65 protein-coding genes (1 of these 65 only partly in view) are annotated in these 56981 nt (G+C 34.0%); 19 read left to right on the forward strand and 46 right to left on the reverse strand.

The features are described 5' to 3' along the window. Both GB234_RS12925 and GB234_RS12930 read left to right on the forward strand, forming a co-directional pair. A protein-coding gene (locus GB234_RS12925) for a T9SS type A sorting domain-containing protein (RefSeq protein WP_151894996.1) crosses the window boundary here: on the forward strand, nucleotides 1–2664 show its 3' portion. Its footprint begins 1386 nt before the window's first position; only the last 2664 of its 4050 coding nucleotides appear in the window; its start codon lies beyond the left edge, outside the window; it ends in the stop codon at nucleotides 2662–2664. A 123-nt stretch (nucleotides 2665–2787) separates the two neighbouring features. Further along, the gene (locus GB234_RS12930; protein ID WP_151894997.1) at nucleotides 2788–3657 is read left to right on the forward strand and encodes a DUF4846 domain-containing protein; all 870 of its coding nucleotides are present in this window, start codon (nucleotides 2788–2790) and stop codon (nucleotides 3655–3657) included. Between the two features lie 194 nt (nucleotides 3658–3851). Here the strand turns inward: GB234_RS12930 and GB234_RS12935 are convergent, their stop codons facing one another. After that, a complete protein-coding gene (locus tag GB234_RS12935; RefSeq protein WP_151894998.1) occupies nucleotides 3852–4826 on the reverse strand; it encodes a hypothetical protein in 975 nt (324 codons plus the stop codon). A gap of 201 nt (nucleotides 4827–5027) precedes the next feature. Here GB234_RS12935 and GB234_RS12940 point away from each other — a divergent pair, with 201 nt between their 5' ends. Both GB234_RS12940 and GB234_RS12945 read left to right on the forward strand, forming a co-directional pair. Beyond that, nucleotides 5028–5390 (forward strand): DUF8840 domain-containing protein, encoded by a 363-nt coding sequence (locus GB234_RS12940; RefSeq protein ID WP_151894999.1) that lies wholly within the window; start codon nucleotides 5028–5030, stop codon nucleotides 5388–5390. Then, nucleotides 5387–6397 (forward strand): FAD:protein FMN transferase, encoded by a 1011-nt coding sequence (locus GB234_RS12945; RefSeq protein WP_151895000.1) that lies wholly within the window; start codon nucleotides 5387–5389, stop codon nucleotides 6395–6397. Before GB234_RS12940 ends, GB234_RS12945 begins: the two co-directional genes overlap by 4 nt. Here GB234_RS12945 and GB234_RS12950 read toward each other — a convergent pair. From GB234_RS12950 to GB234_RS12985, 8 genes are all read right to left on the reverse strand, one after another. Continuing rightward, nucleotides 6389–7150 (reverse strand): class I SAM-dependent methyltransferase, encoded by a 762-nt coding sequence (locus GB234_RS12950; protein ID WP_151895001.1) that lies wholly within the window; start codon nucleotides 7148–7150, stop codon nucleotides 6389–6391. The two genes, GB234_RS12945 and GB234_RS12950, sit on opposite strands and share 9 nt — an antisense overlap. Nucleotides 7151–7182: 32 nt before the next feature. After that, the gene (map, locus tag GB234_RS12955; RefSeq protein WP_151895002.1) at nucleotides 7183–7995 is read right to left on the reverse strand and encodes a type I methionyl aminopeptidase; all 813 of its coding nucleotides are present in this window, start codon (nucleotides 7993–7995) and stop codon (nucleotides 7183–7185) included. A 6-nt stretch (nucleotides 7996–8001) separates the two neighbouring features. Continuing rightward, entirely contained in the window at nucleotides 8002–8400 is a 399-nt protein-coding gene (locus GB234_RS12960; RefSeq protein ID WP_151895003.1) for a BT0820 family HAD-type phosphatase, read from the reverse strand. Nucleotides 8401–8458: 58 nt separating this feature from the next. Then, nucleotides 8459–9022 (reverse strand): TlpA family protein disulfide reductase, encoded by a 564-nt coding sequence (locus tag GB234_RS12965; RefSeq protein ID WP_208997329.1) that lies wholly within the window; start codon nucleotides 9020–9022, stop codon nucleotides 8459–8461. Nucleotides 9023–9072: 50 nt separating this feature from the next. Continuing rightward, nucleotides 9073–10587, reverse strand: a complete 1515-nt coding sequence (gpmI, locus tag GB234_RS12970; protein WP_151895005.1) for a 2,3-bisphosphoglycerate-independent phosphoglycerate mutase — start codon at nucleotides 10585–10587, stop codon at nucleotides 9073–9075. A gap of 92 nt (nucleotides 10588–10679) precedes the next feature. After that, nucleotides 10680–11108, reverse strand: a complete 429-nt coding sequence (locus GB234_RS12975) for a lipocalin-like domain-containing protein (RefSeq protein WP_151895006.1) — start codon at nucleotides 11106–11108, stop codon at nucleotides 10680–10682. Nucleotides 11109–11242: 134 nt separating this feature from the next. Then, nucleotides 11243–12019, reverse strand: a complete 777-nt coding sequence (locus GB234_RS12980) for a M48 family metalloprotease (RefSeq protein ID WP_151895007.1) — start codon at nucleotides 12017–12019, stop codon at nucleotides 11243–11245. 35 nt (nucleotides 12020–12054) lie between these two features. After that, nucleotides 12055–12801, reverse strand: a complete 747-nt coding sequence (locus GB234_RS12985; RefSeq protein ID WP_151895008.1) for a M15 family metallopeptidase — start codon at nucleotides 12799–12801, stop codon at nucleotides 12055–12057. A gap of 43 nt (nucleotides 12802–12844) precedes the next feature. Here GB234_RS12985 and GB234_RS12990 point away from each other — a divergent pair, with 43 nt between their 5' ends. After that, on the forward strand, nucleotides 12845–13270 hold the full coding sequence (locus tag GB234_RS12990) for a GNAT family N-acetyltransferase (RefSeq protein ID WP_151895009.1): 426 nt from the start codon (nucleotides 12845–12847) through the stop codon (nucleotides 13268–13270). 16 nt (nucleotides 13271–13286) lie between these two features. Here the strand turns inward: GB234_RS12990 and pepE are convergent, their stop codons facing one another. After that, nucleotides 13287–13985, reverse strand: coding sequence for a dipeptidase PepE (pepE, locus tag GB234_RS12995; RefSeq protein ID WP_151895010.1), 699 nt, complete (start codon nucleotides 13983–13985; stop codon nucleotides 13287–13289). Between the two features lie 105 nt (nucleotides 13986–14090). Here pepE and GB234_RS13000 point away from each other — a divergent pair, with 105 nt between their 5' ends. The 7 genes from GB234_RS13000 (at nucleotide 14091) to GB234_RS13030 (ending at nucleotide 20450) form a co-directional block, all read left to right on the forward strand. Beyond that, nucleotides 14091–14915, forward strand: coding sequence for a BamP family beta-assembly machinery protein (locus tag GB234_RS13000; protein WP_151895011.1), 825 nt, complete (start codon nucleotides 14091–14093; stop codon nucleotides 14913–14915). After that, complete coding sequence (locus GB234_RS13005) at nucleotides 14905–15690, forward strand: BamP family beta-assembly machinery protein (protein WP_172966889.1); 786 nt, start codon at nucleotides 14905–14907, stop codon at nucleotides 15688–15690. The genes GB234_RS13000 and GB234_RS13005 overlap by 11 nt, the downstream gene beginning before the upstream one ends. A 19-nt stretch (nucleotides 15691–15709) precedes the next feature. Further along, nucleotides 15710–16447, forward strand: a complete 738-nt coding sequence (locus tag GB234_RS13010; RefSeq protein ID WP_172966890.1) for a carboxypeptidase-like regulatory domain-containing protein — start codon at nucleotides 15710–15712, stop codon at nucleotides 16445–16447. A 96-nt stretch (nucleotides 16448–16543) separates the two neighbouring features. Then, complete coding sequence (locus tag GB234_RS13015; RefSeq protein ID WP_151895014.1) at nucleotides 16544–17047, forward strand: DUF6702 family protein; 504 nt, start codon at nucleotides 16544–16546, stop codon at nucleotides 17045–17047. Between the two features lie 63 nt (nucleotides 17048–17110). Next, nucleotides 17111–19411, forward strand: a complete 2301-nt coding sequence (locus tag GB234_RS13020) for a M1 family metallopeptidase (protein WP_151895015.1) — start codon at nucleotides 17111–17113, stop codon at nucleotides 19409–19411. Nucleotides 19412–19596: 185 nt separating this feature from the next. Further along, nucleotides 19597–19884, forward strand: coding sequence for a Sec-independent protein translocase subunit TatA/TatB (locus tag GB234_RS13025; RefSeq protein ID WP_235906135.1), 288 nt, complete (start codon nucleotides 19597–19599; stop codon nucleotides 19882–19884). Next, entirely contained in the window at nucleotides 19884–20450 is a 567-nt protein-coding gene (locus tag GB234_RS13030) for a phosphatase PAP2 family protein (protein ID WP_151895016.1), read from the forward strand. The genes GB234_RS13025 and GB234_RS13030 overlap by 1 nt, the downstream gene beginning before the upstream one ends. Here GB234_RS13030 and GB234_RS13035 read toward each other — a convergent pair whose 3' ends face one another. From GB234_RS13035 to GB234_RS13080, 10 genes are all read right to left on the reverse strand, one after another. Beyond that, the gene (locus GB234_RS13035) at nucleotides 20451–21092 is read right to left on the reverse strand and encodes an O-methyltransferase (protein ID WP_151895017.1); all 642 of its coding nucleotides are present in this window, start codon (nucleotides 21090–21092) and stop codon (nucleotides 20451–20453) included. 35 nt (nucleotides 21093–21127) lie between these two features. Then, nucleotides 21128–21907, reverse strand: coding sequence for an SDR family NAD(P)-dependent oxidoreductase (locus GB234_RS13040; protein ID WP_151895018.1), 780 nt, complete (start codon nucleotides 21905–21907; stop codon nucleotides 21128–21130). A 2-nt stretch (nucleotides 21908–21909) separates the two neighbouring features. Then, a complete protein-coding gene (locus GB234_RS13045; protein ID WP_151895019.1) occupies nucleotides 21910–22998 on the reverse strand; it encodes an amidohydrolase family protein in 1089 nt (362 codons plus the stop codon). 75 nt (nucleotides 22999–23073) lie between these two features. Continuing rightward, nucleotides 23074–23859 (reverse strand): SDR family oxidoreductase, encoded by a 786-nt coding sequence (locus GB234_RS13050; protein WP_151895020.1) that lies wholly within the window; start codon nucleotides 23857–23859, stop codon nucleotides 23074–23076. 141 nt (nucleotides 23860–24000) lie between these two features. Then, a complete protein-coding gene (locus tag GB234_RS13055) occupies nucleotides 24001–25449 on the reverse strand; it encodes an aldehyde dehydrogenase (protein ID WP_235906138.1) in 1449 nt (482 codons plus the stop codon). A 4-nt stretch (nucleotides 25450–25453) separates the two neighbouring features. After that, nucleotides 25454–26287 (reverse strand): alpha/beta hydrolase, encoded by an 834-nt coding sequence (locus GB234_RS13060; RefSeq protein WP_151895022.1) that lies wholly within the window; start codon nucleotides 26285–26287, stop codon nucleotides 25454–25456. A gap of 10 nt (nucleotides 26288–26297) precedes the next feature. Further along, nucleotides 26298–26726 (reverse strand): RidA family protein, encoded by a 429-nt coding sequence (locus GB234_RS13065; RefSeq protein WP_151895023.1) that lies wholly within the window; start codon nucleotides 26724–26726, stop codon nucleotides 26298–26300. Between the two features lie 37 nt (nucleotides 26727–26763). After that, nucleotides 26764–28182, reverse strand: coding sequence for an FAD-dependent oxidoreductase (locus GB234_RS13070; RefSeq protein ID WP_151895024.1), 1419 nt, complete (start codon nucleotides 28180–28182; stop codon nucleotides 26764–26766). A 93-nt stretch (nucleotides 28183–28275) separates the two neighbouring features. Beyond that, nucleotides 28276–29535, reverse strand: coding sequence for a kynureninase (kynU, locus tag GB234_RS13075; RefSeq protein ID WP_151895025.1), 1260 nt, complete (start codon nucleotides 29533–29535; stop codon nucleotides 28276–28278). Between the two features lie 42 nt (nucleotides 29536–29577). Continuing rightward, nucleotides 29578–30270 (reverse strand): hypothetical protein, encoded by a 693-nt coding sequence (locus tag GB234_RS13080; protein WP_151895026.1) that lies wholly within the window; start codon nucleotides 30268–30270, stop codon nucleotides 29578–29580. 71 nt (nucleotides 30271–30341) lie between these two features. Here GB234_RS13080 and GB234_RS13085 point away from each other — a divergent pair, with 71 nt between their 5' ends. Next, complete coding sequence (locus GB234_RS13085) at nucleotides 30342–30509, forward strand: CDGSH iron-sulfur domain-containing protein (protein WP_151895027.1); 168 nt, start codon at nucleotides 30342–30344, stop codon at nucleotides 30507–30509. A gap of 94 nt (nucleotides 30510–30603) precedes the next feature. On the opposite strand, the gene GB234_RS15285 is transcribed toward GB234_RS13085, so the two are convergent. From GB234_RS15285 to GB234_RS13110, 6 genes are all read right to left on the reverse strand, one after another. After that, complete coding sequence (locus tag GB234_RS15285; protein ID WP_262714115.1) at nucleotides 30604–30735, reverse strand: hypothetical protein; 132 nt, start codon at nucleotides 30733–30735, stop codon at nucleotides 30604–30606. A 28-nt stretch (nucleotides 30736–30763) separates the two neighbouring features. Next, nucleotides 30764–30919, reverse strand: coding sequence for a lmo0937 family membrane protein (locus tag GB234_RS13090; protein ID WP_151895028.1), 156 nt, complete (start codon nucleotides 30917–30919; stop codon nucleotides 30764–30766). 196 nt (nucleotides 30920–31115) lie between these two features. After that, nucleotides 31116–32654, reverse strand: coding sequence for a cryptochrome/photolyase family protein (locus GB234_RS13095; protein WP_151895029.1), 1539 nt, complete (start codon nucleotides 32652–32654; stop codon nucleotides 31116–31118). A gap of 93 nt (nucleotides 32655–32747) precedes the next feature. Continuing rightward, nucleotides 32748–34034: a DASH family cryptochrome gene (locus GB234_RS13100; RefSeq protein WP_151895030.1), complete on the reverse strand. Its 1287-nt coding sequence runs from the start codon at nucleotides 34032–34034 to the stop codon at nucleotides 32748–32750. After that, complete coding sequence (locus GB234_RS13105) at nucleotides 34012–34173, reverse strand: DUF2256 domain-containing protein (RefSeq protein WP_151895031.1); 162 nt, start codon at nucleotides 34171–34173, stop codon at nucleotides 34012–34014. Before GB234_RS13105 ends, GB234_RS13100 begins: the two co-directional genes overlap by 23 nt. A 9-nt stretch (nucleotides 34174–34182) precedes the next feature. After that, nucleotides 34183–34800 (reverse strand): flavin reductase family protein, encoded by a 618-nt coding sequence (locus GB234_RS13110; protein ID WP_151895032.1) that lies wholly within the window; start codon nucleotides 34798–34800, stop codon nucleotides 34183–34185. A gap of 182 nt (nucleotides 34801–34982) precedes the next feature. On the opposite strand from GB234_RS13110, the gene GB234_RS13115 reads away from it, so the two are divergent. Beyond that, the gene (locus GB234_RS13115) at nucleotides 34983–35780 is read left to right on the forward strand and encodes a class I SAM-dependent methyltransferase (RefSeq protein WP_151895033.1); all 798 of its coding nucleotides are present in this window, start codon (nucleotides 34983–34985) and stop codon (nucleotides 35778–35780) included. 52 nt (nucleotides 35781–35832) lie between these two features. On the opposite strand, the gene msrA is transcribed toward GB234_RS13115, so the two are convergent. The 3 genes from msrA to GB234_RS13130 all read right to left on the reverse strand — a co-directional run bounded on the left by msrA (nucleotide 35833) and on the right by GB234_RS13130 (nucleotide 38550). Continuing rightward, the gene (gene msrA / locus GB234_RS13120; protein ID WP_151895034.1) at nucleotides 35833–36516 is read right to left on the reverse strand and encodes a peptide-methionine (S)-S-oxide reductase MsrA; all 684 of its coding nucleotides are present in this window, start codon (nucleotides 36514–36516) and stop codon (nucleotides 35833–35835) included. Between the two features lie 156 nt (nucleotides 36517–36672). Further along, complete coding sequence (locus GB234_RS13125) at nucleotides 36673–37452, reverse strand: zinc ribbon domain-containing protein (protein WP_151895035.1); 780 nt, start codon at nucleotides 37450–37452, stop codon at nucleotides 36673–36675. Nucleotides 37453–37455: 3 nt separating this feature from the next. Beyond that, a complete protein-coding gene (locus GB234_RS13130; protein ID WP_151895036.1) occupies nucleotides 37456–38550 on the reverse strand; it encodes a Nif3-like dinuclear metal center hexameric protein in 1095 nt (364 codons plus the stop codon). A gap of 170 nt (nucleotides 38551–38720) precedes the next feature. Between GB234_RS13130 and lpxK the strand changes: the two genes are divergently transcribed. After that, nucleotides 38721–39734, forward strand: coding sequence for a tetraacyldisaccharide 4'-kinase (lpxK, locus tag GB234_RS13135; RefSeq protein WP_151895037.1), 1014 nt, complete (start codon nucleotides 38721–38723; stop codon nucleotides 39732–39734). Here the strand turns inward: lpxK and GB234_RS13140 are convergent. The 6 genes from GB234_RS13140 to GB234_RS13165 form a co-directional block, all read right to left on the reverse strand. Next, entirely contained in the window at nucleotides 39731–41977 is a 2247-nt protein-coding gene (locus GB234_RS13140; RefSeq protein WP_235906140.1) for a response regulator, read from the reverse strand. The two genes, lpxK and GB234_RS13140, sit on opposite strands and share 4 nt — an antisense overlap. Nucleotides 41978–42012: 35 nt before the next feature. Next, nucleotides 42013–43011 carry a type I glyceraldehyde-3-phosphate dehydrogenase gene (gap, locus tag GB234_RS13145; RefSeq protein ID WP_151895038.1) on the reverse strand — a complete coding sequence of 333 codons (999 nt, stop codon included), beginning with the start codon at nucleotides 43009–43011 and terminating at the stop codon, nucleotides 42013–42015. A 4-nt stretch (nucleotides 43012–43015) separates the two neighbouring features. Continuing rightward, nucleotides 43016–43888: a lipoyl synthase gene (gene lipA / locus GB234_RS13150; RefSeq protein ID WP_151895039.1), complete on the reverse strand. Its 873-nt coding sequence runs from the start codon at nucleotides 43886–43888 to the stop codon at nucleotides 43016–43018. Between the two features lie 115 nt (nucleotides 43889–44003). Further along, a complete protein-coding gene (locus tag GB234_RS13155; RefSeq protein WP_371863338.1) occupies nucleotides 44004–44567 on the reverse strand; it encodes an RNA polymerase sigma factor in 564 nt (187 codons plus the stop codon). Further along, entirely contained in the window at nucleotides 44558–45661 is a 1104-nt protein-coding gene (locus GB234_RS13160; RefSeq protein ID WP_151895040.1) for a glycosyltransferase, read from the reverse strand. The genes GB234_RS13155 and GB234_RS13160 overlap by 10 nt, the downstream gene beginning before the upstream one ends. A 25-nt stretch (nucleotides 45662–45686) precedes the next feature. Continuing rightward, entirely contained in the window at nucleotides 45687–45890 is a 204-nt protein-coding gene (locus GB234_RS13165) for a membrane or secreted protein (RefSeq protein WP_151895041.1), read from the reverse strand. Between the two features lie 94 nt (nucleotides 45891–45984). On the opposite strand from GB234_RS13165, the gene GB234_RS13170 reads away from it, so the two are divergent. Next, entirely contained in the window at nucleotides 45985–46590 is a 606-nt protein-coding gene (locus GB234_RS13170) for a fasciclin domain-containing protein (RefSeq protein WP_151895042.1), read from the forward strand. Between the two features lie 22 nt (nucleotides 46591–46612). On the opposite strand, the gene GB234_RS13175 is transcribed toward GB234_RS13170, so the two are convergent. The 5 genes from GB234_RS13175 to GB234_RS13195 form a co-directional block, all read right to left on the reverse strand. After that, complete coding sequence (locus GB234_RS13175; protein ID WP_172966891.1) at nucleotides 46613–47089, reverse strand: YybH family protein; 477 nt, start codon at nucleotides 47087–47089, stop codon at nucleotides 46613–46615. Between the two features lie 159 nt (nucleotides 47090–47248). After that, nucleotides 47249–48343: a glycoside hydrolase family 3 N-terminal domain-containing protein gene (locus GB234_RS13180; protein WP_151895044.1), complete on the reverse strand. Its 1095-nt coding sequence runs from the start codon at nucleotides 48341–48343 to the stop codon at nucleotides 47249–47251. Between the two features lie 63 nt (nucleotides 48344–48406). Beyond that, on the reverse strand, nucleotides 48407–48805 hold the full coding sequence (locus tag GB234_RS13185; protein ID WP_151895045.1) for a hypothetical protein: 399 nt from the start codon (nucleotides 48803–48805) through the stop codon (nucleotides 48407–48409). Between the two features lie 18 nt (nucleotides 48806–48823). After that, nucleotides 48824–49495, reverse strand: coding sequence for a hypothetical protein (locus GB234_RS13190; protein WP_151895046.1), 672 nt, complete (start codon nucleotides 49493–49495; stop codon nucleotides 48824–48826). 84 nt (nucleotides 49496–49579) lie between these two features. Beyond that, nucleotides 49580–50890 carry a metal-dependent hydrolase family protein gene (locus GB234_RS13195; protein ID WP_151895047.1) on the reverse strand — a complete coding sequence of 437 codons (1311 nt, stop codon included), beginning with the start codon at nucleotides 50888–50890 and terminating at the stop codon, nucleotides 49580–49582. A gap of 220 nt (nucleotides 50891–51110) precedes the next feature. Here GB234_RS13195 and ffh point away from each other — a divergent pair, with 220 nt between their 5' ends. Together ffh and GB234_RS13205 are read left to right on the forward strand one after the other, a co-directional pair. Next, complete coding sequence (ffh, locus tag GB234_RS13200) at nucleotides 51111–52439, forward strand: signal recognition particle protein (RefSeq protein WP_151895048.1); 1329 nt, start codon at nucleotides 51111–51113, stop codon at nucleotides 52437–52439. 83 nt (nucleotides 52440–52522) lie between these two features. Beyond that, nucleotides 52523–53407: a bifunctional 5,10-methylenetetrahydrofolate dehydrogenase/5,10-methenyltetrahydrofolate cyclohydrolase gene (locus tag GB234_RS13205; protein WP_151895049.1), complete on the forward strand. Its 885-nt coding sequence runs from the start codon at nucleotides 52523–52525 to the stop codon at nucleotides 53405–53407. A 135-nt stretch (nucleotides 53408–53542) separates the two neighbouring features. Here the strand turns inward: GB234_RS13205 and GB234_RS15365 are convergent, their stop codons facing one another. Then, on the reverse strand, nucleotides 53543–53701 hold the full coding sequence (locus GB234_RS15365; protein WP_151895082.1) for a MotA/TolQ/ExbB proton channel family protein: 159 nt from the start codon (nucleotides 53699–53701) through the stop codon (nucleotides 53543–53545). A gap of 21 nt (nucleotides 53702–53722) precedes the next feature. Here GB234_RS15365 and GB234_RS13215 point away from each other — a divergent pair, with 21 nt between their 5' ends. Then, nucleotides 53723–54097 carry a LytR/AlgR family response regulator transcription factor gene (locus tag GB234_RS13215; RefSeq protein ID WP_172966892.1) on the forward strand — a complete coding sequence of 125 codons (375 nt, stop codon included), beginning with the start codon at nucleotides 53723–53725 and terminating at the stop codon, nucleotides 54095–54097. Here the strand turns inward: GB234_RS13215 and GB234_RS13220 are convergent. From GB234_RS13220 to GB234_RS13240, 5 genes are all read right to left on the reverse strand, one after another. Then, the gene (locus GB234_RS13220) at nucleotides 54087–54545 is read right to left on the reverse strand and encodes a YkvA family protein (RefSeq protein ID WP_151895051.1); all 459 of its coding nucleotides are present in this window, start codon (nucleotides 54543–54545) and stop codon (nucleotides 54087–54089) included. The genes GB234_RS13215 and GB234_RS13220 overlap by 11 nt on opposite strands. 108 nt (nucleotides 54546–54653) lie before the next feature. Then, on the reverse strand, nucleotides 54654–55130 hold the full coding sequence (locus GB234_RS13225) for a thiol-disulfide oxidoreductase DCC family protein (RefSeq protein ID WP_151895052.1): 477 nt from the start codon (nucleotides 55128–55130) through the stop codon (nucleotides 54654–54656). Between the two features lie 14 nt (nucleotides 55131–55144). After that, nucleotides 55145–56188, reverse strand: coding sequence for an AI-2E family transporter (locus GB234_RS13230; protein ID WP_151895053.1), 1044 nt, complete (start codon nucleotides 56186–56188; stop codon nucleotides 55145–55147). A gap of 18 nt (nucleotides 56189–56206) precedes the next feature. After that, entirely contained in the window at nucleotides 56207–56629 is a 423-nt protein-coding gene (locus GB234_RS13235) for a VOC family protein (RefSeq protein WP_151895054.1), read from the reverse strand. A 35-nt stretch (nucleotides 56630–56664) separates the two neighbouring features. Further along, nucleotides 56665–56865 carry a hypothetical protein gene (locus GB234_RS13240; RefSeq protein WP_151895055.1) on the reverse strand — a complete coding sequence of 67 codons (201 nt, stop codon included), beginning with the start codon at nucleotides 56863–56865 and terminating at the stop codon, nucleotides 56665–56667. Between the last annotated feature and the right edge of the window lie 116 nt (nucleotides 56866–56981).

Genomic DNA, 56981 nt, shown 5'->3' on the forward strand with positions numbered 1-56981 from the left:
TTAAATGGGCATGATGGAGGTGTCCACAAAGGACCTTTTAACGCTACTTCAGCAACACCATGGGATGACCTTTCAAACACCTTGGTAATAACACAGCCTTATAATATTGCGGTTACTCAAGAAATGAATGGAGATAACTTTATGATGGCAAATCAAGACAATGATGGTTTTTCTAAAATACTGCAAGGTGGTTCTAGAAATTGGCTTTCTGCTGTAGCTGGTGATGGTACTTCAACTGCTATTGATATTAGTAATTCTAATATTAGATATTTGGGTGGTACAAATGGACAATTATATCGAGCAGATGCTGGTTATGCAGATGGTTACGATCAAGCCACATATATATTAGGATCAAATACTGACGCAGCTTTCGTTTCTCCTATGTCAGTTCATCCTACAGATGCAAATATTATTTACGCTTGTCATGGAGATATTAAAAAATCTACAAATAAAGGTGGATTAGGAGATCCTGAAGATTTTACCGCTTTAGGTTCGGGGCTTACTGGGACAAAATTTATTGATGTTACTGCAAATGGTGGATCTATAAGAATTTATACAATAAGTGAAAATGGTGTTGCAAAACGTACTGATGATGACGGAGCAAGTTGGGTTACTGTTACACCTCCAGCCGGTCAAATTTTCAATAGCTTTTCTGCTTTACCAAACTCTACAATAGTTTATGCAACGGTGAGTGGCTATAATGCTGGAAATAAGGTTTACAAATCAATAGATAGCGGAGCTTCATGGACAAACTTAAGTGCTGGACTTCCTAATATTATTATGAAAAAAGTTGTTTTAAATAGGACTTCAATGGATGAAACTCTTTATTTAGGAACAGAATTAGGACCTTATTTTAGGAATAATACAACTAGTTGGGAAAAACTGGGATCTGGATTACCTAATGTTAGAGTTGATGATCTAGAGATAAATTATACAGACCAAAAATTATACATAGGTACTTTTGGTAGAGGTATGTGGGGAATTGAAATTGCAAATCGTTGTACTGGTGTAACTAAAACATGGGATGGTACAAATTGGTCTCCTACAGGTGCGCCAGGAAATACTGATACGGTTGTAATCAATGGTAATTACAGCACAACAATTAATGGCGGTTCTATTGATGCTTGTTCATTAACAATTTCTGGAACTAATGCTGTCGTTACTGTTGGTGCTGAGGATTACATTTCAGTAGAACATGCAGCTATAGTAGATGCGGGTACGACACTAAATATAGAACACCAAGGTAGTTTTGTACAAATAGCAGATGATGCAAAAGTTACAAACAACGGTACTATAAATGTAAAAGTTACAACGCCAGCACTAAACCCAAGAGATTTTATGCTCCTTGGTAGCCCTATGAGCACTGTAAACCGCGAAGATTTAGAAGGATTTAGATTACTTAAACATGATACTAATGCGTTTGACATGTTTAGTGACCCTGCACTTACAGATGCTACTAATTTTGTGGATATAGATAATAATGATTGGTCTGCAAAAACTGGTATATTAAATCCAAGTGAAGGATTTATGTATTGGGCAGCTCCAAATATTTCTACTGGAGGAACATATAATCTTGAGTTTAATAAGGGCACACTTAACTCAGGTGATGTTTCTTACGACATAACCTTTGGAACAGATAAAAATGATAGTCCTAATATATTATCAAATCCATATGCAAGTGCTATTGATACAGATAAATTAATTGCAGATAATACTGCGATTAACGAAGTATATTTCTGGGAACATAATACAACTCCTTCAAATGTATATCCAGGAGCAAACTCAGCTAATTTTAATATGGCTGATATCTCAGTACGAAACGCTGGTGCAGGTGTCGTTTCATCTACTGGGGGTGCAAGCCCTACGCAATTTATGTCAACTGCCCAAGGTTTTGGTATCAAAGCAGCTAATGCAACAGACGTAAAATTTACTAATAGCATGCGTGTTACAAGTAACAATAATACACTTAGAACATCAATAGTTGCTGATAAAGCATGGTTGCAAATGGAGAATAATAGCTATAGTGATACCAGTACAATGGCAGTAGTATTTACAGACCAAGCAACTGCTGGGTACGATGCAGATTTTGATTCTCAAAGATTAGCAACAACAATTTCTTTTTATTCACAAATAGCAAATGATGCGCAAGGATATATCATCCAGAGTAGAGAAGCGTTAACACAAGACATGAGTGTTACAGCAGGGTTTTCTTCATTGATTGATGAAACAAGTACCTATAAAATTAGTTTGAGTACTATAGAAGGAGATTTGATAGAAAATGCAACTGTCTATTTAATTGATAATATTACAAACAGTGTTACAAATTTAACAAATGATGTTTATAGTTTTGAAAGTGTGAAAGGTAATTACCCAGGACGATTTACAATATTATTTGAAAATTCATCAGTATTAGGTGTTGACAATGTGGAAGAAAATACAGTCTCTCTGTATCCAAACCCTGTACAAGATAAGTTGACTATAGTCTCATCAAATGCAATGAACAGCATTACGATAACAGATTTAACAGGAAGAACAATCAATAAAATTCCAGTAAATGAAGTAAAGGCACAACAAATTAATTTAGAGTCTCTTACATCAAATGTTTATTTTGTGACCATTGAGAGCGATAATGTAGTAACTACAAAAAGAATAATCAAAAACTAGATTGATTAAATTTTTAAATTAAGGGCCGCTTTTATTTAATTAAAAGCGGTTTTTTATTAGGTATTTTTCTTCGGAAATATTAAGGCTATAAAATAATTGTACTTCATTGACAGTTATCTATAAATGAAGAAATGGATACTACTGTTAATTATAGTACTAGGAGCGAGCTTCTTTTTCTTCGGTACAAAAAAAGGAAATGTCATTCAACATACCGCTTTAACGTATGTGATGCCTATAAATTATATTAACGAAGCTGGACTAACTGTTTCAAATAGAATAAAGTTACCCAAAGGTTATACGCGGACGACAACAGAAGTCAATTCTTTCGCAAGTTATCTTCAAGATTATATCTTAAAACCTTTCGGAGCTCCAGTGATAAACTATGATGGAAACCCGTATATATATCAAAGCGGTCATGTAGGCATATTAGAAATTCCAGTACCATCAAATGGATTACAACAATGTGCAGATGCGTTAATGCGTATTCGTGCAGAGTATTTGTGGGATAATAACAGAAAGGGAGAAATAGGCTTCAATTTTACTTCGGGACATTATTGTAACTGGTCAAAATATGCAGAAGGTTATCGACCTAAAGTTAATGGCAATAAGGTTACTTTTAAAAAGAGAGCAGCTGCAAACTATACAAAACAAAATTTTTATAAATATCTTAATCTCATTTATACCTATTCAGGGACACAGTCATTGTTTGACGAATTACCCCCGGTCAATGCAATTTCAAAATTACAAATAGGTGATATGCTCATCAAACCTGGAAGTCCGGGACACGTTATTATGATTGTTGATATCGCAGAAAACAGAGATGGGAATCGTTTGTTTATTTTTGCTCAAGGAAATACTCCTGCTCAAAGTGTTCACATAATAAAAAATCCTAATGACACATCTATAAGTCCTTGGTTTGAATTAGAGATGAACGGTTTTTTAGAAATCCCTACCTATTACTTTAATGATTCTCAGTTTATGAGGTTTAAATAGCACTATTTGTTTTTTCTCGTTTTGACTTCTTAATTTTTAATCAAATTTGATTGCTTCGAGCTTTAAAATTTCCGAAGAAAACAAAACTATAAATCAACCACAAATTTCTACGGAATAACAACTGCCCATAAATAAAATAAAAAAAGTGCACTCTTATGTAAGAATGCACTTGGAAATTTTAATTGATTTAAAGCTTAGTTGTTTTGATTCACTGTCGCTGTATTTGCTCCCTGTTGGTCTATATTACTTATATTTCCTAATAAGCCTAAAGTTCCGTTTTGAGTAAGAGTTGCTGTGTTATTTGCAGAAAAAGGAGAACCCGTAGAGAAATTTCTTTGATTTATCTCAGAAAAATTATTATACCCATCTTGATCTATATATGCCTCATTTGTCCAAGGGTCCCCAGCAAGTCCATCTGCATCTTGGAATAACATTGAGATTTGATTAGAGCCATCTTGCGCTATATTTGTGAAATTAAAATCACCAGATTGTATAACACGACTTTCTTGAAGATATCCATTTGAGGCCATTATGGGACTTGTGGTTATTACGGGACCAGAAACATCACTAGATTGGCTAGATACGACAGCATTGTTGTTACCAAATTGAAAAGTATAATGACTGTTGCCACCATTGTCCTGGTCATTGTTGACCATGTTGTTATCTCCAATTTGAAAGGCATCTACCACATTATAAGGGGTTGTAAATCCAGCAGCAGGAGTTTCTTGATCTATAATAATAATGTTGTTGTTCCCAGTTTGGCGCATGCGAGAAAAGTTACCTTCATTTGTTTGTACCACATCACTATCATTAGAGAGGCCTGTCTGTTCAGAAGTTACTAAGTTTCTGCTAGTTGCTGCTCCTGGTAATGTAGATTGTTGTATGTTAGAATCATTTCCATCTCCAGATTGAGACAAAATTACATCATTGCCTCCGGTTTGGTTGATTAAGGAATTATTATTTATTATTGACCCCGTAGTAGCACCATTGCCACCAATTTGGGTTACCAAGGCAGTGCTATTCCCAGTTTGGTTTGCTACAGAAGTATTGTATCCCATTTGGTCAATGGTAGCTTCATTTGTCCCCGTCTGATTTACATCACTATCGTTCTGCCCATAGGACATCCCTGCAACGAGTAGTGCTCCTGCATATAAAAGTGCTTTTTTCATAATTGATAAAGTTTTATAAGGTTAAATGTAAATATAGACTTCTGTATTCTCAATTACAATACGTAATTATACGTATTTACCTGTAATACAGTATTTTAATTCTTTTCTTTTGTCATATTAAAAAACTAAATCTTATTTTTTGATTTCCTGTTAATAGCTGATTAATTTCATTACTTTATTTTTGTATTTTATAACATCAATATGTCACAACTACTATCAAAACAAGAATTACATAATCTCGCAATGAATATTGTTGGGGAAGATATGAAAGCGCAAGGCTTTGAGTTTCTTGGTGTAAATAGCAAAATAGGGAAGGATCCACAATTTGTTGGGCTTAAGAATAAAGATTTGCACTTTGTTATTGTTCGGGCGGTCTCTTATCCGCAGGATGCAAATGTATACGACCCCATTTTTATGCAAACTATAAAAGAGCACGGGAACAAATTTGATGCAAAAACATACTACGCGGGAGTGGGTTTAGGAAATGGAACTGACTATGCAAAAGAGGTTGTCAAAGACGAAGAATACACTATGGTTTATAACGGACTCCAAGAAATAAAATGAAACTACTTTACATCACCTTAGCGTGTATTTTGTTACTAAGTTGTAATGAAGATACGACACCTAAATACCAAGTGCTGCAAGGAAATGCCTTTGGTACTACATATGCGATTCAATATTTTTCTTCTGAAATTTTTGATGCCCAAAAAGGGGTTGATTCTGTTATAAATGCCGTAAACAAATCTGTTAGTACTTATATTCCTACGAGTGACATTTCACGAATTAATCAAGGGGATTCTACCGTAGTTGTCGATGCTGTTTTTAAAGAAGTGATGCGAATTTCGGATATTGTCTATACAAACTCTAAAGGTTATTTTGATCCAACTGTAGGGGCATTACGTAATGCCTATGGTTTTGGAACAGATACACCGTTGAGTCAAATAAGCGGCGAACGCTTGGATAGTTTAAAAAATTTAGTAGGTTTTAGAAAAGTGCGAGTTAATGCAGATGGAACTATTTATAAAGAAAACCCAAATATTTATTTTGATTTTAATGCAGTTGCAAAAGGGTATGGTATTGATTGCCTAGGCAATTTCTTAGAAGCAAACAACATAACAAATTATATAATTGAGTTGGGTGGAGAGGTGTTGTCAAAAGGTCAAAACATTTCAAAAAATAAATCATGGACCGCAGGAGTAGAATCCACAACATCTCAAATTGAAGATAGAATTGCCACAGTTGTAATAGCAATAGAAGATAAGGGAATGGCTGGATCTGGTAATTACCGCAAGTTTAGAGTTGATGAAACTACGGGTAAAAAGTTTGTACATACTATCAACCCATTGACTGGTCTTGCGGAACAAAGTGATGTTACCAGTGCAACAGTTATAGCCCCCACTTGCGCTATGGCAGATGCTTATGCCACAGCGTGCATGGCTATGGGATTTGAACGTGCTAAAAAAATGCTCTCAGAAACCGAAGATGTGGAAGCCTATTTAACGTATCAAGATGCGTCAAATATCTCTCAGATTTTCATCACTGAAGGTTTTAAAAAAATGATATTAAACTAGTTTTCTACAAACAGGAAGTAACTCACCTTTTGCAATACGATAGCGCTCAATATCCTCGTTAGATATTTTTAAGGTATAATCTAAAGCTTCAACATTAAAACCTATTGATCTTAACTTATCAAAATAATCCATTCCATAAACGCGTACATGGTCGTATTGGCCAAAGATTTCTGTGCGTTCTTTTTGATCAGTAATGGTGTTGTCTTCAAAAGTAACTGCTCGCTCATTTTCTAAAGGAACTTGAAGTATTGCAATGCCTCCTGGAGCAAGTACTCTATACAATTCTTGCATTGCTTTAGTATCGTCTGGAATATGTTCTAAAACATGATTGCAAATAATAAAATCGTAGCTGTTATCTTTAAATGGCAGTGCGCAAATATCTGCCTTTACATCTGCTATTGGAGAGTTAAGGTCTGTAGTGGTGTAGTCAATATTTTTCAGTTTTTTAAATTTCCGAAGAAATGCTTGCTCTGGTGCAAAATGTAAAACTTTTAAATTTTCGGTAAAAAAATTAGTTTCATTTTTTAAATACACCCAGAATAATCTGTGCCTTTCTAGTGATAATGTTCCCGGAGCCAGAACATTTTCACGTACGCGAGCATATCCATAGGGTAAAAATTTACGGTAAGATTTACCATCTATGGGGTCTAAGTATTTGTCACCTCTTAAAAAAAATGCAACAAGAGGTCGCACCAAATAACTTATGCGAATAAGAAAGGTTCTTGGGAATAGGTTAAGAAAAAATTTAAACATGTTTTTTATTACAGCAACTAAACAAATGTAAGCTATTGCACTTTTACTTTAAATTCATCCTCTTCATTGCTTTTAATACCAAGGGCTTCATATACATAATCAAATGTTGAAAGAAGTTGAGGTGCTCCATCAATAATTGCAATATTATGTTCAAAATGCGCGCTGGGTTTGCCGTCTTGAGTTACTATAGTCCAGCCATCTGGTAATTGTGTTATGCGTCTAGTTCCAAGGTTAATCATAGGCTCTATGGCAACAGTCATTCCTTCTATAAATTTTTTGCCACGACCTCTACGGCCGTAATTAGGCATTTCTGGATCTTCATGCATTTTTCTTCCTAGTCCATGTCCCACAAGTTCCCTAACAACACCATAACCGTGATCTTCGCAATATTTTTGAATTGAAAAACCTACATCACCCACGCGATTACCAGTCTTTAATTCGCGAATACCTACGTATAATGATTCTTTAGTAATTTGTAATAATTTTTTAGTCTCAAGAGCTACCTCTCCAATTTCAAAAGTATAAGCATGATCTCCATAAAAACCATTTTTTATAGCACCACAATCTATACTTACAATATCGCCTTCTTTTAAAGGTACATCTGTAGGTAGTCCATGGACTACGGCTTCATTTACACTTGTAAGAAGGGTAGAAGGGCAGTCATAAAGACCAAGAAATCCAGGGACAGCTCCCTGTTCTCTTATGTATGCTTCTGCTAATGTGTTTAACTCATTTGTTGTTACACCAGGCTTCACTTTTGTAGCGAGCATTCCTAGGGTTTTTGATACCACAAGTGCAGCTTCGCGCATTAATTCAATCTCTTCTCTAGATTTTGTTATAATCATGTACTCTTAAAATTTAAACCACCCTTTTTTCTTAGGCATTTGATGTGCTGGTGGAGCGCCACCAGTAATTTCTTGATATATTTCCCCCCAACTCTTCATGCCGCCAATATTTCTATCATCGATAAAAATATCTGCATTTATTTTACGGCTGTATGCAGCATCAAATTCTTCTTCTGGAAAACTCATATTCACAGCGTAAAATGTAATTCCATTTTCTTTGCAAAAAGCAACAGCTTCGTCAAGAGCTTTTCCTTTTCGGTACGTCCAGAGAATAACTCTATGTCCTTTATCTTGTAATTTTTTAATCGTATCAAAAGCGAAGATTATTGGCTTTCCTATTTTTGGGTAGGCATCTTCTACAATAGTACCATCAAAATCGACAGCTATGTTTAATGTTAAATTCATTTAGAAAATAAGTTAGTTGGCTACAAAACTACAAAGAATTAAGCCATCTAGCTACAAATTATTCTTGGTAAGCATGTTTATATGTAGCTCCGGTAATTATTTTAAGTATATCTGTTTCTAGATTTTCTTGCGCATATTCTACAAACCTTCCTAATTCTTTATCATTTTTGTAAAATATAAGAGTTGGCACAAATTCAATATTTAGGTTTTTTTCAAAACCAGATGGTGTTTCTTTGTCATGAGAAACGGCAACAATTTCCATATTTGAAAGATCAAAATCTGTTGCTTCAAGAATTTTGTAAAGTCTAGGAATTTCACGCTGGCTATCCTCGCACCAAGTGCCCATGAACGCCTTAATCTTTACCCCGCTAAGGTTTTCTTTAATTTTTTTTAAAGTTGTAGCTTCTGGCTCATAGCTTTTCATTTCTTCATCCATCCAAGGAAACATCTTTAAATCACTTAAACCTTTTTTATTTATTGCTCCTAAAAGCATTTTGTCACCTTGATTTTCTGGATCATCAATTAAGGTGTTAATACCATTTTTTTCTGAAATTTCTGTCAATTGATTTTCTTGTGCTGTTTTTTGCTTTGTAGTGTTCTTACAAGCAAAAAACGAAATCATTAAAAAGCTTAATATTAAGTAGCGTGTTATTTTATACATGGATTTTATCATTATAAAAGTGATTTTTGTGTCATTTCTTCTGGCTGTTCTATTCCTATTAATTTTAAAATTGTAGGTGCAATATCTCCCAAAACACCATTATTTATATGTTCAATTTTTTTATCCACTAAAATAAGTGGGACAGGGTTTGTAGTATGTGCTGTATTAGGAGATCCATCTTCATTACGCATAGTTTCACTATTACCGTGGTCTGCAATGATTATTGTGGTATAATCATTTTGTATGGCAGCTTCCACAATGCTTTTTGTACAAACATCTACAGTCTCACAAGCTTTTATAGCTGCAGATAATACACCTGTGTGACCCACCATATCTGGATTAGCAAAATTGAGACATATAAAGTTTGCAGTTTTGTTTTCAATTTCTGGGATAATTTTATCTCTTATCTCATAAGCACTCATTTCTGGCTTTAGGTCATACGTTGCTACTTTTGGCGATGGACATAAAATGCGTTTTTCTCCTTTAAAAGGTTCCTCTCTTCCACCGTTAAAAAAGAAGGTTACATGTGGGTATTTCTCTGTTTCAGCAATTCTAATTTGAGTTTTATCGTTGGCTTCAAGAACTTCTCCAAGTGTTTTAGTGAGGTTGTCTTTGTTATAAATTACTTTAATGTTTTTAAAGGATTCGTCATAATTAGTAAGTGTTACAAAATAAAGCGGCAACTTTTTCATTCCAAATTCCTCAAAATCTTGTTGAGATAAGACTTCGGTTAATTCTCTTCCTCTATCTGTTCTAAAATTAAAGAAAATTACAACATCGTCTTTTCCGATTGTGGCTATTGGTTCTGTGTTTTCGGTACATACAATAGGTTCGATGAATTCATCAGTAATTCCATTTTTATATGATTTTAATATTTCCGAAGAAGGATTATTTGTTGCAGTCCCTTTTCCGAAGCATAACAAATCGTATGTTTTTTTTATGCGTTCCCACCTTTTATCTCTATCCATTGCAAAGTAGCGACCAATAACGGTAGCAAGCTTTCCAGTGGTTTTTTCCATATGCTGCTCAAGTGCTTTTATATGTCCTGCGCCAGATTGTGGATCCACATCTCTACCATCAGTAAATGCATGCACAAATACATTTTTAAGCTGAGCGTTATTTGCAGCAGTGAGTAACCCTTTAATATGATTTATGTGTGAATGAACCCCGCCATCTGAAACTAGACCAACAAAATGTACTTTTTTATCATGTGCTTTTGCGTATGAAAATGCCTCTTTTAAAACAGTTTCATCTTTGAGTGTATCCTTTGCAAGTGCGAGATTAATTTTTGCTAAATCTTGATAGACAATGCGTCCTGCGCCCAAATTCATGTGTCCTACTTCACTATTTCCCATTTGACCATTGGGAAGTCCTACGTGCTCTCCGTGAGTCAATAATGTACTGTGTGGGTACTTTGTGTAGAGGGAGTCTATAAATGGAGTTTGTGCTTGCGCTACTGCTGAAACTTTATGGTCTTGTGTGACGCCCCAACCATCTAAAATTAGAAGAATTACATTTTTGTTCATAGTAGTGTTTGCTTTTTTTCAAAGATACTAAGAACTAAAAAAACCTCCACTTACAATATAAATGAAGGTTTTAATCTTTGATAAATTTTAATTTACTGCTTTGTATACGTTTCTACAGAGAGATAGGTTGTACCTTCTTCTGTAAAAGAATATGAATATGCTAATGTTGATTCATTTAGGGTGGTGATTTCTGCAGTTTCTGAATCGCCATCACCAAAATTTAAAGTTAACATATTACCGTTAATGGTATACGTAAAGTTATCTGTGTCTGAAATTTCACAATTATCTCCATAATTGTAATTATTAACTCCAGACCCATTTGAGCTGTATGTGTAAAAATCTTCTAAATCACAGGAATCTAGAACTTCGGGTACTCCGTTGTCAGTAATTGATGCTAATTTCCATGTTCCTATAATACTTGCCTCGTTTGATGAGGTGTCATTAGTATCTCCATCGTCATCTTTATTACAAGATGTAAATACTAGTGTTGATGCTAATAAAAAATAAAATAAATGTTTCATACTCTTGGTTTTAAGGTTGAAAGCCAAAAGTATCAGCGTTATGTTTTATAGACAAAACCCATTAGGGGGGAGTTTTTTAGCTTTGTTTAATGGGAAAAGTTTTGATTATTAATATGACAATTGCTTGCTTGTAACTAAAGACCAAGCTCCGTTTTATATTTTTGGATAGAAGCTTCTATTTTTTCCATTCTATTATCAGGGTCTGGGTGTGTGCTTTTATGTTCGGGCACGCGATTAGGTCCTGCAGAGGCTTTTAAAATTTCCATTACTTGCATCATTTGGTAAGGATCATAGCCAGCTTTCATCATAAACCGAATGCCTAAATCATCACTTTCTAATTCGTCATCACGTCCATTAGTGAGTAGTTTATTTTGTCCCATATTTGCAATCATTCCTCCCATGTCTGCACCTACAGAGCCAGCTTGAGCGAGCCCTTCCCAAAGTCCAGCATCTGCAATGCGTTCACTGGAGTGTCTCCCAAGAACGTGTCCTATTTCATGCCCAAGTACCCCTGCGAGTTGATCTTCTGTCTCTAATTGTGAGAATAGGGCATAGGTTATAAAAATTTGACCACCCGGTAATGCAAAAGCGTTAATTGTTTGGTCATCAGCGAGTAGGTGAAATTCATACACATATTCACTGCCCGCTGCCATAGAGCTGTCTACAAGTCTTTTTCCTACTCTGTCAACGGTTTGTTGTGCGCTTTCATCTGGATATAAACCACCGTGTTGTTGTGCCATTTGATTGCGAGATTGAAGTCCCATAGCAATCTCCTCCTGCGGTTCAAGCGCCATTGCTTGTTCTCTGCCAGTATATTTATTTACTTCCTTGCTACTGTTGTATTGCCAGTAAGTATATCCTGCGATTAGAAGTCCAATAATGATGCGTATTTTCCAACTGCCTCTCATAATTATAATTTTAAAGGGTATATTTTTATCAATTCAATTTACGAAATAAGCAATGGGTTTATATCTAAAACATTCTCTTTTCGATATGCAGCTATAAATTCATCGGTAAAATACGTGCTGCCTTTTACTTTTTCATCTAAAAGAATAGTTTTAATATCAAGCTCTTTATAAGCTTTTAACATAGGTTTTGAAACGGGTGCATAGCTAAAGTGCCACGGTTCGTATTTAAAACCTTTTCTATTAGCATTATCTGTGTACACTTCATAGAATCCAAAACCAGAAGCGTTTTCATTAAGCCATTCTTTTAATTTACAGAACGGACCCTTACCGTGAAAATTTTCTGCAAGTAAAACACTTTTAGGCCGCGGTGGATTTGCGTCAATGATGTCAATGTCTGTTCCCCAATGATGGCGAGACGTCCCAGGAATTGTGGAATATTCTATAATTTTTAAAATTGCAGCTTGTGGCGTCAACCCTTGTTTTGTAAAGCGATTATATTTGCCTTCAAAAATTTCTTTTTGTCGCTCAAAACTTCGGTAAGCTGAGACTACTTCGATTTTTAGGTTTTCTTTTAATGCGGCTTCTTTCATTTTTGAAAATGCTGCCTTTGCTTCTTTGTGCATTTTACTTGTGTAACTATCGCCCACTATATCTGGATTGCCCTTTCCTATTAATTGATTTCGGGTAAATGTTTCTTCTTGTAATGCGTTAAATGATAACTGCGGAAATATGCTTAAACCAAAACCACCGATTGCTGTTATTTTTAAAAAATCTTTTCTTTTCATTATGTATATTGAGGTGCTTTAAAATTACTATAATTTAAGAATTATGACGGCTAATTTCTCCATTATTCCTCCTTCTGAAATATTAAAAATCATTCCACTTTTAGGCGTTATTGGAGACCATAAAGTTCCAGAAGCTATTTTAAAAGAAAGAGTGCTCGAAATGAGTATTCAAAATTATGAGTGTATTGCCATCACCTACGAGGAAAAGTTAATAGGCATTTGCGGCATGTGGTTTCAAACAAGGCATTATGCGGGTAAAAGTGTGGAAATAGACCATGTGGTAATCGAAGAAAATTTCCGAGGAAAAAAAATAGGTGATCAATTAATGCAATTTATATATGGATATGCCGCTTCAAAAAAATGCCGTTGGGTGGAACTTAATACATATGTACATAATTTTCCATCACATAAATTTTATTATAATCAAGGGTTTGTTGCTAAAGGATATCATTTTGTGAAAGAACTTTAATAGATAAAATGAGAATCTAAAATGTAAGCTTGGTTAGTTTTTCCACTTCATAAGCTTCTTTAGCTTGTTCAAAAACCCTTGCAGATAAATGTCCTTTTAAAGTTATGTTTTCACCTTTAACCTCTAGCCAACTTCCTTCGCGAAGGCCCACAACGGGTACTGTGTTTTGAGTATGATATTCTTTAATCCTAGTTTCGCGGGTTTCACCCATGTGTTTTGTAGGTGAAGGGTCGAGGAAGTGTGCGTTTATATTGAAAGGGATGACACCTAAAGTCTTAAAAGAAGGTGGGTAAACAATAGGCATATCGTTTGTGTTTTGCATAGTAACACCGCAGAGATTGCTACCTGCACTGGTTCCTAAATAGGGGGTTCCTTCAAGTAGCATCTCTCTTAAGGGTGCCATTAATTTTAGGTCGTGCATTTTTTTTACTAATAGAAATGTGTTCCCGCCACCAGTAAAAATTCCTTTTGCATTTTTAATGGCTTCAATAGGATTTTCAAAAGTGTGAATGCCTACGAGCTTTTTGTTGATTTTGTGGAAAAATGTTGCAGCCTTTTCAGTGTATGTGTCGTGTGAAATTCCACTAGGTCTAGCAAATGGGATGAATAGAATTTCATTAGTATTTTTAAAGTGTTTGACTAAAACTTCTTCAAGATATTCTAGGTAACCACTTCCATAAATAGTGGAAGTACTTGCAACGATTAAATTTTTCATTCGTATTTAAATATGTGTAAAGGTAGGTATCTTGCTTAAAATTTTAACAAAATGTAACAGATTGCTAGCAATAGATTTCCGAACTTTATACAAAGAACCAGACCAATGAAACTAACAACCATATTTTTGTATTTGCTTTTGGTGCCTTCTTGCATCATAGCACAGGAAGCACAACGTGTTTTAGTTAATGGTTATATTACTGCACCCGTAGGCGATATTGTTGAAGGTATTCACGTCTATAATATTTCATCTCAAAAAGGAACAGTTACTGATGCCAATGGCGAATTTAAACTTGAAATGGCAATTAATGAGCGGTTAGAAGTTACTTCATTACAATATGTGGGTTTTAAGGTTATAGTTGATAAAGGTATTATTGATAATATGCAAGTGCGTATCTATTTAAACCCAATGGTTAATGAATTGAAAGAGGTAATTATAAGACCTTATGACCTTTCTGGAAACATTGCCGTAGATGTGGGCAAAATTAACACTTTTAACCCTAATCAAGGTTGGGATTTATCTTATGAGCAATTAGAGTTTGGGTATGAATTTGCACCAGATGGTGTTACTGCAATACAAGGTAATGTTGCTCAAGATGCCTACTATAATGGGCAACAACAATATGGTGGTGATTTAATAGGAGGTTTAGGGCTGTTGAAAAATCTTATCTTCGGAAGGTCTGAAAAGGAAAAACCTGCTTCACAATTACAAATAGAAAGCGAGTTAATAGCAAATGGAATAAGAGGAAGATTTACAAACCAATTTCTAACAGAAAATTATAATATACCCGCTGAGTTGGCAACAGATTTTGTGTATTATGTTCAAGAAAGTGGCATCCCGCCCACGTATTTAAAACCCGAAAATAAACTATTACTACTGGACTATTTGACAGGCAAGAGTAAAGAATATCTTAGAACAATTGAAAAATAAAATTTCCATACTTTTAATTAGTTCTTTTACAGCGTTTTCTATGTTAGCTCAACAAGAAAAAATCAAAGGACAATTGACAAATACTGTAGATGTTGGTGGTATAGAAATTATGAATGAAACGTCTGGTTCAATTGCTTTTACAGATGAAAATGGAGCCTTTGAAATTAAAGCAGATAAATTTGATGTTTTAAAATTTTCTGCAATAAATTATTTTACATTTAGATATAACGTATCTCGAAATAACTACACGAGTAAAACAATGGAGATTACTCTTGAGCCAATTTTAAATGAACTAGATGAGGTAAACTTAAGTAAGAATAAGGCAGATATTAGCTTTAATGACCCTGCGAAGGATGTTGAGTTGTCTTATGAAGAATTAATGTTTCAATATACCTCTAATTTTAATTCAGATGTAGGCATTAGTGGTACGGCTGCAAATAATGCCTATCATAATGGACAAACACAAAATGGATTAGATTTAATAGGCGGTGCAAAACTACTAAAGTATGTACTTTTTGGAAGACCAGAAAAAAATAAGACTGCAGATCAACTATTAAGAGAAAAAGAATTTATTGCCAAAGAGACAAGAAAAAGATTTTCAGATGAGTATTTGATGGACAACTATGATATTCCTCAAGAAGCAATTGTTGATTTCTTTTATTATGTTCAAGAGGATGGAGTTCCACTTGATTATTTTGATCCAAAAAACGAACTATTATTACTCAACTTCATGTTTGAAAAGAGTAAAGAATATTTAGAATATATTGAAAAATAAATACCTTTTAATTTTAATATTGTTCTGTTGTCCAGCAATTAATACGCTTGGGCAACAAGTTGTTATAAAAGGTGTTTTAACTAACGATATTGATGTTGAGTCCATTCAAGTTTATAACACAACCTCAAGATTTAACACCATAACAGACCAAAACGGAAACTTTGAAATAGAAGCTTTTAAAAATGATACGTTAGTTTTTTCGGCAGTTAATTATTATACTCGTAAAGCTGTAATCACAGAAGAAAACTATAATTTTAAACATATAGAGGTGACACTTGTACCCATTTTAAACGAACTAGATGAGGTATATCTAGGGCATAGATTGACGGGTGATTTAGCAAATGATATAAAAAATGTAAAAACAGATGACCCCTTTAATTTTGATGATGTAGGCATTCCAGGCTTTAAAGGAAAACCTGAGGAAAAAATACCTCCAGTTTTAGGTGGTGTTGTTAGTATAACTTCGGTTGATGTTGAGGCGCTTTACAAATATCTTTCAGGTTATTATAAAAATTTAAAATTACTTCGGAAATGGCAATCACAAGATGCAGCCGTAGCAAACATTTTACATGGGTACATGCCTAGTTTGCTTGAAGAGGCTTTTGGAATTCCTGAAAATAGAGCGTTTGATTTTGTTTTGTTCTGCGTCGAAACCACAACACTTGAAAACGAATTTAAAAATGAAAACTACGAGCTTGTTCTTGATATATTTCAGAAGAAAGCTCCAGAATACTTAAAAGGATTGGTAAAAGAATAACGTGTGTTTTAATCCATTTATATTTCCGAAGAGATAGAAAGGAATAATTTTTGTAACATTGCGAAAATCTAGACTACTAACAGTATTTGCATTCCTATGAAATTTTTAAAATTATTGTTTTTTGTATTCTGTTTCACTGTATTTACGTCTTTTACAGCACATAAGTTTTATGTGAGTATTACTAAAATAGAGTATGTTAAAGAGAAACAATCAATACAAATTATTACTCAACTTTTTACAGATGACCTTGAAGATGCCTTATCAGAGCGTTATGGCAAAGATGTACATTTAGATTCTTCTAAAGAAACTAAAGCTGACGTTGCATTATTTGAAAAATACCTACTTAGTAAGCTCACAATCTTAGTAAATGGAAACCCAGTAAAATATAATTTTATTGGTCACAAATATGACATTGACCAAGTCAAAGCCTATATTGAAATAACAGGGATTGAAGCTGTAAATTCTATGGAAATTGAAAACACAATATTGATGGATAAATTTGAGAATCAACAAAATATTATACACTTTAAAACTGGAACATCAAGAAAAAGTCTTGTATTAGATAAAGAAAATCCTAAAGGATTGTTAAAATTTGAGTAATCAAAGAGTATAGCTATATAAACCCCTATTTTTAACAAATTATTATTAAAAACCATTTACTAAATGAAAGTAATTAAATTATTGTCATTATTGATGTTGATAACATCGGCTGGAATGATGCAAGCGCAAGAAGAGACAACAGAGCGAAAGCCAGGTCATACTAACGAAAACAGGTTTAAGCAGCTCTATACTGAGTTTTCTACTCCTAATCAATATCGTTCTGCAAGTGGAGCACCTGGTCCTAATTATTATCAGCAGCAAGCAGATTATAAAATGGATATTCGTCTTGATGATGAGAATACAAGGATATATGGAAATGAAACGATTACATATACTAATAATTCGCCAGATGTTTTAGAATATTTATGGGTACAGTTAGATCAAAATGTTAGAGCAAGAGATTCAAAATCTCCACTAATAGAGCCTAGTGGTGCTGCGCCTGCGCAACAAGCAAGTTCATTTGTAAATAGCTATATGGGAGAAAAATTTGACGGTGGTTTTAAAATTGACCATGTTAAAGATACTAAAGGAAATAATTTAAAGTATACGATAAACCGCACGATGATGCGTATTGATATTCCAAAAGCTATGCAGCCAGGAGATGAATACTCATTTAATATTAAGTGGTGGTACAATATTGTAAATCATACAATTGATAGAGCTAGAAGTGGATACGAAACTTTTGACGATGGAAATAATGGGTATGTGATTGCGCAGTTCTACCCACGTATGGCTGTTTATAATGATGTTGAAGGATGGCAGAATAGTCAGTTTTGGGGACGTGATGAATTTGCGTTGCCATTTGGTGACTTTGAAGTAAATATCACAGTTCCTGCAGATCACACAATGGATGCAACGGGTGTGTTGACAAATAGGAAAGAGATATTTTCAAAAGACATGATGAACCGTTATGAGCGCGCAAAAAAATCATACGATAAACCAGTAATTATTGTAACTCAAGAAGAGGCAGAAGCAGCTGCAAAAGGATTTAGTAAAGCAACTAAAACGTGGAAATTTAAAGCAGAAAATGTACGTGACTACGGTTTTGCAACTTCGAGGAGATACATATGGGATATGATGGCAGTAAAAATGGGAGACAGAGATGTTATGGCAGTGTCAGTATACCCACCAGAAGGAAATCCATTATGGGAAGACTACTCAACGAGAGTTGTAGCGAGTACACTAAAGTCTTATTCTAGAATGAGTTTTGATTATCCATACCACAAAGCAATTTCAGTTCACGCTAAAGGTCAAGGAATGGAATACCCTATGATTTGCTGGAATTACGGTCGTCCAGAAAAGGATGGTACCTACAGTGAAAGAACAAAATATGGAATGATGAGTGTTATTATTCATGAAGTTGGGCATAATTACTACCCAATGATTGTCAATAGTGATGAGCGTCAATGGACTTGGATGGATGAAGGACTAACTACATTTGTTCAATACATAGCTGAACAAGATTTTGGTGAAAAATATCCAGAGGCTATTGCACCAAACAAAGCATATCCTTCACGTCGTGGTCCTGCAAAGAACATTGTAAGTTACATGGCAGGTGATCAAGAGAGCATCGCTCCAATTATGACAAAAGGATTAAACACATACAACTTTGGAGCAAACGCATATTCAAAGCCAGCAACTGGATTAAACATTTTGAGAGAAACAATTATGGGCAGAGAGTTGTTCGACCATGCTTTTAGGACATATTCTCAAAGATGGATGTTTAAACACCCAACGCCAGAAGATTTCTTTAGAACAATGGAAGATGCATCTGCCGTTGATTTAGATTGGTTTTGGAGAGCTTGGTTTTACACAACAGACTATACAGACATAGGAGTAAAGGATGTTGAGACATTTTATGTTACATCAAAAATGACTAAAGAAGTTAAAAAAATGATGGAAGCACGTGGAATGAGTGAGAGTGATTTACCACCATTAGTTTATTTAGTAAAAGAAGGAAGCGATGACTTTGAAGAAAGCATGAAAACAGAAACATTGAATGATGTTACAACACTCCAAACATACATAATGGATAATTTAACGCCTGCACAACGTGCTAATTTAAAGTCTCCTAAATATTTTTATAATGTGACTTTTGAGAAGCCAGGAGGAATCCCAATGCCGCTTATCGTTGAGTATACATACAGTGATGGTTCTACAAAAAGAGAAACATATCCAGCACAATTATGGAGAAAAAACGATGCTGAGGTAAGCCTTACGGTACCTTCTGAAATGGAAATCACAAAAATTATGGTCGATCCAGACGAAGAAACAGCAGATATTGACACTACTAACAACGCGTGGCCAAAACGTAAAAAGTTAGGTGAGTTTGATAACTTCAAAAAGGAAGAAAACAAAAACTAATAATCTTTCTTCGGAAATATATAACACCAAAGCCCACTACAATTGTAGTGGGCTTTTTGGTTTTTCATTAATGTGAAGTTAGTTCTCTTTAGCACAATTTATAATTACCTAAACTTACCATCTACTAATTAAAATTTTAATTCTAATTTCAGAATTCACAATCCATAATTCAATATCTTTGCGTCATGCAAATGCAACCACATTTATTATTTATTAGCGGGGCAGAAATAGGTTTTATACTATTCTTAGTCCTCCTCATTTTTGGTGCAGACAAAATTCCCGAAATCGCTCGCGGATTAGGAAAAGGAATGCGCCAAATTAAAGATGCTACTAACGATATTAAAAGTGAAATCACAAAAACTGCTGAGAAACAAGGATTAGATTTAGATATTACTAAAGATGTTCGTAAAGAAATTGATGCAATTAAAGATGATGTAGAGGAGTTTGGTGGTTCTGTAAAACGCAAGTTTTAATGCTACAAACTTTAAAAGACTGGGATAGAGAACTATTTGTATGGCTCAATGGTCTAGGGATTGAAGATTACGATGGCTTTTGGATTTTTGCAACACAAATAGAAAACTGGACAGCACTATATATTATATTCTTTGCAGTTTTAATATACTATCTAAAGCCAAAAAAAGGAATTATTGCTATTCTGTTTTTAGTAGCAACATTTTTGTTAACGTTAGGATTAACAGATGTAACTAAAAATTATATTGCGAGGCTACGCCCTAACAATGTTGAAGCATTGGGAGAATTAATACGTATTTTACAAAAGCCCACCAACTATAGTTTCTTCTCAGGACACGCATCCACAAGTTTTTCAATAGTAACATTTGTGGTGCTTACTATTAAAAGTTATACAAAATGGATATACCTAGCTTATTTATGGCCGCTCATATTTGTGATGAGTCGTATCTATGTAGGCGTACATTACCCTAGTGATATTTTTGTTGGTGCTTTAGTGGGTACAATAATTGCATTTTTGGGTTACTGGAGTTTTCAGAAGGTCACTCATAAGTTTATTGATAAAGAATAGCTATTTTACTCTTGATATTGTCAAGCCATCTCTAATGGGTAATAAAACCGTTTCTAGCATAAGATGTTCATTAAGCATCTTATTGTAGGCTAAAATGGCTTTGGTATCTTCATCCTTATCTTTTAATGGTTCAACTACTTTTCCGCTCCATAAAACATTGTCACTCAAAATTATAGACCCTTTTTTCAACTTCGGAAATATTAAATCCAAATATTTTGGGTAATTTATTTTATCTGCATCGATAAATACTAGGTCAAAAGTGCAATCTATTTCAGAAATAATATCCAGCGCATTACCAGTGTATTGAAAAATTTGTTCTCCAAAATTAGATTTGTCAAAATACCTTCGCTGTAAATCGTGAAGTTCCTCGTTTACATCTATGGTATGTAATGATCCGTCTTTTTGCATTCCTTCTGCCAAACACAAAGCAGAATAGCCTGTGTAGGTACCTATTTCAAGTATGTGTTTAGGGTTGATTAGTTTAGAAATCATACTTAAAAACCTTCCTTGATAGTGCCCACTAGACATTCTAGGAGCAAGTACTTTTCTCCAAGTTTCTCGAGTTAAATCTTGTAGTAATTCTGGTTCTGGTTGCGAATGATTAACAGCGTATTCGTCAATATTTTGAGGTAAAAAGTGCACGTAGTTATTTTTTATATCTTAAATGTAGTACTGTTTTACTTAGTTGATTGCATTTTTTTTACTTGTTTGAGTAAAATTTTTGTAGGGGTTAGCGGGAGTGATGCCATCATTATTTTTTGACTAAAACTTAATCCAGCTTTTACATTAAGCTCTCCACTCAACATTCCTTGATAACCAGTTTGAGCAACTTCTTCTGGCGGAAATGTATTATCAAAAAGAGGTGTTTTGTCCATGCCACTAGTTTCTCCAAATCCAGTATTTGTAGCACCGGGTAATAAAGCTGTAACAGTAACACTAGTTTCACTCAGCTCTTCATAAATTGCATTGCTAAACGAGGTTACATACGCTTTTGTAGCAAAATAAACTGCTTGTAATGGACCTGGCATTAAACTCGCTGTTGATGAAACGTTTAATACTCTTCCACTGTTTATTTTAACCATATCTGGTAGAAAAAAACGTGTTAACTCAGTTAAGGCAATGATGTTAAGATTAATCATATTTAAATCATCCTCCCATTTTCTTTCGTGAAATTTGCCAAGACCACCAAAACCAGCATTGTTAATAAGATAGTCAACTGTGATTCCCTCGTTTTTCACAATATTATAAACCTCCTTTCCTGCACCTTGTTTTGATAAATCCTTTTCAATGACAAAAACTTTAATGCCATGAGCATATTCAAGTTCTCTTTTCATATCTTTCAATTTATCAATACTGCGTGCAACCAAAACAAGGTCACCTTTTTTAGCTGCATGTATTAATGCAAATTGTTCACCTATTCCGCTACTTGCTCCCGTAATTAGTGCTGTCTTGCTCATTTTTATTTTCCTAAAATTCTATTTACTAATTTTTCTTTTGCAGCTGTATCATCGCCGCATAGCCATTGAATTACATTATCTTCCCAGATGGCATCGCATTGAGCATCATTTAAAATTTTACGCTCTTTTGCTAAATCAAGTATTTTTCCAGGATAAGATGATTGTTTTTCACTTTCCATTTCTCCTAATGGATATGGGTCATCAAGTCCCATAACTATTTGACTTGTTCCTTGATTTTTAACTAATAATTCAAGCCCGCCAGTATCGTGAACTAGCGTGTCAAAAAATATGTTTTTATGACCCACAGATTTGCGAGGGTGTGTTTTTCCTTCAAATAAATCTGGGCGTCCATCAAATCCTTGAATTCTTCTTCCAAGATTCATTTGTGCCAATTGTCCTCCATGTGCAAAACAAGTTCTCATATTTGGATATTTATCTGCATAGCCATTTAGAGTCAAAAAGTGATAGGCATCTGCACACTGTGCAAGCATCCATATTAAATGAAAACGCCAAGAGGTATTTTCTAATTTTATAAATTTTTCACCATCATAAGGATGAACTTCAACAGCTAGATTGTACTTACTTGCCATTTCAAAAATAGGCTCGTTTTCTTCGTCAAAAATACAACGCCAAGTACCTATGGTGTCCATATAATGGGTGGGTAAACATAATAACTGCATTCCTAAATCTTCAACACAGCGCTCAATTTCCCATAAAGCGCCACGAACAAATCCTGGATGAACTACAAATCCAGTTGTAAATTTGGTTGGATTTTCACGTTGTACTTTGGCATTAAAATCATTCTGAAATCTTAATGCTTGTTTCATCTCTTCCACGCGCAGCCCATTTCCGTAGAGCTGAGAAAGATTTAGCACTACAGCGTGGTCAAGTTTATTTCGCTCCATCCAAGCAAGTTTTTCATCTAAGAAAAAACTAGAATCTGTCACAGGACGACTCCAGTCTTTTTGCAACATAAACTTCCTATCTTTATCTACCCAGAAAATCCCTTTATCTTTCATGAATTGAGGAATTTCTTCGGGATAGGGAAGTAGGTGTGAGTGACCGTTGATTCTAAGTTTTCTGTGTTCCATAGAAATGCCCGTTATGGGTATGTTTAGTTAGTTCTTTAAAAATAGAAAAAATGTGTGGTTGATAGCTATGGAAACCTATAAACTTTTAGTTCTTCCACCGTCAACAGGAAGATTTATTCCATTGATATAACTTGCCGAAGGGCTTGCTAAAAATGCAATAGCATATGCTATTTCTTCAGGTTCTGCAAAACGTTTTGCTGGCACCACGTTTTGCATCATCGTATTAGCTTGGTCAAAAGTTCCGTTTATTTTCTTTGCGACATTATGTAATATTGCATCTAACCTTTCGGTAGCAGTTGCTCCAGGTAAAACATTATTTACGGTAATGCCAAAAGGACCTACCTCTGTTGCTAGTGTTTTACTCCAGTTTGCAACTGCACCACGGATGGTGTTACTCACACCAAGACCTTCAATAGGTTGCTTTACAGAAGTAGAGATTACATTAATTATACGTCCATACCCAGCTTTTTTCATTCCAGGAACTACAGCTTGAGCAAGAATGTGATTACATTTTAAATGTTGCGTAAAAGCAGCTTCAAATTCTTCTATTTCTGCAGAAAATATAGGGCCAGCTTTTGGACCTCCTGTGTTGTTTAATAAAATATGAAAGTCTTTATTTGCTGTCGCATCTTCAAGTGTAGATTTTAATCCCTTAAAATCACTAAAATCCGCAACTAGATAATCATGGGTTTGCCCATTTTGAGTTGAGAGTGAGGCTAATACCTCTTTTAGCTTTTCTTCATTACGAGCAACTAATGTAATAGTTGCGCCTAAGTGAGCTAGCTCTTTTGCAGTTGCTTTTCCTATTCCTGCGCTACTTCCACACACTAAGGCATTTTTGTTTTTTAAGTCTAGTTTCATAAATAAAGTTGTTTGGTCGAGCGCAGTCGAGACCTAATTAAAATAGGGGGTTTATAAGACCTCTCAAGCTTTCTGCGCGATATTCTCTAAATTAAGAAAACTTAATAATTCAAATAGTGCTTGAGGGAATATGTATTATTTTTAGTCACTATAAGAAATACAAACATTCTTTGCTTCAGTAAAAAACTTTAAGGCTTCAAAGCCGCCTTCGCGACCCACGCCGCTCTCTTTAATGCCTCCAAAAGGAGTTCTTAAGTCCCTATTGAGCCACGTATTTACCCAAACGATTCCTGCTTGTAACTCTTTTGATAATCGCATGGTGCGATTTAAATTATTTGTCCAAATGGTTGATGATAATCCATATTTTACATCGTTTGCCATCGCTAAGGCTTCATCCTCTGTTTTAAACGACATAATTGTGACTACGGGACCAAAAATTTCCTCTTGGTTTACACGGCATTTATTATCCTTAATTTCAATAACCGTTGGCTGTAAATAATAACCATTTTCTAGCCCTTTAACTTTTACTCTTTTTCCTCCACATAAAATTGTGCCACCTTCTTCTTGCGCTATTTTGATGTAGTTTTCCACTTTTTCTAAATGTGGTTGTGAAACTAAAGCACCAATGTTTGTTTCAGCATCAGCAGGATTTCCTATTTTTAATACAGAAACTTTAGCCACAAAATCATTTTTAAATTGTTCAAAGATGGAAGTTTCAACATAAATGCGACTTCCGCAGAGACATATTTGACCTTGATTTGCAAAAGATGACTTTACGGTTACCGAAAGCATTTTGTCATAATCACAATCTGCAAAAATTAAATTAGGATTTTTCCCTCCTAATTCTAATGACAATTTTTTAAACATAGGGGCCGCTGTGCGTGCAATATGAGCGCCTGTGGCTGTTCCTCCTGTAAATGATATTGCTTTTATATTAGGGTGTTCTATAATTGCTTGACCAGTTTTAGGGCCTGTTCCGTGAACAATGTTTAAAACGCCTTTAGGGAGCCCAGCTTCAGTAAGAATCTCGCCAAGTAAATAAGCTGTCATTGGTGTAACTTCGCTTGGTTTTGCAACAACGCAATTTCCTGCTGCGATGGCTGGAGCAACTTTCCAAGTAAATAAATATAATGGTAAATTCCATGGCGAAATACATCCCACAACACCTATGGGTTGCCGCAATGTATAATTCATAGTATTCAACCCTACACTCTCATGTGCTTCACTAGCAAACTGCGTAATAGCATTACCAAAAAACCGAAAGTTTGAAGACGCTCTTGGGATATCAATTGCTTTTGCAAGGTTTAAAGGTTTACCATTATCTTTTGATTCGGCTTCGGCTAATTTGTCTAAATTTTGCTCTATTAAATCTGCTATTCGCAATAAAATTTTACTGCGTTCATTAATAGTGGTATTGCTCCAAGATGGAAAAGCGGCATGTGCTGCTGTGTATGCATTTTCAACATCTGTGCTATTAGAATTTGCAATTTTTGAATATACTTCGCCGTTGCTAGGGTTAAAATTATCGAGCCACTCATTTGATTGAGGTGTTACGTATGCTCCGTCGATATAGTTTTTTATAGTTTCCAAAATGCTATTTTTTATTCTTCTTTTCCTTAAACAATGAAGCGAAAGCTTCATAAACTGCCTGGTGTAGGGTGTCTCCGTGATCTTGTTCAGGGAAAAATTTGAAATGAATATTAGGGTTTTGTCTATAAGTTTTTCTCATTTTGAGGTATAAAGCCATAGCGCTTTCTTCCATGATTGGTCCCTCTTTTCCAACTCCTATAAATATTTTTTTTGTGGCTTCTGAAATTTTTGGGGTGAAAGATAAAAGTGATTCATCATCCCACCACATACTTGGGCTCACAATAATATAATTGTTAAAAAGTGATGGTTTTTTTATTAATATTTCAGCAGCTAAAAGTCCGCCGAGTGATTGACCAATGATAGTTTTTTCTTCAGAAATATTATAATTTGCTGCTATAAGTGGTTGTAATTCCATTTCTAGAAAACGGATGAAATTTTCTGATCCTCCACTTGTTGGAAAGTCTTTTTTATCTAACGCGTTATTCGATGGGTATGTAAAATCTTTTTTACGGTCTATGTTTGAAATTCCAACTACAATACTTTCTGGTAACATGTTAATCCAAGAGAATGAACCAAATTGTACCAAGCCCGAAATATGAATAAAATCTTCATCTGCTGATCCATCTAATAAATAAATGACAGGATATTTAGTAATTGTGTCCTTTTTGTAACTCTGAGGTAAATAAATATTAAGTGTGCGTTTTTCGTTTAATATTTCCGAAGTAAAGCTAACCGTCTCACCAATATTAAATGGCGATTTTGAGTCAATTTTTAATGTTTGAGCCTTAATAATATGGCTGAAACATAATACTAGAAATAGTAAAGAAATTCTTTTCATTTTACTGGCATTATTTTTTTAAGGGCAAATATGCCTGTGCTTTAATCTCCACTACTAAGTGCGGGTGCGGCAATTGATGTACTGCAACTGTGGTGCGTGTGGGACCCGTTTCTTTATCGAAAAACTCACCGTAAACGGCGTTATACCCACCAAAATCATTCATGTTTACTAAAAAACTCGAAACATCAACGACATCTGCCATTGTAGCACCTTCAGTGGCTAGCACGTCTTTAATATTATTTAATACTGCTCGCGTTTGTTCTTTGATATCTAGGAATATGGTTCCCATTTCATCAATTTTATTTGCGCCTGCAATGGTGTTATCTGCTAATCGCGAACTTGTACCACTTACAAAAAGGAAATCTCCAGCACGTTTAATATGTGGATATGCGCCGCGTGGTGTTGCTTTTCCTTCTACTAATCTACTTTTGTTTGTCATGATTATTTCTGTCAGCCTAGGCTGAGTATTTTCTTAATTATAAATTACCAACTACCTCGTCATCGTGTAATGCTTCGGCAGTTTCTTTTTTTACTAATGCTAGTTTTTCTTTTACGGCCATATCATCTGTCAATTTTCCATCATCTAATAGATTTAAAATGGCTTTATCTTGAGCACGTCCAAGTGTCATTGCAGCGTGATAGGTGATATCTTCATTAAATGTAACTAAAGAATACTTACTAAAATACTCAGTAGGGAATTGAGATTCAAATGCCATTTCTAATTTTCTTTTTTGCTGGAAAAGTGGGCTTGCTGTATGTTCTTTCATTTCGTGAAAGTTGTCAACGGCTAAATCTGCAATCGCATCAGTGTCTTTTTTACGTGCCATTTCGTATGCGTAGAATATTTTTTTCCAATCGTTAGACTCGTTATTTTTGCTTTCATGTTTATTTAAAATTTCATCAAAAACAACTACATCTTCAAAACTAGCATTCATTCCTTGCCCGTAAAATGGGACGATGGCATGTGCACTATCCCCAAGTAAACATACTTTCCCAAAACTACTCCACGGTGAGCATTTTATTGTTCCTAAAGGGCCTGTAGGGTTGCCAAAAAACTCTTCAACTAGATTAGGCATTAGTGTAACCGCGTCTGGATATTCTGTCTTAAAATATGCCATTACCATTTCTGGCGTGGTCAAATTGTCAAAACAATAGTCGCTGTTTGAATAAGGTGCAAATAGTGTTACTGTAAAACTGCCATCAAGGTTAGGTAGTGCAATTAACATGTCTTCTCCTCTAGGCCAGATATGTAATGCACCTTTTTCTGTGCGATAACCGCCATCTTTTGCTGCAGGAATAGTGATTTCTTTATAGCCGTGAGTTAACCAATTTTGTGAAAAACTAAATAAAAAATTTCTATCATTAAACATCGCTTTTCTAACTACTGACCCAGCTCCATCTGTTCCTAAAATAATATCGCCGCTATAGGTTATTTCATCTTTTGTATTGTAATCTTTGAAAGTTGCAATTCCATTTTCAAGGTTCACTTTTGTACAACCTTTATTAAAAATAATTTCAACATTAGACATTGCTTCTGCAGCATCAAGTAAGAGCATATTTAATCCAGGGCGAGAGATAGAATTAATATATTCGTTTTCACGACCGCTGTAATTACTCATAAAAGTATTTCCTTCTTTATCATGAATCATCCTGCCAAGCATAGGAATACAAAGTTTTAAAGCGTCTTGTTCAACACCAGCAAGCCTTAATGCTTTGAGCCCACGGTCACTTAGTGCTAAGTTTATAGACCTCCCTGCATCTTGTGTTACATCTCTTAAGTCAGGGCGTTTTTCAATAAGTTGTACTTGATAGCCGCGTTGTGCCATTCGTAAGGCGAGTAAACTTCCGCATAGACCAGCTCCTATAATTACTATTTTTTGATTTTGATTTTTCATTCTTCTGTTGTTGGACTCAAGACTCGGTAAGTTTTTCTCTTTAGAATCAAGAATAATAACTTGTGAGTACTATATAGTTTTTTCTTAGCTTAATTACAGCACTTTTTTTAATCGCTGCACAAATTCAAAGACATCTTCAAAACTATTGTATAAAGGTGCAGGTGCAACTCTAATGACATCTGGTTCTCTCCAATCACTTATGACGCCTGCTTTTGTAAGTTTTGTATGAAAGGCCTTATCTGCATTTTTTAATTGAATGCTCAATTGACAACCGCGCTCTTCTTTGTTTCTTGGTGTAATAATATTAATATTATTGTTATCAAGCTCATCAAGCAAAAACTCTAAATAGCCGGTTAATTTTTCGCTCTTATTTCTTATGTTTTCAAATCCTGCTTTTTCAAAAACGTCTAGACTAGATCTAATAGCTGCCATTGATAAAATAGGAGGGTTACTCAACTGCCAACCTTCAGCACCAGAAAGTGGGTCAAATTCATGGCGCATGTTAAATCGAGTATCTTTATTATGCCCCCACCAACCCGCAAAACGGTTTAATTTTTCATTATTTGCATGACGCTCATGTACAAAACAACCACCTAGACTTCCAGGTCCACTATTCAAATATTTGTAGGTACACCACACGGCAAAATCTGCACCTACTTCGTGTAAATTAGGCTGAATGTTTCCGGCTCCATGTGCAAGGTCAAACCCAACCATGCATTTATATTTATGTCCTAGCTCAGTAATTTTTTTAAGTGGAAAATGTTGACCGCTATAGTAATTTGTACTCCCAATCATCAACAACGCAATCTTATCACCTTGAGATTCCATAATAGTTTCAAGATCTTGAAAGCGGCATAAATCTTCACCTTCTCTAGGTTGCCAGAGAATGAGACCTTCTTTTGGGTCATGCCCATGAAATTTTAATTGACTTTCCATTGCATATTTATCACTTGGGAAAGCATCACTTTCAACTACAATTTTATATTTGGTTTTTGTTGGCTGATAAAATGAAACCATCATTAAATGAAGGTTTGTGGTCAAGGTATTCATCACCACAACTTCATTAGGTTTTGCCCCTACGATTTTTGCCATGCTATTTGTCAAAAATTCATGATATGGGAGCCAAGGGTGTTTTGCATCTGTGTGTCCTTCAACACCATGCTTTGCCCAGTCTTTTAATTCTGCCGTGATATAGTCTTGCGTTTGCAGAGGTTGTAACCCTAGCGAATTTCCGCAGAGATAAATAAGGGGATTTCCTTTGTTGTCACTAGGAAGTAAAAATTGGTTTCTGAAATGTGCCAGTGGGTCTTCTTGGTCGCATTGTTTGGCAAACGTTAGATTGTTTTGATACATGAATAGGTGGTTAAGAGCTATTTTTACTACTAATAATTTAAATTATTCTACTGAAATATCAGTGAAAAATAATTTAAAATTCTCTGTTTCGTCTTTATGCATTTTGGCGATTTTAAGTCCATTAAAATCTTCATAATCTTCCCATGTAGTTGTCATTGAGGGTGCAATGGTGTCGCCTTGTCTAAACACCCACTCGCGCACCATAAAGTCTTTGTCATAATATAAATCGTATGCATCGCCTGGGGTATAACCGCCCTCGTTTCCATAAGTAATAGTAAGCATATTTAGGGTGTCTTTTGAGATAGGAGCAACGGCTTTTTCCTTTTCTTTGAAACTTGTGCCATCATCCCAAACTAGATTATAGGGTGCCAATAACCAGTATTTGTCATTAATAAATGCAGCGTCGTATTGTTTAGAAGCTTCGTCAAGGTTGTTTCGGTTAAATGAAACGGTATCTTTAGCAGTCATTATGGTCACTTCGTTTGATTTCGGTTTCCAAGACCAAGAACGAGTGCCTGCTGGTTTGTCATTTCGGGTTACATTGAACGTAAAATTGACGGTATTTATATCATTCCATTTTTCAAATCCATTTGCATGTGCAATTTTTTCAGCCGTTGTGTGTGTTTGGTCTTTATTTAAGTCTGAAATTGATTTTAATTTTTCATTTTTAGTAGTATTTTCTTTGCATGCAATCACTGCTGAAATGAAGAACAACGAAATAATTATTTTTTTCATGGAGATATAGTTTCCCGTAAAAATAATGAATTACATTGCTATATTTACACGTAACCCTTTAAAATATAAAGATGACAAAAGTAAATTTAATTGCTAATGGGCCTTTGATAGTTGTTGGAGAGCATACCGTAACGTATCCTGACGGCAGCAGTGAAGTAAAAGTGACAAGAGCTTCATACTGCAGATGTGGAAAAAGTAGCAATCTACCTTTTTGCGATGGGAGGCATAAAGGAGAATAGTTTAAAATATTTATGGAACATAAATATGGAACATAAAAAAGTCCTTTTCGAAATAAATCGAAAAGGACTTTTAATATTTTACAATAAATTAAAATTAATCTACTGCATCTTCAACGTCATCAACAACGTCTTCAACGTCATCAGCTATTGTTTTATTTTCTCTGCAGCTTACAAAACTAGTGCTTAACATTCCTACTGCGAATAATACTAAAATTACTTTTTTCATAATGGTGTTTTTAAGTTAATGGTTATTACTAAAGTCTTCTTCCAGTTAATAATTTGTAAATTACTAAAATTACAACAAGAACTAATAAAATGTGAATCAAGCTTCCAATATCTGGGAAAGCAAAATATCCTACAAGCCATCCTATAATTAAAATTACAACGATTAGCCAAACTAAATCTCTCATGGTTTTTTTTGTTTTACTGATTAGATTTAATAAAATTAAAATATACTTTACAAACAAGGCTTTGGTTTAACAATATTTAACTAAAAGTCTTAAAAAGCGTTTAATATGGGTGTATTTTGTTATAAAACGTGCGTTTTGAGTTATTTGATATTTTTTATTTGTGTTTTATAGAAAAGTTTTTAAAAAAAACGGATATCTAAAAATGGTCTGGATTCTCAATAATTTTTGCTGCCCTTTCCTTTAATGCTAAAATATCATTGGTTGATTTTTTATTGAGCATATTCATCATCATCGCCATTCTATTATTTGTTTTAAAAAATTTGCGTTTATCGTCTAAGAAATTCCAGTAAAGACTATTAAATGGGCAAGCGTTATCTTCAGTTTTTAATTTTACATTATAAAAACACTTACCACAATAGTTACTCATTTTATTAATGTAGCTACCACTAGAAACATAAGGTTTAGTTGCAACGATGCCCCCATCTGCAAATTGAGACATGCCACGGGTATTTGTGATTTCAACCCATTCAATAGCATCTATATAGATGCCTAAGTACCACTCATCTACTTCGTCTGGATTAATTTGTGCTAATAAGGCAAAATTACCTGTGATCATCAATCGTTGAATATGATGAGCGTATGCTTTGTCTAGACTTTGTTTAATAGCATGATGAAGACAATTCATTTTAGTGTCTGCTGACCAATAAAAATTAGGTAATTTATTAAAATTTTCAAGTTTGTTTAATAATGCATATCCTGGCATTTTCATCCAATATATTCCACGCATATACTCACGCCAACCTAATATTTGACGAATAAAACCCTCTACTTGTGAAATGTCAATGATATTTTTATGATTTCTCCAATATGTTATGACAGTCTCTATTACCTCTTTAGGATGAAGCATTTTACTATTCATTGCAAAACTTAATCTTGAATGAAATAAATAGGCATGCTCTGTATAAAGAGCATCTTGATAATCACCAAAATGTTCTAATAGATTTTCACAAAAGTAATTAAGAGCAGAAAGGCAGTCATCCCTATTTGTGGGCCAATCAAACTGTGTAGGATTAATTGTTCCTATTGTCTTTATACCGGATTTCTCGATTTCTAAAACTGTTTTCTTTACCTCATTTGTAAAAACAAGTGGTGATGGGATAGGGTGTTTGCCTTTATATTTGTTGCGATTGCTATGGTCAAAGTTCCATTTTCCACCTTCTGGATCTTTATGAGTGATCATTAAAATGTCGTGCTTTTTACGCATATCACGGTAAAAGTATTCCATTGTAAGTTGCTTCTTACCTTTAAAAAAACTTGCAACATTTGTTCTTGTAGTTAGAAAATGTTCTGTGTCAACAGCTGAAATTACAACTTCATTTGATTGATTCTTAAAAATACTTAGCTGTTTGTCAAGTCTATATTCATCAGGCAATTGATATTCAAAGTGTGTGAAGTTATGTTTTTCAATGAGCGATTTAATGTTTTTTATTAAATCTTGTTTGTTTTCTTTTGAATTAATACTAAAGTATATAACAGAATGCCCTTCAGATTCTAACCAATTTGCGAAGTTTTGCATACTCTCAAAGAATGCAACTACCTTTTGAATATGATGGGTTGTATAATCTGTTTCTTGGCGCATTTCGGCCATAAAATAAATTACATTATCAATAGGATCATTATACCATGAATGTTGCTGGTTGAGTTGATCTCCTAGGATGAGTCGTAGTGTTTTCATTAATGCGTTCTATCTTTAAAGTTCATCACAGGGTTTAAAAAAATATCTTTATTAATTGTATTGAAATAGCTATAAGTTCTAAATGGTTTCTCTCTACAGCCATAAATTTATATAGGCTCCATTTGCATCATACATATTTGTTTGACGCTCAATATTAAACTTTCTATCTCTCGGGTCATTTCCCACGCCAGCATTGTATATCCAATTACCCCAGTTACTGTGTACATCATAGTCAATTAGCATGCTTTCAAAATAGCTTGCGCCCACTCGCCAATCTTGAGCCTGTTCTTTTGCCCAAAAACTCGCAACATTTTGTCTTCCTCTATTACTCATCCATCCAGAGGTAGCGATTTCTTTCATATTTGCGTTTATAAATGGATAACGTGTTTCTCCATTAATCCACTGAAGTTTTTTTTCTTCGGAAATATGCCAGTTATAGGTCTTTTTTAAAATTCCGTCGATTTTAAAAATAGCATCACCGTGTTTTAGAGAAATATATTTAAAGAAATCTCTCCAAATCAATTCGAAAATCATCCAATAAGTGTCTTTATTTTTTTTAATTTCTTTTTCAAATTTTTTAATTTCCCAATAAATGAACCTTGCGGAAATACTCCCGTTTGCTAACCAAGCCGAAAACTTTGAACTATAATCAACACCTATCAATCCATTGCGCGTTTGCTTGTAAGTTGCTATGTTTTGAGAATCCCAGATGTATTCTTTAACCCTTGCCATACCTGTTTTTTCTCCACCTTTAAAAGGGAACGCTGTTCGATTATCTTTTTTAAAATCTTGAAAACCGAGTTTTTTTAGATTAGGAATTTTTGTTTTATTCACGATAACTAATTCAGTGTTTTGTTTTTTTAAGCTAATTCCTAACCCTCGTACTCTACAATTGTTCTCACATTTTTTTCTAAATTCCGTAAAAATTTTTGGAATTTCAATAAAATCATCATAAGGTATATCTTCTGGATGAAACAGAAATTGGTCGTATGTTTCGATTATTCTAATCTCATTAGGAATTTCATCTTTGAGATTATTAAGTACATGTACTTCTTCTGAAGTCCATTCTCTTTGACAAAAAATATTAGTAATATTTTTTTCCTCACTAATAAGTTTTGGTATTGCTATTTCAGGTTTTTCAAAGTAAACATGAAGTGCTATGTTTATGGATGTTAGATTTTTCCGAAGTTCTTCAACTGTTTCTATTAAAAATTGAGCGCGAAATACGCCTGTTTTTATAAAACCGAAAGAAGTTTGTTTAAAATGTCTTGGATCAAAACAATATATAGCTGTGACTAGTTTAGCATTCTCACAGGCTTTTTGCAATGAGGTATTATTGTTAACTCTTAAATCATTTCTAAACCAAACTAGATGATGCATATTTGTTTTTATTTCTTCTACAGCGTTCGCTACAGTATTTTACTTCGTTCCAGTTTTTCTCCCATTTTTTTCTCCAAGTAAAAGGTAAACTACAGGTTAGACAAATTTTTTTGGGAAGTTGTTGTCTTTTATGTTTCAAAATCGATCTTTATTTTTTAGGGCGTGCATATTCAAAGCGTTTTAATAATGTAGGTAATGCATATCCATCGAGTCCATTTACTGTTACAGTTTCGGCATTTTCTAGATTTAAAAATCCGTCTTCTTTGAGAATACCTTCATCAATAAAAAGGTGTTCAATACTTCCTATAATAAATAAGCATCCATTTTCTTCAATGTTATAATGATTAACGTAGTGACATCCCATTGAAATTTTGACTCCACGTACAAAGGGTGCTTTAAAATTATTTTTAAATTCGGGTTCAAATTGAGTTTTATCAAATTCTGAAATCTCTCCATCGTACTTTGCACTCGTATGGTGTGCGTCTTCAATGATGTTTTTGTTAACATGGTTTATTGTAAATACACCTGTGGTTAATAAATTATCAAAAGTATTACGAGGAACAGTTGTAGGGCGTAAAATAAAACCCAATAATGGAGGATTACTCCCTAAATGGATTATGCTACTAAAAATGCCAATGTTCATAATTCCATCATTTGATTGTGTGGCAATCAAATTTGCGCTTTTATAACCCGTACAACTATTAATAAGGTTAATGCGATACAATTTTTCTAATTTAGAAATTGAATTTAAATCAAAATGTTTCATGTGTTAAAGATAAAATTTTGTTTAAAGTATTTTCTTAAAAATTAGACAAAAATAGATTGTATTTTAGTATTGAAATATTACATTATGAAGAAAGAGTTTTTTAAATTTTAATATTCTAAGCTATTAAAATGCTTAAGCATACAGTTGAAGAATAATTTTTATATTGTAAAAAATTAGAATAAATGGATTTACATAAAGCCTTTAATATCAATAAAGATACTTGGAATAAAAAAGTGGAAGTACACGCAAATAGTGATTTTTATGCGATGGATGCTTTTAAGAATGGTGCTTCCGCTTTAAAAAGATTTGAGTTGGATGCGTTGGGCGATGTGAAAGGGAAATCTTTATTGCATTTACAGTGTCATTTTGGGCAGGATACAATGAGTTGGAGTAGGTTAGGGGCAAAGTGTACAGGTATTGATATTAGTGAAGAAGGAGTGAAACTAGCAAGAAGATTAAATAAAGAGTTGGGTCTTGATGCCAATTTTGTATGCTGTAATGTTCTTGATACATCGCAGCACATTAAAGAAGAAAAATTTGATATTGTATTTACTAGTTATGGTACAATAGGCTGGTTACCAGATTTGAAACCCTGGGCTCAAATGATTGCCGAACGTTTAAAACCAAGCGGCATTTTTTATATTGTAGAATTCCATCCCATAGCTTGGATGTTCGATTATACGGTCAATCCTCCAGTAATGAAATATGGTTATCAACAAAAAGAAGCTATTTATGAGGAGTATGAGGGAACATATGCAGATAGTGAATCAAAAATGTTAAGCAAAGAATATGGCTGGAATCATAGTCTTGGTGAAGTGATTACGTGTTTAGTAAACGCTGGACTTAAAATTGAGTATCTTAATGAATATGAAGAATCACCATATAATGTATTCCCAGATTTGATTATGAACAAAAATGGGATGTATGAATTGTCTAGTGGATTGTATCCGTTGTTGTTTGAGGTTAAGGCTGTAAAATAAAAAATCCCAACAGCTCTATAAGTGCTATTGGGATTATTTTTTTTAATTATAATTAGTGCATTGCATCTTCCTTAATCAACTCAGGAAATTTTTTCTGAAACTTCTTTAGTCTAGGGACAGATACACTTCTAATATATCCTTGATTAGGATTTAGTCTTTCATAATTTTGATGGTATGCTTCTCCAATCCAGAATTTTTCAAAAGGTAGTACTTGTGCAGCTACTTTTCCTTCACCTACTTCTTTTTCTAATGCCGTAATTTTAGTTTCAATAATTTTTTTCTGTTCATCGTTTTGATAGAAAATAATTGAACGATACTGTGATCCATTATCAGGGCCTTGACCATTAACTTGAGTAATATTTTGTGAGCCAAAGTATACATCAACTAATATTTTAAAACTAACAACATCTGGGTTATAAATAATCTCTACAGCTTCGGCATGTCCTGTTCTGCCTGTGTTACTTGACTCATAGGTTGGGTTATTTGTATGACCGCCGCTGTAACCAGAAATTGATTCTTCTACACCTTTTACACTTTCATAAATTGCCTCGACACACCAGAAACAACCACTAGCAAAGTAAGCACGCGCCATTCCTTCCTTTATGGGAACTTCGACTGGAGTAATCGTTTCTTGAGCAATGGCTTCTTTTTCTTTATTTGATTTATTTGAGGATTGGCATGCAGCAGGTATTGTTGCTATTAATATTGCCGCGAGTGCTATTGTAATTCGTTTCATGATAATTGTTTTTTTATTAAGTCGGGTTAATGTAATTAACATTTCCGAAGTGATCATAATTATTAGTTAAATCTTAAATGTAACAAATGAGACTTAATATAAACACAAAAGCCTTCACATTGTGTGAAGGCTTTGTTATAATTTGTGGAGTGGTACTTACTTTAACTTAGCAAACACTTTATCCATTTTTTCAACTTCTTCGCCTGCTAATTCTGGATCAACAAGAATACGCCCACTGTGCTCATCTGTAATAATTTTTTTACGACCAGCAATTTCCATTTGTACTTGTGGTGGAATTGTAAAGAAAGAGCCTCCAGATGCGCCTCTTTCAACAGCAACAACAGCTAAGCCATTTTTTACATTTGTACGAATGCGTTTGTAAGCTTTTACAAGACGCTCTTCAATTTGTTTCTCAAACTTTCCAGACTCTTTAAGTAATGCTTGTTCCTCTTTTTCAGTTTCGCTAAGGATTTCATTAAGTTCACTCTGCTTATGCTTTAAGTGATCTTGTCTAGCGGTAAGACGTTCTTTAGTTTGCTCAATAATTTCTTTCTTATGTGCAATTTGAACGGTGTATTCTTTGATGTGCTTTTCAGCTAATTGAATTTCTAATTCTTGAAACTCAACTTCTTTGCTCAACGCATTGTACTCACGATTGTTACGTACATTGTCTTGTTGTGCAGTATATTTTTTCATCAGTTCCTTAGAAACTTCGATGGCATTTTTCTTAGCCTTGATGTCATCTTGAATTACTTCAAGATCACTATTCAATTTTTCCATACGGGTGTTCATTCCCGCAACTTCGTCTTCAAGATCTTCTACTTCAAGAGGTAATTCCCCGCGTACGTTTTTAATCTCATCAATGCGAGAGTCAATTAGTTGTAGGTCATACAATGCACGGAGCTTCTCTTCGACTGTTAATTCTTTACTTGCCATAGGTTAAAAATAGCTAATTGGATTTGTGTTTGTTTGCGATAAAACGACTGCAAAAGTAGTTATTTTTTTGCTAAGAAACTCATACAAAAGGTCTTTTGTGTATTGCTCGCTTTCATAATGCCCAATATCTGCAAGTAATATTTTGCCTTCAGCACTAAAAAAGTCATGATATTTTAAATCTGCAGTGACATAAGCATCTGCTCCATTGGCAATTGCAGCTTTGATTGCAAAGCTGCCGCTACCACCTAATACGGCTACTTTTTTTATTTTTTTGTTGCTTATTGACGAGTGTCTCACACAATCTGTATTCATCTTTTCTTTCAATAATTTTAAAAACGCCATTTCGCTTATTTCATTTGGCAATTCTCCTATCATTCCCATTCCTAAATGTTGGTTTGTGTTTTCTAAGGTTGTCACTTCAAAAGCGACCTCTTCATAGGAGTGGGTTTGGTGTAGCGCCTTTAATACATCATGTTCGCAATGCTTCGGAAACGTAACATGTATTTGAGTTTCAGGTGCTGTTATAAGTTCGTTTTGTTTTCCTTTTACAGGGTTAGAATTTTCATCTCCTTTAAAACTTCCGAATCCTCCCGTTGTAAAACTACAATTATCATAGTTTCCAATAGTGCCAGCGCCAGCCTTAAATAGTACGTTTTTTACTAGCTCAACTTCATCATTTGGAACGTAAGTGACTAACTTTTTTATAGTTTCTTTCTTTGGAATTAAAACATTGCGATTTTTTAAACCTAAGGTTTGGCAAATCATTGCATTAACGCCTACAAAGGAGTTGTCCAGTGCGGTATGTACTGCTATTATATTAATGTCATTCTTTATCGCTTTTAAAACCACACGTTCTACATAGGTTTTCCCAGTTATTTTTTTGAGCCCGCTAAAAATTATTGGATGAAAGCTAACAATTAAATTGCAGTTTTTTTTAATGGCTTCATCAACAACAGCCTCTAGCGTGTCAAGAGTGACGAGGATTCCGTTAATTTTTGTATTTGCATCACCTACTAATAACCCTGTATTATCAAACTCTTCAGAATAAGCTAGGGGCGCTAATTCTTCAAGTTGTATCATCACTTCTTTAACTGTCATTGTTATAAAATTTGAGTAAATATAAAGATTTTAGTATTGCTGATTGGATAATTTTATAGTGTCAATTATAAATTGACAAGAAATAAATTTTTAAAGAAAGTTGTCCAAAGGGATAAAATTCACGATTCATATTTTAGACTTTTTTAAAACCTTATTGTTACTTTCGTTGAATGAAAACATTGCGAAAAATATTATTTCCATTTGCTGTCCTTTATGGTTGGATTACTCGTGCTCGTAATGTTTTTTATAATAAGGGTTGGTTTAAGTCTAAACAGTATAGGCTTCCTGTTATCTGCGTAGGCAATTTAAGTGTGGGTGGAACTGGAAAATCTCCTATGATTGAATTGTTGATTGAAATACTTAAAGAAGACTATAAGGTTGCCACATTGAGCAGAGGGTATAAACGAAAAACAAAGGGTTTTTTAGAGGTTAAAACTACTCATACCGTAGCCGAGGTAGGTGATGAGCCGCTTCAGTTTAAACAAAAATTTCCAGAAGTCACAGTTGCTGTTTGTGCTGATCGACGAACGGGGATTGAAGTATTAGAAAAAGAGGCACAAGTAATTTTGTTAGACGATGCATTTCAGCATAGAAAAGTAAAAGCGTCATTAAATATAATGCTTACTCCTTGTGATGAATTATATGTGCAGGATTTTTTATTGCCAACAGGAAATTTGAGGGAATCACGTACAGGTGCTGATAGAGCAGATATTATTGTGGTGACTAAGTGTAAAAAGAATATTGCATATGCTAAGATGCAGGAAATTAGATTTATTTTAGATATTAAAGAACATCAAAAACTCTATTTTACTACAATTGATTACGCCGATTCAATTTTTGGAATTTCCGAAGTACAGCCACTACATTATTTAATAGACAAACCATTTACATTAGTAACGGGAATTGCAAACCCAAAACCACTAGTTGATTTTTTAATTGGAGAAGGATATCAATTTGAGCATAAAAAATATCCTGATCATCATAATTTTTCTGAGGCAGAAATTAATGCTCTTAAGAAAGAACAAATTATACTTACAACCGAGAAAGATTTTATGAGGTTGAAAAGCCCCCTAGGTAAATATGCACTGTATTACTTGCCTATTAAGACTAAGGTATTAAATGGTCAAGAAAGTTTTTTTAAAGAAATGATATTCAAGAATGTAGAGGCTAACTTATTCAGTTAGTTTTGTAACTGGCGGTTTTTGAGAGAGGAATGTATTTTTTCAAAGAACTCTTCTGGCTTAAAAGGTTTAGGGATTATTTCATTAAATCCAGCTTTAAAAAATGTGTCTAGATTTTCATCAATCGTTACTGCTGTCAATGCGATAATAGGAAGTTGTTCGTCAAACAATCTTATTTTTTGAGTAGCTTCAATCCCACTTATGCCTGGCATATGAATATCCATCAAAACAATGTCAAAATTATTATTTTTAACTAGCTCAATTGCAGTCATACCATTGTCTGCAACTTGACAAATCATGTGGTTTTTCTCAAGAATTTTTTTAGTAATCATCTGGTTAATTTTATTGTCTTCAACCACGAGAACATTTTTGTCTTTAAAGAATGAATCTTCTATTTTGAGTTTTGTAATTTCGTTATTTGCTTCTATTTCATTGTCTTCAAGAGCTTCAATATCAAGGTTGAACCAGAATTTTGATCCTTTTCCTAACTGACTTTCTAGCTCTATTTTGCTGTTCATTAATTCTAAAAGATTCTTAACGATAGATAATCCAAGTCCTGTTCCACCAAATTTTCTATTAATCTGTAACGAACCTTGAGAAAACGTTTCAAATATACTTTTCTGCTTTTTCTTAGAGATACCTACACCGTTATCTTCAATTTCAAATTTAAGTTTTACAATGCGTCCTCTTTGATCAATTTTTTTAACACGCACATTTACAACACCGTTTTGAGTAAACTTAACAGAATTCCCAATTAAGTTGATTAAAATTTGGGAAAGTTTTACAGGGTCTCCTAAAAAGATTTCTGGGATAGAATCATTAAAATCAAATACTAATTTTGTTTTCTTGTCGTCTGCAGATTTTTTTAGAGCTACAAGTACATCGTTAATACGTTTTTTTAAATTAAAAGAAGTTTTCTCAACTTCAACTTTGTTAGCTTCTAGTTTGTTAAGGTCAAGAATATTGTTAATTAGTGATAGCAAATACTCTCCAGAAAATTTTAAAGAATTAAGGTGTTCCTTTTGATGCTCTTTAGGAGATTCCTCCATCAATAAATGGGTAAGACCAGTTACTGCGTAAAGAGGAGTTCGTAATTCGTGTGTAATTGTGGATAGAAATTGTGCTTTTGCAAGCGATGCTTTTTCAGCTTTTTCTTTTGCTAGTTGCAATTCTGTATTTTTATCTTGCAATAAATTATTTGCTTTCGCACGCAAATTATTATTTTTATATAAGGATAGCGTTAGCAATGATAAAATGGCAATAATAGCAATGCTCATACCATTTGTAACTTGATTAAATTTCTCAGACTTTTCTATTTCTACAAGATTTTCTTCATAATTTTCAATACGCTTATGAAGCGCTCCAACGTTTAATTCATTATTATTAGTTGCAGAGATAGAGTTGATAAAGACTAAATTAAGAGAGTCATTTTTTGTTGTGTATTTATTGAAAAAAAGTAGAGCATCATTAAATTTTTTTTCAATTATAGCTATTTCAGATTTGACTTTATAACTTTCAATTTTTAGTTTTTTATAATTAAGGCTATCGATTATAACACTGGCTTCATTAATAATGCTTTTTGCTTGATTAAGATGTTGGATGTCATTATCTTCATTATAAATTTTAATCAAAGCTTCTGCTTTGTTTACATAAGAAAATGCCTCAAAATATTTATTATTCCCATTTTTATAATCTGAAATTCCAGCATTATAATAATTTACTGCCGCCTTAGAATTTCCTTTTTTAAACTCTAATAAACCTCTTCCTATTAAAATAGGTGATTTTTCTTTTTCATCGTTAATTATTTCAAATATGGAATCTGCTTTGTCAAAATTGTCTTCTGCGACCGTAAATTTTTCAAGACGCGTATTTATTAGCCCATTAAGTACATATATGTTAGGGAGCTTTTTTATATTATTAGAAGCTAAAATAATTTTAATAGCTTTCTCATTAATAATTTGTGCAGTGTTGTAGTTTTGTAAGTAATACTGTAACATAGTGTTAGTGACCATAACATCTGCTTTCAAGTCATCATCATTAATGTTTACTACTAAGTTGTTGGCTAGATTTATATTTTTGACAGCTTCTTCAAAATCAAATCTAAAAATTGCTTCATTAGCATTTGTTTTATATTGTTTTACTAATGAAATAGAATCTTTAGTAATTGCTTGACCATAACACATAAAAATAGTGAGACACATCATTATTGAAATGATGTATTTTTTGCTATGCGAGGGCTTATTCATTAAAAAAATCAAACGTATTTAGTCGATAAATATAGTTATTTAATCGGATAACGAGTTATCAAATCAATAATTCTCGAGGAATAACCTGCTTCATTATCATACCAGCCTATAATTTTAACCATTTTTCCTATTACAGATGTCATTTGTGAATCAAAAATACATGAGTGGGGATTGCCTATAATATCAATAGATACTATAGGATCTTCGGTATATTCTATAATTCCTTTAAACGCTTTCTCCGAGGCTATTTTAAATAGATTGTTTATTTCCTCAATGGTCGTTTCATTTTTTATGTTTAATGTAATATCGCAAAGAGATCCATTAGGTACTGGAACTCTAATGCCACATCCCCCTATTGCATTTGAAAGTTCGGGAAATATTTTAGTCAATGCTTTTGCAGCTCCAGTGGTTGTGGGGACTATTGATTGTCCAGCCGCACGTGCGCGACGTAAATCTCTATGGGGTTGATCATGTAAACTTTGATCGGTAGTATATGAATGAACAGTGGTGATGTATGCTTGCTCAATGCCGCAATTATCATTAATAACCTTTAGCATAGGAGCGGCGTTATTAGTAGTGCAGGATGCATTTGAAATAATCTCATCATCCTCGTTCAGAATATTTTCATTGACCCCTAAAACAACTGTCTTTATATCTTCATCAATTGGAGGAACAGATAATATTACTTTTTTAGCTCCTGCTGAAATATGTTTTTGAAGCTCAATTCGAGTTTTAAATTTACCAGAAGCTTCTACAACGATATCAACATCGCTCCATTGTAAATTATCAAGGCTCTTTTCAGAAGTAAACCTAAAGTTTTTATTATCAATTAATAATTTACCATCTACAACTGAAATATTTTTTTTCAATACTCCATGAATGGAATCATATTTTAAAAGATGACTTAATGTTTTTACATCCGCAATGTCATTTATTGCTATTACGTCAATGGTTGGGTGGTCAAGCAAAAGTCTAAAAAGTGTTCTACCTATACGCCCAAAACCGTTTATGCCAACTCTTGTTTTAACTCCCATCTTTTTAAGTAAGGTGCTTTTGAGCTTTATAAGAAGAACGAACAAGTGCACCACTTTCAACATGACGGAACCCCATTTCAAGACCAATGGTTTCGTACTTTTTAAACTGCTCAGGTGTGATAAATTCTTTTACAGGGAGGTGTTTTTTAGACGGTTGTAAATATTGTCCAATTGTAATAATATCAAGGCCTACTTCGCGTAAGTCTTTCATTGTTTGTAAAACCTCTTCTTCGGTTTCACCAAGTCCTAGCATAATACCGCTTTTAGTGCGTTCAATGCCATTATCTTTTAAATATTTTAATACTTCAAGACTGCGCTCATATTTTGCTTGTATACGTACTTCTCGTGTTAAACGTTTTACAGTTTCCATATTATGTGAAACTACTTCGGGCTTGACCGCAATGATACGGTCTATATTGCGGGTATTTCCTTGAAAATCAGGAATAAGTGTTTCAAGAGTTGTTTCAGGATTCATACGGCGAATTGCCTTTACCGTTTCGGCCCAAATAATAGACCCCATATCTTTTATGTCGTCCCTATCAACACTCGTAACCACGGCATGTTTAATGCTCATCAATTTGATAGAACGTGCCACTTTTTCAGGTTCATCCCAGTCAACATCCTCAGGTCTTCCAGTTTTAACACCACAAAATCCGCATGAGCGTGTACATACATTTCCTAAAATCATGAATGTTGCCGTACCTTCGGTCCAGCATTCTCCCATATTAGGACAGCTTCCCGAGGTGCAAATTGTATGTAAATCATACTTTTCAACGAGTCCACGGAGCGCGGTATATTTTTTTCCAGTAGGCAATTTAACCCTTAGCCACTTAGGTTTAGGTGTTCTTTGCGTAGGTGTTGCGGTTTCTATACTCATAGACTACAAAGATAATGAATTAGTCGGTAGTTTTTTAATTGGTAGACGTTAGATTAGCATGTAGTTTTTAATATATGTTTGGCTTATAATTTTTAAAAATAAGAGGGTTAAACTATTACTTTTGAGTAATAATTTCAGCAAGGAGTTTTTTTGCTCTTAAAAGGCGCACTTTTACATTGTTTAAAGTTTCTTTAGTACTTATAGCAATTTCATCGTAGCTCATTTCTTGAAAATAGCGAAGTTGGATGACCTCTTGATACATAGGGTTTAGCATTTTTATGTAGCGAAGTAATTGTGCTAAGTTTTGCTCCGTAATTAAAATATCTTCTGGAGTGGGAGAGGCGTCTGCAATATTTTTTAACTGCTCATCACTATCTGTTGCAGTATTTGTGTAAACAGATGCATTTTTCTTGCGGGTTTTATCAATTTGTATATTTTTTGAAATAGCTATTAACCATGTGCTAAATGTAAAAGCTTCATCATAAGTATTAATCCGGTCAAAGGCTTTTGCAAAGGTTTCAATTGTAATATCTTCTGCATCAATTGGGTTACGCACACGCTTAAGTTGAAACCTGTAAACTAAGTTCCAATGTGCATCAAGTAGAAATCTGTATGCAGATTGGTTTCCTTCTTTTGCTCTTTTAAGTTGTAATGAAAGTGTGTTTTTTTCTATTTCCACTTCGTTGGTTTAGCTACGCTGTTAGAAATAAAGATAGACAATTGTGATATGAGTAACAAGAGGTCTAAAAGTATGATGAATGGAATTAGTGGCTTTTCTTTCAATTTTGCTGCGCCAAAACCTATTACTAACATTTGAAAAAGAACCTTAAATCCAACAATAATAAGCGCAATTTTCCAGAAAGGTGTAAACATATTTAAAATTACTAAGGCTATAAATAGAAGTTTAGAAAAATAGAAAAGCCCTAATAAGGTCTGGTGAGATTTTTTATAATATTTAGCAGTACTTACATGTCTGCGCTTTTGAATGCGCCATGCTTTCCAAGTCTTTTTAGGTTGTGAATATGTAAATGTTTCTGGATCAGTAACAATAACTGTGTTTTTTGAAGTAGCTACTTCATTGACAAATAAATCATCATCACCGCTAGGCACTTTTATGTGAGAAATAAAGCCATTATGCTTATAGAATAGTTGACTAGTGTATCCAATATTGCGCCCTACACCCATATATGGCATCTTACTTTTAGCATACGAAAAATATTGAATCGCAGTCATAACCGTTTCAAACCTAATAAGCGCATTTAATATTCCCGAATCTTTTTTATACCCTCCATACCCAAGTAATAATTGTTTTTCTTCTGAAAAGTATTGACTCATTTCTCTTAGCCACGATTGAGAAGAAGGACTACAATCTGCGTCTGTAAAAATAAGTTGAGTGTGAGTTGCTTTTTTTATTCCAAGTGTTAACGCGTATTTTTTACTTGCCCAAAACGCCTCATTGTTTTTAACATTGCTAATCTTTATACGAGAATCATTCTCGGCAAATGCTTCCATTACCTCCAGTGTGTTATCGTGTGAGGAATCGTTAATTAAAATGAGTTCAAAATTAGGATGATTTTGCTCAAGCCATAACGGTATGTTTTGCTTTAAATTTTCGGCTTCGTTTTTAGCGCAAACAATTAAAGAAACAGGAAGAAATGATGTTGGAATGTGTTTTTTTTCTTCGGAAATTTTAGAAAATGAAAATCCTGAAAATAGAAGGTAATATAGAATTAAAATAAAAGTAACAACACCTAAAGCGTAGAGTAGAATCATGCGATCGCGAGCCTTTTAAAAGCTTTTAAGAGTGAGCTTCTTCTTTGCAAGTGTCAAATTGATCAGGTGTTTTTCCGCAAAAACCACAAGCTTCACCGCTTTTATTTAAGAACGGACTTTGGCTTGCGCAAGTTCCAGCAAATTCACCATCTTTTTTTGCCCAAAGTTTAATTGCGATACCCGCTACTGCCAATAATAAGAGTGCTAATGTGATTAGAAAGATTCCCATAACATAAATAAATTATGCTACAAAAATACAATCTTTATTACAGATAGCATTTTAATTTGATTAATTTTAGGAGCTGTAAAAAATCTCAAAAATTATGAAATCATATTATTCTTACTTTATTATCTTTTTATTATTTCCGTTATTATTTTCGTGTAAGAATAATACTAATGAAAAGGGAACAACAGCACCTATGGATTCGGTGTCTAAAATTTCCGAAGAGAAAGATTTAAAGGAACAAAGAGAAAAAAACTTGAGCAGCTCGGTTGTTTCTAGAGCGATGATGACACCAGAGCTTTCTAAGTTTGTAAGTAGTGTAATTTCGGCAGGTCTTGTAGATTCCTTGATGCTTGGTGATAAAAAATATACGGTCTTTGCGCCATCAAACGAAGCTTTTGATACGATGAATTCAAATTTGAAAGAGACGGTTTACAATCTTGCTAATGTGACTGCGTTAAAGGAGCTTCTCAAAAATCATATTGTGTTAGGTAATCTTGACTCTATAGCACTGGTGAGTAGTATTCGAAACAATAATGGTGTTTACAAAATAAATACAATGAGTGGGGATGAATTGAGTGCTTCGCGCGACGGAATGGATATTGTTTTTACAGATGCTAATGGCAAAAAGTCAAAACTTATTAAGAGCGATATAAAAGCAGAAAACGGTGTTTTACATGTTATTGATGGTGTAATTGGAGAATAATTGTAAGTAACTTATTTGGTAATTATGATTGTTCTTTATTATCAGTAGATTTTTCAATAGAACTTGCGTGGTCTTTGATGATATACCAAGTTCCCTTTATTTTTTTTAAAGCATAACTTACCGTCATTCTATTAAAATAAGGAACGCCATTTCTCTCAGGTTCGCGATAGATAACCTCTGTTATTGCGATTCCTAAATCTTCGGAAATTTCAGAATTTAAAATTTTTGTTTCAAAAGTCCAAGTGGTAGAGGCGTCTTTAAACCATGTGTCGTGGTAATCTATAAAGCCGTCTACGCCATTTATAATTTCGGTGCTTGGAAGAATTAATTGCATGGTCCCATTAGGTGACATGGTGCTTTTTAGGGTTGTCAAGTCCTTATTTGTCACAGCGTTTAAATGGGTTTCTAAAGTTTTTAAAAAAGCTTCTTTGTTTTGTTTTTCTGAAATTTGAGAAACGGCAATACTCGAATTATTCTCTAATTTTTCATTGCAGCCCATAATTAATAGTAGGGTTGTCGATAAGAGGAAAATTGATTTAAAAAGGCAGAAGGGTGTAAAGGTGTATTTTAAAATCATCTTTTTGTAGTTAGTTTTGACTTCAAGATATGAAAAATGAGTGAGAACTTAAGTGTTTAGGTCTTGTCTAAGTAGACTCAATTATAACAATCCTAAAAATAATTTGACTCTAATTATTTTTTTAACTGATTGATAGACTTGCTTTTTATAGGCACTATCCTGTTGCATTTCTGCAAGTATTGTGTCAATAGTTTCGGTCTCATCAATGGGCATTAGCAACATATCATTACCAGCCTTTGAAGCAATAAGTGGAGCATTATCTATAATGGTTACCGCTTTCATAATATTAAGAGCGTCAGTAATAATTAGTCCTTTAAAGCCTAATTCTTCTTTTAATAATCCCGTGACAATTTTTCTTGAACAGCTTGATGGAAGTCCTTGAGTGTCATATTTTGCATTGTTTCTTATCGTAATATGTGCCATCATTATTGACAATACACCAGCATCTATTAAAGGTGGATAGACATCAACTTCTTGTAAATCCCCATCAATGTAAACGCTTTTTTTGTGAGTGTCTCCAGATACTAGTCCATGACCCGGAAAGTGTTTTGCGGTAGCAATAACGCCCTGCTCTTGGGTTGTTTGAATAAATTGTTTACTTAATGCAACGACTTTGTTTTTATCATCACCAAAACTTCTATTCTTGATAGCTTCGTTTCCAGGGCTAACATCTGCAACAGGTGCAAAATTTTGACGAAACCCAATTTCTAATAATTCTTTATTAATGATACGTGCAATTGAGTCTGATTGCGCTTCTGTTTTTATGTCAATAGTATTCATTAATGGTGCAGTACCTTTTAGCCTACCATTGTATAGGCTAGGTTCGGCATCAATAGAATAGAGGAGTGGTATTTGATTTTTTGAAACACTAATTGCATTAAGGCTATCGATTAATTTTTTGTGGTTTTCCTTTGTTCCCTTCAAAAAGACGACGCCTCCTATTTTATTTTCTTGTGCTAATTTGATGACGGTTGCTTCGGGTTTTCCCAACTCTCCTGCCGATGTTACGAGCATTTGTGCAACACGCTCAGCATCATTAAGTGAATTAAATATTTCATCAACGCGATGTTCAATTACAGGGTTGTATTTATAAAAATCTGAAAGATTTTTAGATTGTGATATTGCTTGCAAGCAGGTAGTTAGTATAATAATAAAGGTGAATAATCCTCTTTTCATGTGTTCAATTATTTTCAAATTCAAATTTCCGAAGAATGACTTTTTTAGGTGTGTCTACACTAATTATTTTTTTATCACTTTCAAAAATATAATCAAAAAGAATATACAAAAGAGTAAATCATTAATACCATAAACAGAATAAAACATGCCTGCCATTACATCTTCTTTATACACTTTTGAAATATCATTATTTAGTAGCCATTGTATCCACACATAACCATAAATTAGCTTTTCAATAGCAAATACTGCAACGAGCCAGGGGACTAGTGCATATTTTTTTGCTACGGAAATATATGCCAATCCCCATATATTTATCATTAATAAACCAAAGCTTGACATTACATTTGGGTCAAATTCAGTAATAGTATTATTGGTAAAGAGCCTAGAAAAAATAAGGACTGACATGTTCATCAGTCCCGAAATTATAAATCCTTTTTTTATGGTTGAGTGGCTTAGGGTCATATTTTTTTGACTATAATATTATTCACCCTCGTGGTTAATTTCCTCATCAGTCAACGTGCCAGAAAACTCATCCATTTCAAAATCATCTCTATTGAACCAATAATCTGAACTTATTATTTGGTATTGTGTTCCTCCTTGAGGGTTTAACTCCCAAATAATACCATCTGCAATTTTAAGCTCTTTCTCAGATTCTAATTTGTCGCTAAATAATCTTTTTAATAAGCTTCTACTTGTAAGCAACTCGCTCAAAGTTCTAAGCATAATATCTTTATCTACAGTGACTTCACCGCCAAAGGTTAAGTCAATATCAATAATCGATGCTAGTGTATTTGGAAATTTACCATTATATGCTTTGTACAATAATTGATTAATATTATACAATGTATAATGTAGTGGGATTTCAGGATACTCCTCGGCTATTTTATCTAGGAGCATTTCGTGCGCAAGATTTTCAATCTGTCCAATATTTAAATGGTCACTTAGTTTGTATTTAAGTACAATCTCAGCAGCCTCAGGTGGTTCAAAATCTGAAATTGCGAGGGAAAGCATTTCAAGCAGCTCATTATCTGCAATACTAGCAGCGTCAGCAAAGTCAAATAACTCTAATAAATTTTTATAATCTTCATTTTTCCAGTAGCCTTTAATGGAGTCAACTGTTTTAATGTTAGTTTTCTTTATTGTAAACTTCATAGTTGTTATATTTTACACTTTGCGTACAAAAATCAATCCTTTTGGGTAATGACAGTATGTGTTTATGATTAGATTAACATGAAATTACTCCTTATAAACATCTCCTTCTTTCATCACAAAAGTAATATTCTTCAATTCTGAAATGTTTTCTAGCGGGTTTCCATCTACAGCAACAATATCTGCAAACTTTCCTTTTTCAAGCGTTCCTAAACTACTTGTCATTCCAAGCAATTCTGCGGCATTAATAGTGGCAGTTTTGATGGCTTGATTTTCGTCCATTCCATATGTTACCATCAACTCAAATTCACGAGCATTTGTTCCATGTTTGCTCACACCACTATCTGTACCAAAAGCAATATTAATTTTTCCTGCTAAAGCTTTTTTAAATGAAGCTTCCACCACGGGAGCCACTTGTTTTATTTTTTCAATAATGGCTGGAGGAATATTGGGATTGACAGATAACTCCTCATAAACTGAAACTCCCGCCAATAATGTAGGCACTAAATATGCTCCCGTTTGTTGAAATAATCTAATTGACTCGTCATTTAAATACGAACCGTGTTCAATAGAATTTACACCTGCTCTTAAAGCTGCGTTTACTCCTTCGGCTTCGTGGGCATGTGCTGCTACTTTTCTGCCTAGACTTGCGGCGGCTGCTACGATTGATTTCATTTCGTCATCCGTTAATTGTTGGCCAACTCCTGCTGCGGTGTTACTTAAAACCCCACCAGTTGCTGTGATTTTAATGACATCGGCACCACTTTTTACAAGGGCGCGCACAGCACGACGACAGTCATCACTACCATCACAAATACTTACGTCTTGCCCCACCATTTCCATAATTGCATCTCTATATCCATGAAAATCTCCATGCCCACCAGTGGCAGATACTGCTCCGTTTGAAGCTAAAATACGCGGGCCGGCAATTAATTTTTTTGCAATAGCACGTTTAAGCGCGTTCATTATATGGGCATCACCTCCTAGATTACGTACGGTTGTAAAACCAGCGTCAAGAGTTCGTTTTGCATAAGGGATTGCGTCAAAAGCAGCATCGGCTTCTTCGGTTGTAGTCCAATCGTGCGGATTTGAACCTGGATCGCGCTCGCCAGTTATATGTGTGTGCATGTCAATAAAACCGGGCATTAAAAATTTATCCTTTAAGTCAATGATAGTAACATCGGGATTGTTCATTCCCAGTTGTGCTGGCTGTAAATAACCGCCTCGCATGTCAATAATTTTACCTTTTTCTATGACAATTGTTTGTTGGGTTTTTGGAGAACTCCCAGGGATATCAAGAACAGTTCCTGCATGTATAACTGTGATTGGATTTTGAGCATTTAAAGAGCTTAAGCCGAAAAGTATAACAACTAAGAGTAGTTTTTTAAAATATAACATTGGTTGTGATTTTAGAGATTTCAAGATACGGAAAATGTAAATTTGTTTTGATGACTTCCACAGTTAATATTTCCGAAGAAAAGGGAGATGTTGATAGCTAAAGACTAATGTTTAATTACTTGATGCTAAAGACTATTTTTTACTTTGAAACGCATGTGTAAATCACTATCTTTGCCACCCTCGTAGAAAACGTACGATTGATTAAAAAACTAGATAGATTATGTTCGATAATTTAAGTGATAAGTTAGATAAAGCCCTTCACGTCCTAAAAGGTCACGGGAGCATCACAGAAGTAAACGTTGCCGAAACTTTGAAAGAAGTACGCCGCGCATTACTTGATGCCGATGTGAATTTTAAAATTGCTAAAGAATTTACTAATACCGTAAAAGAAAAAGCACTAGGGCAGAATGTATTGACTACGCTACAACCTGGGCAATTAATGGTTAAACTTGTAAAGGATGAGTTGACACAGTTAATGGGTGGTGAAGCTGTAGGAATGAATCTACAAGGATCACCAAGTGTGATACTTATGTCTGGTTTACAGGGTAGTGGTAAGACGACTTTTTCTGGTAAGCTTGCTAACTTTCTTAAAACTAAAAAATCGAAGAAACCATTATTGGTTGCTTGTGATATTTACCGTCCTGCGGCGATAAACCAATTGCAAGTAGTAGGGGAGCAAATAGGTGTTGAGGTGTATGCTGAGGTTGGGAATACGGATCCAGTTGCAATTTCAAAAAACGCAATTTCACATGCAAAAGCAAATGGTCACAATGTTGTGATTGTCGATACAGCAGGTAGACTTGCCGTAGATGAAGCGATGATGACCGAGATAGCAAATGTACACAAGGCTATTACTCCAGATGAAACTCTTTTTGTAGTGGATTCAATGACGGGACAAGATGCAGTAAATACTGCAAAAGCATTTAATGACCGTCTTAATTTTGACGGTGTTATTTTAACAAAATTAGATGGTGACACAAGAGGTGGAGCTGCACTTTCAATTAGAACAGTTGTAGAAAAGCCAATCAAGTTTATAGGTACCGGTGAAAAGATGGATGCGATTGATGTGTTCTATCCATCACGTATGGCAGATCGTATTCTTGGGATGGGTGATGTTGTTTCGCTTGTAGAAAGAGCACAAGATCAGTTTGATGAAGAGGAGGCTAGAAAATTGCAGAAAAAGATTGCGAAGAACCAATTTGGTTTTGACGATTTTATGAAGCAGATTCAGCAAGTAAAGAAGATGGGTAGTATGAAAGACCTTGTGGGGATGATTCCTGGCGCAGGTAAAGCTTTGAAAGATGTTGATATTGATGATGATGCTTTTAAAGGCATAGAAGCAATTATTAATTCTATGACATTAGAAGAACGTACGCAACCAGCCGTAATAAACGGAAGCCGTAAAAAAAGAATTGCAAAAGGTAGTGGGACTTCTGTGCAGGAAGTAAATCAATTACTTAAGCAATTTGACCAAATGAGCAAAATGATGAAGATGATGCAAGGTGGCGGAGGTCGTAAGATGATGCAAATGATGGGTAAGATGAGGTAGTCATATTGACTATTTTAAATTGATGATTGTTGATTTTTGAATAATAATAAACATTTTTAACGCATAACTTTTAACCCTAAACCATGACAATTCTCGACGGAAAAAAAGTTTCTAACGATATTAAAAACGAAATCAAAGCCGAAGTCGATAAGATGAAAGCAAATGGTGAAAAAGTACCACATCTTGCCGCAGTAATTGTAGGTGATGATGGTGCAAGTTTAACTTATGTAGGTAGTAAAGTACGTTCTTGTGAGCGTGTAGGATTTGAATCTACAATGGTGCGTATGAGGCATACAACCAGCGAAATTGAATTACTTGATAAAATCCATGAGTTGAATGAAAATGATGACATTGATGGTTTTATCATTCAATTACCATTGCCTCCACAAATTAATACACAGCGTGTATTAATGGCAGTGGACCCTAGTAAAGATGTTGATGGATTTCATCCAGAAAATTTTGGTCGTATGGCACTAGATATGTCAACATTTATTCCAGCAACGCCTTTTGGGATATTAGAATTGTTAGAGCGTTATGATGTAAGTACAAAAGGTAAACATACCGTAGTTATTGGTCGTAGCCATATCGTGGGACGTCCCATGAGTATATTGATGAGTCGTAAAGGCTGGCCAGGAAATAGTACTGTTACACTCACTCACAGTAATACTAAGAATATTACTCAAATTACCAGTCAGGCAGATATAATTATTTCAGCATTAGGAGTGCCTAATTTTCTTAAAGCAGAAATGGTAAAAGACGATGTAGTGATTATTGATGTAGGAATTACAAGAGTTGAAGATGAAACAAAGCCAAAAGGTTATGCTATCGTTGGTGATGTTGATTTTGAAAATGTCAGCAAAAAAGCAAGTTTTATTACTCCCGTTCCAGGAGGTGTAGGCCCTATGACCATTGCAATGTTGTTAAAAAACACGTTGTTAGCAAGAGAACAAAGAGCAGCACGAAAGTAGCACGCATCCTTTTCAAATATTAATAATCCCGTTTTGGAAATTCCAAGATGGGATTTTTTTTTGATTCTTTGGAAATGGGAAGGGTGCGATATTTTTTGCTTTATTAAACATTTAATAGTTAAATGTCTTTGAATATCACTCCTCAGATTTTAAGGTTAATAATACTGCAAATAAACGCCCCATAACCATTGCTACAAGTCCAAATAGTGTAGTGATTAATGCTATTTTCAATCCACTTGCAATAATAAGATTTGATGTGTTTCCAATTTCTTCAATTGCATCAAAAGCAGAAATTAACCTATTTCGCTTGAAAGGTTGCTTAAGTCTATTTCTAGACTAGATGCAAGTATAGATTGTACACTGCCAATTGAAACAGCTAATTTTTCCTTTTTTAAATGTGATAGGAAATTAGTTAAAGTTGATTTTGAAACTATTAAGTTTATTGAAAGTTGTGGGGATTATATAAAACTATATCTTGAGGATAAAGTTGTTATAACTCGTGAGACTATGAAAGACATTATGAAAAAACTCCCACAAAAAATTTTTGTGAGAGTGCATCGTTCTTTTATAATTTCGATTGATAAAATGGAAAGTTTTACAAACGAGGAAATTATAATAGATAAAAAATCTATTCCTATTAGCCGCACTTATAAAAGTGCATTAATGAAAAAACTTAATATTACAAATTAGTTTGTTCAATTTTCCAATCAAGATATTTATGAATATCACTTTCAATCCAGCCAATACCTATTGAAAAAATTGCTAAATCATCTAAATAGCCTATACCTGGAATAAAATCTGGGACTAAATCCATAGGGTTTAATACATATAATAATGACATTACAATAGTGGCTATTGTGAACCAAGGAACATTTGTATATGCACCACGTTTTATATCTTTTACCATCCCAAACATTATTTTTCCAATTTCGAGATACTTGGTAAGTGAGTTCACTCCAGATAATTTTTTTTCTACCGCTTCTTCATTATCTAATAAAACCTCAATATCATCATCATCAATTTTTACTACTTCATCTTCAAAAGTATCATTCACTTTGTCTTCGAAAAAAGATTTGTTTTCTGAGGTAGGGTTAGCTTTTTCTTGGCTTGTATTCTTATTTTTTTTATTGAAAAACATAGTCTTAGGTGTTTGAAATAAAGGTACAATTTGGATAGCAAAATTTATTTAAAATTTTGTTATTTTTTAATAGCTTCTGTTATTTTACTGAAAATTAAAGCTGACTATTTATGCGGAAATGAGGAATATAAATACAATGATAATTAATAGATAAAGTATCCAATAGGGTTTAAAAGATTTTGGATTACTGCCAAAAAATGCTTTACTCAATTTAAACATAAAGCTTCGGTTTTTAGCTATAGTATTATACCCAAAATCACTAAGCCATGTAAACCATTTGTATTTATGATACCAATTATGTAAATGACTTTTCCCATTCTTAAAACTTAAAGTTTTATAAGCAGAGTCCGGACCACTGTAAATAAAACCATCAGTATCAATAAATCTAGATGCTTTTTTAAACTCTTTTAGCGGTATATCTTTAAATTTATGAGCGATTTGTTGATACGGAATATAATTGATAGAAATTCCGGTATGTAACTTCCATCGTATTACCCAGTATTTGCAAAAACCACAATCGCCGTCCCAAACTAAAACTGGTTTTTCAAAAGGAGGATACAAGGTTTTTTGAAATTTGGTGAACATCGCTACAAATTTGTTTAAAGCATTTCTTTATTCTTTTCGGGAACATTCTTGCCATATTCTTTTTTGTATATTCTTACAACCACAATGAATAAACTAATAAGTAATGGTCCAAATATTAATCCAATAAAGCCAAATAAAGGAACACCAACAATTACTCCTATTAGAGTAATTAATGGGTGAACGTCATCTAGTTTTTTTAAAACATAAAGTCTAATAATATTATCAGTCGCTCCAACAATCACCAATCCATAAATTAAAATACCCCAAGCTTGAAAAGTACTCCCTGCAGAGAGTGTTAGTAGAAATACTGGTACAATTCCTATTAAAGTACCTACGAAAGGAATCATAGAGCCAATAGTTACAATGACAAACCAGAAAAATGGATCCTGTATCCCAAAAATAAAAAAGCCAATTAATGCAATAATCCCTTGTGCTAATGCTACCATAGGAATTCCTAGAGCATTTGACCGTACCATGTGGTTTACTTCTTTGCCTATGGCTTTTAAATTGTTTCTATTAATAGGTATGTATTCATATAAAGACTCTTTGAGTTGGCGTCTATTAGTCAACATATAGTAGAGCATGAAATACATAATACCAACAGCTATAAAAATTGTAAAAGTACCACCAGCAAAACCTTGGAGGTTTTCAGATATCCATGTTGATACGGCACCAACATCAATTTGAGAACTTAAGTCATATCCTAGCTTTCCTTCCCATTTTTCAATTTGATCTTTTAACGCCTTAGTAACCTTTTGAGAGTTGTTTACAGCTTGGCCTATTTTGTTTCCAAGCATAACCACAATTCCTGCCACAGGAAGAAGAATTCCTATAAAAGAAATGAACATTAAAAATGCTGCGGCCCAGTCTGGTTTCCATCCCCTCTTTACAAGTTTTGACATCCATGGACGCATTAACACATAAATAGTAATTGCTCCTAAAACGCCAGAAAAATAAGGAAGCATCTCTTTAAAAATCAGTACACCTATTAGTAATATAATGAGTAAAATAAATACCTGTCTTATAGCTGTGGGTTTTATAGCATTTTGATGACTCATAAGTGTTAATTGGTTTGTTTAAGTTGCAAAAAGTTGATCAATATTTTTAAAGGCTTTGAATTCTAGGGCATTACCAGATGGATCGTTAAAAAACATAGTAGCCTGTTCTCCAGATAATCCTTCAAATCTTATGTAAGGTTCAATGATAAATTTAATATCTTTTGTTTTTAATTTTTTGGCTAATAAATTAAAATCCTTCATGGAAAGAACAACGCCAAAATGAGGCACAGGAACATTTTTTCCGTCGACAGGGTTTGAATTTTCTACGTCATTTTTTGAATCCTTAAAATGAATGACAAGTTGATGTCCAAAAAAATTAAAATCTACCCAATGATCACTACTGCGACCTTCCTCACAGCCTAAAATATCTCTATAAAATTTACGACAATCTTCAAGGTTTTTTACAGGAATGGCTAAATGGAAAGGCTGGATATTTTGCATATTTAAAACTAAATAAATTTTTAATAGAAGTAAATTTAATTATTCTCAGCGTTAATAGTGTCAGTATCTTTTCTGTATTTTAAAAGTCCAATTCCTGCAAAAAAGAATACAACTCCAAGAATTATAGATGGCCATTGTGCACTACCTATGTCCATGCTTCCAAAAGCAGATAATACACCTAATATAAGAGCGATTGCACCGCCTAACGTCATTACAAGTCCTAATATTTTAATCATAATGTAGTTGTTTTTTTATTGGTTAATGGTTTAAAGGTATTAGATTTCATCGATTTGATAAATCACATTAACAGAAGTTTGTGCATTTATACTATGATGAGTGATCTGTTTATGCG

It is taken from the genome of Patiriisocius marinistellae, from assembly GCF_009014635.1.
GTDB lineage: Bacteria > Bacteroidota > Bacteroidia > Flavobacteriales > Flavobacteriaceae > Patiriisocius > Patiriisocius marinistellae.

Coding starts and splice junctions, on each gene's coding strand:
- GB234_RS13000 (WP_151895011.1), top strand. CDS start 14,091: ATGAAACTAACAACCATATTTTTGTATTTGCTTTTGGTGCCTTCTTGC.
- GB234_RS12945 (WP_151895000.1), top strand. CDS start 5,387: ATGAAACTACTTTACATCACCTTAGCGTGTATTTTGTTACTAAGTTGT.
- GB234_RS13160 (WP_151895040.1), bottom strand. CDS start 45,661: ATGATTCTACTCTACGCTTTAGGTGTTGTTACTTTTATTTTAATTCTA.
- GB234_RS13015 (WP_151895014.1), top strand. CDS start 16,544: ATGAAATTTTTAAAATTATTGTTTTTTGTATTCTGTTTCACTGTATTT.
- GB234_RS13235 (WP_151895054.1), bottom strand. CDS start 56,629: ATGCAAAATATCCAGCCTTTCCATTTAGCCATTCCTGTAAAAAACCTT.
- GB234_RS13095 (WP_151895029.1), bottom strand. CDS start 32,654: ATGAAAACACTACGACTCATCCTAGGAGATCAACTCAACCAGCAACAT.
- GB234_RS13225 (WP_151895052.1), bottom strand. CDS start 55,130: ATGTTCACCAAATTTCAAAAAACCTTGTATCCTCCTTTTGAAAAACCA.
- lpxK (WP_151895037.1), top strand. CDS start 38,721: ATGAAAACATTGCGAAAAATATTATTTCCATTTGCTGTCCTTTATGGT.
- GB234_RS13045 (WP_151895019.1), bottom strand. CDS start 22,998: ATGGAACACAGAAAACTTAGAATCAACGGTCACTCACACCTACTTCCC.
- GB234_RS13085 (WP_151895027.1), top strand. CDS start 30,342: ATGACAAAAGTAAATTTAATTGCTAATGGGCCTTTGATAGTTGTTGGA.
- GB234_RS12935 (WP_151894998.1), bottom strand. CDS start 4,826: ATGAAAAAAGCACTTTTATATGCAGGAGCACTACTCGTTGCAGGGATG.
- GB234_RS13125 (WP_151895035.1), bottom strand. CDS start 37,452: ATGGCAAGTAAAGAATTAACAGTCGAAGAGAAGCTCCGTGCATTGTAT.
- GB234_RS12985 (WP_151895008.1), bottom strand. CDS start 12,801: ATGAAAAGAAAAGATTTTTTAAAAATAACAGCAATCGGTGGTTTTGGT.
- GB234_RS13070 (WP_151895024.1), bottom strand. CDS start 28,182: ATGAAAAATCAAAATCAAAAAATAGTAATTATAGGAGCTGGTCTATGC.
- map (WP_151895002.1), bottom strand. CDS start 7,995: ATGATTATAACAAAATCTAGAGAAGAGATTGAATTAATGCGCGAAGCT.
- GB234_RS13190 (WP_151895046.1), bottom strand. CDS start 49,495: ATGAAGTTTACAATAAAGAAAACTAACATTAAAACAGTTGACTCCATT.
- GB234_RS13165 (WP_151895041.1), bottom strand. CDS start 45,890: ATGGGAATCTTTCTAATCACATTAGCACTCTTATTATTGGCAGTAGCG.
- GB234_RS13040 (WP_151895018.1), bottom strand. CDS start 21,907: ATGAGCAAGACAGCACTAATTACGGGAGCAAGTAGCGGAATAGGTGAA.
- GB234_RS13220 (WP_151895051.1), bottom strand. CDS start 54,545: ATGTTTTTCAATAAAAAAAATAAGAATACAAGCCAAGAAAAAGCTAAC.
- GB234_RS13240 (WP_151895055.1), bottom strand. CDS start 56,865: ATGATTAAAATATTAGGACTTGTAATGACGTTAGGCGGTGCAATCGCT.
- GB234_RS13185 (WP_151895045.1), bottom strand. CDS start 48,805: ATGACCCTAAGCCACTCAACCATAAAAAAAGGATTTATAATTTCGGGA.
- GB234_RS13100 (WP_151895030.1), bottom strand. CDS start 34,034: ATGCATCATCTAGTTTGGTTTAGAAATGATTTAAGAGTTAACAATAAT.
- lipA (WP_151895039.1), bottom strand. CDS start 43,888: ATGAGTATAGAAACCGCAACACCTACGCAAAGAACACCTAAACCTAAG.
- GB234_RS13230 (WP_151895053.1), bottom strand. CDS start 56,188: ATGAGTCATCAAAATGCTATAAAACCCACAGCTATAAGACAGGTATTT.
- GB234_RS13090 (WP_151895028.1), bottom strand. CDS start 30,919: ATGAGAGATTTAGTTTGGCTAATCGTTGTAATTTTAATTATAGGATGG.
- GB234_RS13180 (WP_151895044.1), bottom strand. CDS start 48,343: ATGAAAAGAGGATTATTCACCTTTATTATTATACTAACTACCTGCTTG.
- GB234_RS12940 (WP_151894999.1), top strand. CDS start 5,028: ATGTCACAACTACTATCAAAACAAGAATTACATAATCTCGCAATGAAT.
- kynU (WP_151895025.1), bottom strand. CDS start 29,535: ATGTATCAAAACAATCTAACGTTTGCCAAACAATGCGACCAAGAAGAC.
- GB234_RS13205 (WP_151895049.1), top strand. CDS start 52,523: ATGACAATTCTCGACGGAAAAAAAGTTTCTAACGATATTAAAAACGAA.
- GB234_RS12965 (WP_208997329.1), bottom strand. CDS start 9,022: ATGATTTCGTTTTTTGCTTGTAAGAACACTACAAAGCAAAAAACAGCA.
- GB234_RS13140 (WP_235906140.1), bottom strand. CDS start 41,977: ATGAATAAGCCCTCGCATAGCAAAAAATACATCATTTCAATAATGATG.
- ffh (WP_151895048.1), top strand. CDS start 51,111: ATGTTCGATAATTTAAGTGATAAGTTAGATAAAGCCCTTCACGTCCTA.
- GB234_RS13080 (WP_151895026.1), bottom strand. CDS start 30,270: ATGAAAAAAATAATTATTTCGTTGTTCTTCATTTCAGCAGTGATTGCA.
- pepE (WP_151895010.1), bottom strand. CDS start 13,985: ATGAAAAATTTAATCGTTGCAAGTACTTCCACTATTTATGGAAGTGGT.
- GB234_RS13110 (WP_151895032.1), bottom strand. CDS start 34,800: ATGAAACATTTTGATTTAAATTCAATTTCTAAATTAGAAAAATTGTAT.
- GB234_RS13050 (WP_151895020.1), bottom strand. CDS start 23,859: ATGAAACTAGACTTAAAAAACAAAAATGCCTTAGTGTGTGGAAGTAGC.
- GB234_RS12950 (WP_151895001.1), bottom strand. CDS start 7,150: ATGTTTAAATTTTTTCTTAACCTATTCCCAAGAACCTTTCTTATTCGC.
- GB234_RS12990 (WP_151895009.1), top strand. CDS start 12,845: ATGACGGCTAATTTCTCCATTATTCCTCCTTCTGAAATATTAAAAATC.
- GB234_RS13030 (WP_151895016.1), top strand. CDS start 19,884: ATGCTACAAACTTTAAAAGACTGGGATAGAGAACTATTTGTATGGCTC.
- GB234_RS13175 (WP_172966891.1), bottom strand. CDS start 47,089: ATGGGCTGCAATGAAAAATTAGAGAATAATTCGAGTATTGCCGTTTCT.
- GB234_RS12960 (WP_151895003.1), bottom strand. CDS start 8,400: ATGAATTTAACATTAAACATAGCTGTCGATTTTGATGGTACTATTGTA.
- GB234_RS15285 (WP_262714115.1), bottom strand. CDS start 30,735: ATGAAAAAAGTAATTTTAGTATTATTCGCAGTAGGAATGTTAAGCACT.
- GB234_RS13020 (WP_151895015.1), top strand. CDS start 17,111: ATGAAAGTAATTAAATTATTGTCATTATTGATGTTGATAACATCGGCT.
- GB234_RS13130 (WP_151895036.1), bottom strand. CDS start 38,550: ATGACAGTTAAAGAAGTGATGATACAACTTGAAGAATTAGCGCCCCTA.
- gap (WP_151895038.1), bottom strand. CDS start 43,011: ATGGGAGTTAAAACAAGAGTTGGCATAAACGGTTTTGGGCGTATAGGT.
- gpmI (WP_151895005.1), bottom strand. CDS start 10,587: ATGAACAAAAATGTAATTCTTCTAATTTTAGATGGTTGGGGCGTCACA.
- GB234_RS13115 (WP_151895033.1), top strand. CDS start 34,983: ATGGATTTACATAAAGCCTTTAATATCAATAAAGATACTTGGAATAAA.
- GB234_RS13060 (WP_151895022.1), bottom strand. CDS start 26,287: ATGAAAAGAATTTCTTTACTATTTCTAGTATTATGTTTCAGCCATATT.
- GB234_RS12930 (WP_151894997.1), top strand. CDS start 2,788: ATGAAGAAATGGATACTACTGTTAATTATAGTACTAGGAGCGAGCTTC.
- GB234_RS13195 (WP_151895047.1), bottom strand. CDS start 50,890: ATGTTATATTTTAAAAAACTACTCTTAGTTGTTATACTTTTCGGCTTA.
- GB234_RS12975 (WP_151895006.1), bottom strand. CDS start 11,108: ATGAAACATTTATTTTATTTTTTATTAGCATCAACACTAGTATTTACA.
- GB234_RS13170 (WP_151895042.1), top strand. CDS start 45,985: ATGAAATCATATTATTCTTACTTTATTATCTTTTTATTATTTCCGTTA.
- GB234_RS13025 (WP_235906135.1), top strand. CDS start 19,597: ATGCAAATGCAACCACATTTATTATTTATTAGCGGGGCAGAAATAGGT.
- msrA (WP_151895034.1), bottom strand. CDS start 36,516: ATGAAACGAATTACAATAGCACTCGCGGCAATATTAATAGCAACAATA.
- GB234_RS13065 (WP_151895023.1), bottom strand. CDS start 26,726: ATGACAAACAAAAGTAGATTAGTAGAAGGAAAAGCAACACCACGCGGC.